The organism is Acinetobacter sp. 5862 (assembly GCF_024494585.1).
GTDB lineage: Bacteria > Pseudomonadota > Gammaproteobacteria > Pseudomonadales > Moraxellaceae > Acinetobacter.
Genome location: NZ_JANHGP010000058.1, coordinates 1 through 57,671 on the forward strand (window position 1 = coordinate 1; position 57,671 = coordinate 57,671).

59 protein-coding genes, 2 tRNA genes, 1 other RNA gene and 1 riboswitch are annotated in these 57,671 nt (G+C 39.8%); of the genes, 27 read left to right on the plus strand and 35 right to left on the minus strand.

From position 1 onward, the window contains the following. The 5 genes from NO346_RS11335 to NO346_RS11355 form a co-directional block, all read right to left on the minus strand. The coding region (locus NO346_RS11335) for a GTP-binding protein (RefSeq protein WP_256415217.1) at window positions 1–518 on the minus strand (518 nt) is incomplete at its 3' end. Window positions 519–611: 93 nt separating this feature from the next. Beyond that, window positions 612–2,750, minus strand: a complete 2,139-nt coding sequence (gene fusA / locus NO346_RS11340) for an elongation factor G (RefSeq protein ID WP_005158306.1) — start codon at window positions 2,748–2,750, stop codon at window positions 612–614. Window positions 2,751–2,928: 178 nt separating this feature from the next. Next, a complete protein-coding gene (rpsG, locus tag NO346_RS11345) occupies window positions 2,929–3,399 on the minus strand; it encodes a 30S ribosomal protein S7 (RefSeq protein WP_004638185.1) in 471 nt (156 codons plus the stop codon). A gap of 160 nt (window positions 3,400–3,559) precedes the next feature. Next, window positions 3,560–3,934 carry a 30S ribosomal protein S12 gene (gene rpsL / locus NO346_RS11350; RefSeq protein ID WP_004638184.1) on the minus strand — a complete coding sequence of 125 codons (375 nt, stop codon included), beginning with the start codon at window positions 3,932–3,934 and terminating at the stop codon, window positions 3,560–3,562. Between the two features lie 170 nt (window positions 3,935–4,104). Continuing rightward, complete coding sequence (locus NO346_RS11355) at window positions 4,105–5,454, minus strand: EcsC family protein (protein ID WP_256415218.1); 1,350 nt, start codon at window positions 5,452–5,454, stop codon at window positions 4,105–4,107. A gap of 289 nt (window positions 5,455–5,743) precedes the next feature. On the opposite strand from NO346_RS11355, the gene NO346_RS11360 reads away from it, so the two are divergent. From NO346_RS11360 to NO346_RS11370, 3 genes are read left to right on the plus strand one after another with little or no spacing between them, the layout of a single operon-like run. Continuing rightward, on the plus strand, window positions 5,744–6,973 hold the full coding sequence (locus tag NO346_RS11360) for a beta-ketoacyl synthase N-terminal-like domain-containing protein (protein ID WP_087548382.1): 1,230 nt from the start codon (window positions 5,744–5,746) through the stop codon (window positions 6,971–6,973). 18 nt (window positions 6,974–6,991) lie between these two features. Next, a complete protein-coding gene (gene hemJ / locus NO346_RS11365; RefSeq protein WP_256415219.1) occupies window positions 6,992–7,444 on the plus strand; it encodes a protoporphyrinogen oxidase HemJ in 453 nt (150 codons plus the stop codon). A gap of 60 nt (window positions 7,445–7,504) precedes the next feature. Beyond that, complete coding sequence (locus NO346_RS11370) at window positions 7,505–8,029, plus strand: hypothetical protein (protein WP_087544684.1); 525 nt, start codon at window positions 7,505–7,507, stop codon at window positions 8,027–8,029. 54 nt (window positions 8,030–8,083) lie between these two features. Here NO346_RS11370 and NO346_RS11375 read toward each other — a convergent pair whose 3' ends face one another. Then, window positions 8,084–8,248: a hypothetical protein gene (locus tag NO346_RS11375; RefSeq protein WP_004913964.1), complete on the minus strand. Its 165-nt coding sequence runs from the start codon at window positions 8,246–8,248 to the stop codon at window positions 8,084–8,086. Between the two features lie 699 nt (window positions 8,249–8,947). Here NO346_RS11375 and NO346_RS11380 point away from each other — a divergent pair. Both NO346_RS11380 and NO346_RS11385 read left to right on the plus strand, forming a co-directional pair. Then, a complete protein-coding gene (locus NO346_RS11380) occupies window positions 8,948–10,573 on the plus strand; it encodes an NAD+ synthase (RefSeq protein WP_256415220.1) in 1,626 nt (541 codons plus the stop codon). Next, entirely contained in the window at window positions 10,566–11,597 is a 1,032-nt protein-coding gene (locus NO346_RS11385; protein ID WP_256415221.1) for a hypothetical protein, read from the plus strand. The genes NO346_RS11380 and NO346_RS11385 overlap by 8 nt, the downstream gene beginning before the upstream one ends. 219 nt (window positions 11,598–11,816) lie before the next feature. Here the strand turns inward: NO346_RS11385 and NO346_RS11390 are convergent. The 4 genes from NO346_RS11390 to coaD form a co-directional block, all read right to left on the minus strand. Further along, window positions 11,817–11,893 (minus strand) — tRNA-Met (locus tag NO346_RS11390). A gap of 61 nt (window positions 11,894–11,954) precedes the next feature. Then, an RNA gene (gene rnpB / locus NO346_RS11395) (RNase P RNA component class A) lies at window positions 11,955–12,310 on the minus strand. 26 nt (window positions 12,311–12,336) lie between these two features. Further along, window positions 12,337–12,600 carry a YfhL family 4Fe-4S dicluster ferredoxin gene (locus NO346_RS11400; protein WP_004663486.1) on the minus strand — a complete coding sequence of 88 codons (264 nt, stop codon included), beginning with the start codon at window positions 12,598–12,600 and terminating at the stop codon, window positions 12,337–12,339. Beyond that, window positions 12,601–13,092, minus strand: coding sequence for a pantetheine-phosphate adenylyltransferase (coaD, locus tag NO346_RS11405; protein ID WP_256415222.1), 492 nt, complete (start codon window positions 13,090–13,092; stop codon window positions 12,601–12,603). Window positions 13,093–13,221: 129 nt separating this feature from the next. Between coaD and smpB the strand changes: the two genes are divergently transcribed. The 5 genes from smpB (at window position 13,222) to NO346_RS11430 (ending at window position 17,542) form a co-directional block, all read left to right on the plus strand. Continuing rightward, window positions 13,222–13,698 carry an SsrA-binding protein SmpB gene (smpB, locus tag NO346_RS11410; protein ID WP_256415223.1) on the plus strand — a complete coding sequence of 159 codons (477 nt, stop codon included), beginning with the start codon at window positions 13,222–13,224 and terminating at the stop codon, window positions 13,696–13,698. Between the two features lie 307 nt (window positions 13,699–14,005). Beyond that, window positions 14,006–15,457, plus strand: coding sequence for an ATP-binding cassette domain-containing protein (locus NO346_RS11415; protein ID WP_256415224.1), 1,452 nt, complete (start codon window positions 14,006–14,008; stop codon window positions 15,455–15,457). 33 nt (window positions 15,458–15,490) lie between these two features. Then, window positions 15,491–15,898 (plus strand): hypothetical protein, encoded by a 408-nt coding sequence (locus tag NO346_RS11420; RefSeq protein ID WP_256415225.1) that lies wholly within the window; start codon window positions 15,491–15,493, stop codon window positions 15,896–15,898. Window positions 15,899–15,958: 60 nt separating this feature from the next. Next, window positions 15,959–17,062 carry a 2Fe-2S iron-sulfur cluster-binding protein gene (locus tag NO346_RS11425; RefSeq protein WP_256415226.1) on the plus strand — a complete coding sequence of 368 codons (1,104 nt, stop codon included), beginning with the start codon at window positions 15,959–15,961 and terminating at the stop codon, window positions 17,060–17,062. A gap of 96 nt (window positions 17,063–17,158) precedes the next feature. Next, window positions 17,159–17,542 carry a roadblock/LC7 domain-containing protein gene (locus NO346_RS11430; protein WP_256415227.1) on the plus strand — a complete coding sequence of 128 codons (384 nt, stop codon included), beginning with the start codon at window positions 17,159–17,161 and terminating at the stop codon, window positions 17,540–17,542. 28 nt (window positions 17,543–17,570) lie between these two features. Here the strand turns inward: NO346_RS11430 and NO346_RS11435 are convergent, their stop codons facing one another. From NO346_RS11435 to rluD, 3 genes are all read right to left on the minus strand, one after another. Continuing rightward, window positions 17,571–18,131: a flavodoxin family protein gene (locus NO346_RS11435; RefSeq protein WP_256415228.1), complete on the minus strand. Its 561-nt coding sequence runs from the start codon at window positions 18,129–18,131 to the stop codon at window positions 17,571–17,573. Between the two features lie 83 nt (window positions 18,132–18,214). After that, window positions 18,215–18,955: a peptidoglycan editing factor PgeF gene (gene pgeF, locus NO346_RS11440; RefSeq protein ID WP_256415229.1), complete on the minus strand. Its 741-nt coding sequence runs from the start codon at window positions 18,953–18,955 to the stop codon at window positions 18,215–18,217. A gap of 86 nt (window positions 18,956–19,041) precedes the next feature. Then, complete coding sequence (rluD, locus tag NO346_RS11445; RefSeq protein WP_256415230.1) at window positions 19,042–20,091, minus strand: 23S rRNA pseudouridine(1911/1915/1917) synthase RluD; 1,050 nt, start codon at window positions 20,089–20,091, stop codon at window positions 19,042–19,044. A 71-nt stretch (window positions 20,092–20,162) separates the two neighbouring features. Between rluD and NO346_RS11450 the strand changes: the two genes are divergently transcribed. After that, a complete protein-coding gene (locus NO346_RS11450; protein ID WP_256415231.1) occupies window positions 20,163–21,242 on the plus strand; it encodes an outer membrane protein assembly factor BamD in 1,080 nt (359 codons plus the stop codon). Between the two features lie 130 nt (window positions 21,243–21,372). Beyond that, on the plus strand, window positions 21,373–23,259 hold the full coding sequence (locus NO346_RS11455; protein WP_208727724.1) for a DNA primase: 1,887 nt from the start codon (window positions 21,373–21,375) through the stop codon (window positions 23,257–23,259). A gap of 6 nt (window positions 23,260–23,265) precedes the next feature. Here NO346_RS11455 and hemA read toward each other — a convergent pair whose 3' ends face one another. Next, complete coding sequence (gene hemA / locus NO346_RS11460) at window positions 23,266–24,549, minus strand: glutamyl-tRNA reductase (protein ID WP_256415232.1); 1,284 nt, start codon at window positions 24,547–24,549, stop codon at window positions 23,266–23,268. 79 nt (window positions 24,550–24,628) lie between these two features. Between hemA and NO346_RS11465 the strand changes: the two genes are divergently transcribed. The 9 genes from NO346_RS11465 (at window position 24,629) to ribB (ending at window position 31,499) form a co-directional block, all read left to right on the plus strand. Next, the gene (locus NO346_RS11465; RefSeq protein WP_256415233.1) at window positions 24,629–26,347 is read left to right on the plus strand and encodes a tetratricopeptide repeat protein; all 1,719 of its coding nucleotides are present in this window, start codon (window positions 24,629–24,631) and stop codon (window positions 26,345–26,347) included. 4 nt (window positions 26,348–26,351) lie between these two features. Next, complete coding sequence (gene lolB / locus NO346_RS11470) at window positions 26,352–26,933, plus strand: lipoprotein insertase outer membrane protein LolB (RefSeq protein ID WP_256415234.1); 582 nt, start codon at window positions 26,352–26,354, stop codon at window positions 26,931–26,933. 13 nt (window positions 26,934–26,946) lie between these two features. Further along, entirely contained in the window at window positions 26,947–27,780 is an 834-nt protein-coding gene (ispE, locus tag NO346_RS11475; RefSeq protein ID WP_256415235.1) for a 4-(cytidine 5'-diphospho)-2-C-methyl-D-erythritol kinase, read from the plus strand. Beyond that, window positions 27,779–27,853, plus strand: a tRNA-Gln gene (locus NO346_RS11480). Before ispE ends, NO346_RS11480 begins: the two co-directional genes overlap by 2 nt. A gap of 37 nt (window positions 27,854–27,890) precedes the next feature. Beyond that, window positions 27,891–28,844 (plus strand): ribose-phosphate pyrophosphokinase, encoded by a 954-nt coding sequence (locus tag NO346_RS11485; RefSeq protein ID WP_004663520.1) that lies wholly within the window; start codon window positions 27,891–27,893, stop codon window positions 28,842–28,844. Window positions 28,845–28,941: 97 nt separating this feature from the next. Continuing rightward, window positions 28,942–29,238: a 50S ribosomal protein L25 gene (gene rplY, locus NO346_RS11490; RefSeq protein WP_004663523.1), complete on the plus strand. Its 297-nt coding sequence runs from the start codon at window positions 28,942–28,944 to the stop codon at window positions 29,236–29,238. Window positions 29,239–29,257: 19 nt separating this feature from the next. Further along, window positions 29,258–29,839 (plus strand): aminoacyl-tRNA hydrolase, encoded by a 582-nt coding sequence (gene pth / locus NO346_RS11495; protein WP_005158359.1) that lies wholly within the window; start codon window positions 29,258–29,260, stop codon window positions 29,837–29,839. A 146-nt stretch (window positions 29,840–29,985) separates the two neighbouring features. Further along, entirely contained in the window at window positions 29,986–30,366 is a 381-nt protein-coding gene (gene panD / locus NO346_RS11500) for an aspartate 1-decarboxylase (RefSeq protein ID WP_004655255.1), read from the plus strand. Window positions 30,367–30,585: 219 nt separating this feature from the next. Further along, window positions 30,586–30,741: riboswitch (FMN riboswitch) on the plus strand. A gap of 98 nt (window positions 30,742–30,839) precedes the next feature. Further along, a complete protein-coding gene (gene ribB, locus NO346_RS11505; protein WP_087536789.1) occupies window positions 30,840–31,499 on the plus strand; it encodes a 3,4-dihydroxy-2-butanone-4-phosphate synthase in 660 nt (219 codons plus the stop codon). A gap of 48 nt (window positions 31,500–31,547) precedes the next feature. Here the strand turns inward: ribB and NO346_RS11510 are convergent, their stop codons facing one another. Further along, entirely contained in the window at window positions 31,548–32,222 is a 675-nt protein-coding gene (locus NO346_RS11510) for an HAD-IA family hydrolase (RefSeq protein ID WP_256415236.1), read from the minus strand. A gap of 93 nt (window positions 32,223–32,315) precedes the next feature. Here NO346_RS11510 and NO346_RS11515 point away from each other — a divergent pair, with 93 nt between their 5' ends. Continuing rightward, on the plus strand, window positions 32,316–33,083 hold the full coding sequence (locus NO346_RS11515) for a hydroxymethylpyrimidine/phosphomethylpyrimidine kinase (protein ID WP_256415237.1): 768 nt from the start codon (window positions 32,316–32,318) through the stop codon (window positions 33,081–33,083). Between the two features lie 79 nt (window positions 33,084–33,162). Here NO346_RS11515 and lysM read toward each other — a convergent pair whose 3' ends face one another. From lysM to NO346_RS11550, 7 genes are all read right to left on the minus strand, one after another. Next, complete coding sequence (gene lysM, locus NO346_RS11520; protein ID WP_256415238.1) at window positions 33,163–33,636, minus strand: peptidoglycan-binding protein LysM; 474 nt, start codon at window positions 33,634–33,636, stop codon at window positions 33,163–33,165. Between the two features lie 215 nt (window positions 33,637–33,851). Further along, window positions 33,852–34,094, minus strand: coding sequence for an acyl carrier protein (gene acpP, locus NO346_RS11525; protein WP_004682864.1), 243 nt, complete (start codon window positions 34,092–34,094; stop codon window positions 33,852–33,854). Window positions 34,095–34,280: 186 nt separating this feature from the next. Then, complete coding sequence (acpP, locus tag NO346_RS11530) at window positions 34,281–34,517, minus strand: acyl carrier protein (protein ID WP_004655272.1); 237 nt, start codon at window positions 34,515–34,517, stop codon at window positions 34,281–34,283. Window positions 34,518–34,603: 86 nt separating this feature from the next. After that, on the minus strand, window positions 34,604–35,338 hold the full coding sequence (gene fabG / locus NO346_RS11535; RefSeq protein ID WP_004663557.1) for a 3-oxoacyl-ACP reductase FabG: 735 nt from the start codon (window positions 35,336–35,338) through the stop codon (window positions 34,604–34,606). Further along, window positions 35,335–36,327, minus strand: coding sequence for an ACP S-malonyltransferase (gene fabD / locus NO346_RS11540; RefSeq protein WP_256415239.1), 993 nt, complete (start codon window positions 36,325–36,327; stop codon window positions 35,335–35,337). The genes fabG and fabD overlap by 4 nt, the downstream gene beginning before the upstream one ends. 195 nt (window positions 36,328–36,522) lie before the next feature. Further along, window positions 36,523–36,708, minus strand: a complete 186-nt coding sequence (rpmF, locus tag NO346_RS11545) for a 50S ribosomal protein L32 (RefSeq protein ID WP_004638135.1) — start codon at window positions 36,706–36,708, stop codon at window positions 36,523–36,525. Between the two features lie 78 nt (window positions 36,709–36,786). Beyond that, the gene (locus tag NO346_RS11550) at window positions 36,787–37,347 is read right to left on the minus strand and encodes a DUF177 domain-containing protein (protein WP_004663562.1); all 561 of its coding nucleotides are present in this window, start codon (window positions 37,345–37,347) and stop codon (window positions 36,787–36,789) included. Window positions 37,348–37,442: 95 nt separating this feature from the next. Here NO346_RS11550 and NO346_RS11555 point away from each other — a divergent pair, with 95 nt between their 5' ends. After that, a complete protein-coding gene (locus NO346_RS11555; protein WP_087546980.1) occupies window positions 37,443–38,105 on the plus strand; it encodes an elongation factor P hydroxylase in 663 nt (220 codons plus the stop codon). Window positions 38,106–38,196: 91 nt separating this feature from the next. Further along, complete coding sequence (locus tag NO346_RS11560; RefSeq protein ID WP_005217965.1) at window positions 38,197–38,814, plus strand: L-threonylcarbamoyladenylate synthase; 618 nt, start codon at window positions 38,197–38,199, stop codon at window positions 38,812–38,814. 14 nt (window positions 38,815–38,828) lie between these two features. Here NO346_RS11560 and NO346_RS11565 read toward each other — a convergent pair whose 3' ends face one another. Beyond that, a complete protein-coding gene (locus NO346_RS11565; protein WP_256415240.1) occupies window positions 38,829–39,545 on the minus strand; it encodes a GNAT family N-acetyltransferase in 717 nt (238 codons plus the stop codon). 245 nt (window positions 39,546–39,790) lie between these two features. Between NO346_RS11565 and NO346_RS11570 the strand changes: the two genes are divergently transcribed. From NO346_RS11570 to rluB, 3 genes are read left to right on the plus strand one after another with little or no spacing between them, the layout of a single operon-like run. Next, entirely contained in the window at window positions 39,791–40,585 is a 795-nt protein-coding gene (locus NO346_RS11570) for a ScpA family protein (RefSeq protein WP_087544730.1), read from the plus strand. Further along, on the plus strand, window positions 40,582–41,181 hold the full coding sequence (scpB, locus tag NO346_RS11575; RefSeq protein WP_256415241.1) for an SMC-Scp complex subunit ScpB: 600 nt from the start codon (window positions 40,582–40,584) through the stop codon (window positions 41,179–41,181). The genes NO346_RS11570 and scpB overlap by 4 nt, the downstream gene beginning before the upstream one ends. A gap of 40 nt (window positions 41,182–41,221) precedes the next feature. Continuing rightward, complete coding sequence (gene rluB, locus NO346_RS11580) at window positions 41,222–42,157, plus strand: 23S rRNA pseudouridine(2605) synthase RluB (protein ID WP_087536766.1); 936 nt, start codon at window positions 41,222–41,224, stop codon at window positions 42,155–42,157. 58 nt (window positions 42,158–42,215) lie between these two features. Here the strand turns inward: rluB and NO346_RS11585 are convergent, their stop codons facing one another. From NO346_RS11585 to NO346_RS11640, 12 genes are all read right to left on the minus strand, one after another. Beyond that, window positions 42,216–43,949, minus strand: a complete 1,734-nt coding sequence (locus tag NO346_RS11585) for an ABC transporter ATP-binding protein (RefSeq protein WP_256415242.1) — start codon at window positions 43,947–43,949, stop codon at window positions 42,216–42,218. Between the two features lie 12 nt (window positions 43,950–43,961). Continuing rightward, window positions 43,962–45,110 carry an ABC transporter permease gene (locus NO346_RS11590; RefSeq protein ID WP_256415243.1) on the minus strand — a complete coding sequence of 383 codons (1,149 nt, stop codon included), beginning with the start codon at window positions 45,108–45,110 and terminating at the stop codon, window positions 43,962–43,964. 10 nt (window positions 45,111–45,120) lie between these two features. Further along, window positions 45,121–46,059 carry an ABC transporter permease gene (locus NO346_RS11595; protein ID WP_256415244.1) on the minus strand — a complete coding sequence of 313 codons (939 nt, stop codon included), beginning with the start codon at window positions 46,057–46,059 and terminating at the stop codon, window positions 45,121–45,123. 12 nt (window positions 46,060–46,071) lie between these two features. Further along, a complete protein-coding gene (locus NO346_RS11600) occupies window positions 46,072–48,090 on the minus strand; it encodes a M3 family metallopeptidase (RefSeq protein WP_256415245.1) in 2,019 nt (672 codons plus the stop codon). Window positions 48,091–48,157: 67 nt separating this feature from the next. Next, window positions 48,158–49,972, minus strand: coding sequence for an ABC transporter substrate-binding protein (locus NO346_RS11605; protein WP_256415273.1), 1,815 nt, complete (start codon window positions 49,970–49,972; stop codon window positions 48,158–48,160). A 14-nt stretch (window positions 49,973–49,986) separates the two neighbouring features. After that, window positions 49,987–51,771: an ABC transporter substrate-binding protein gene (locus NO346_RS11610; RefSeq protein WP_256415246.1), complete on the minus strand. Its 1,785-nt coding sequence runs from the start codon at window positions 51,769–51,771 to the stop codon at window positions 49,987–49,989. Window positions 51,772–51,932: 161 nt separating this feature from the next. Further along, a complete protein-coding gene (locus NO346_RS11615) occupies window positions 51,933–52,598 on the minus strand; it encodes a hypothetical protein (protein ID WP_256415247.1) in 666 nt (221 codons plus the stop codon). Between the two features lie 189 nt (window positions 52,599–52,787). Next, window positions 52,788–53,432 carry a dethiobiotin synthase gene (gene bioD, locus NO346_RS11620; RefSeq protein ID WP_256415248.1) on the minus strand — a complete coding sequence of 215 codons (645 nt, stop codon included), beginning with the start codon at window positions 53,430–53,432 and terminating at the stop codon, window positions 52,788–52,790. Next, the gene (gene bioC / locus NO346_RS11625) at window positions 53,429–54,181 is read right to left on the minus strand and encodes a malonyl-ACP O-methyltransferase BioC (RefSeq protein ID WP_256415249.1); all 753 of its coding nucleotides are present in this window, start codon (window positions 54,179–54,181) and stop codon (window positions 53,429–53,431) included. Before bioC ends, bioD begins: the two co-directional genes overlap by 4 nt. After that, window positions 54,178–55,332, minus strand: a complete 1,155-nt coding sequence (locus NO346_RS11630; RefSeq protein WP_256415250.1) for an 8-amino-7-oxononanoate synthase — start codon at window positions 55,330–55,332, stop codon at window positions 54,178–54,180. The genes bioC and NO346_RS11630 overlap by 4 nt, the downstream gene beginning before the upstream one ends. After that, the gene (gene bioA / locus NO346_RS11635) at window positions 55,319–56,614 is read right to left on the minus strand and encodes an adenosylmethionine--8-amino-7-oxononanoate transaminase (RefSeq protein WP_256415251.1); all 1,296 of its coding nucleotides are present in this window, start codon (window positions 56,612–56,614) and stop codon (window positions 55,319–55,321) included. The genes NO346_RS11630 and bioA overlap by 14 nt, the downstream gene beginning before the upstream one ends. A gap of 320 nt (window positions 56,615–56,934) precedes the next feature. Continuing rightward, complete coding sequence (locus NO346_RS11640; RefSeq protein WP_256415252.1) at window positions 56,935–57,648, minus strand: hydrolase; 714 nt, start codon at window positions 57,646–57,648, stop codon at window positions 56,935–56,937. Window positions 57,649–57,671: the final 23 nt, after the last annotated feature.

Consider the following 57,671-nt stretch of genomic DNA (forward strand, 5'->3'; position numbering starts at 1 on the left):
CCACGGATGATTGGAGTGTCATCACCTGGGAAGTCATAAGTAGAAAGAAGTTCACGAACTTCCATTTCTACTAATTCCAGTAATTCTTCATCATCAACAAGGTCACACTTGTTTAAGAATACGATAATGTAAGGTACACCAACCTGACGTGAAAGAAGGATGTGTTCACGAGTTTGTGGCATTGGACCATCAGTCGCAGCACACACAAGGATCGCGCCGTCCATCTGAGCAGCACCCGTAATCATGTTTTTAACATAATCGGCGTGGCCCGGGCAGTCTACGTGAGCGTAGTGACGGATTGGAGAATCGTATTCTACGTGTGAAGTATTAATTGTAATACCACGTGCTTTTTCTTCAGGAGCTGAGTCGATTTGTGAGTAATCTTTCGCTTCACCGCCGTAAGTTTTTGCACAAATCGTTGCAATCGCAGCAGTTAAAGTTGTTTTACCATGGTCAACGTGACCAATTGTACCCACGTTTACGTGTGGTTTATTACGTTCAAACTTGGCTTTAGCCATGATGATCTTCCTTTATAAACTGCTCATGAGGGTCGCCCATGAGCACTTGGTTTTTTAACTAAATTTTAGTTGGGTAATATAGTAATCGAAAGATTACTCGTCGTCACCTTTTTTACCGCCAGCTTGGAACTTAGCGATGATGCCTTCAGCCACGTTACGTGGAGTTTCAGCATATTTAGCAAATTCCATAGAGTATGTCGCACGACCTTGAGACATAGAACGCATTTGAGTCGCGTAACCAAACATCTCAGCCAATGGAACTTCTGCTTTAATTGCTTTAGTTCCACCAGGAAGATCGTCCATACCTTGAACCATACCACGACGACGGTTTAAGTCACCCATGATATCGCCCATGTAGTCTTCTGGAGTTTCTACTTCAACTTTCATGATAGGTTCAAGAAGAATTGGGTCTGCTTTCATGAAACCATCACGGAACGCATAAGAACCAGCCATTTTGAACGACAATTCATCAGAGTCGACATCGTGGTAAGAACCGTCAAAAAGAACAGCTTTAACGCCTACAACTGGGTAACCAGCCAAGACACCATTCTTCATACGTTCTTGAATACCTTTATCAACTGCACCGAAGAATTCTTTTGGCACTACACCACCAACAACTTCTTCAGCGAATTCGTATTCTTTACCAGCAGTTTCAACATCAAGTGGCTCTAAACGAACATATACATGACCGAATTTACCTTTACCACCTGTTTGACGTACGAATTTACCTTCTTGCTCAATAGTTTTCTTAATCGTTTCACGATAAGCAACCATTGGTTTACCGATATTCGCTTCAACACCGAACTCACGTTTCATACGGTCAACGATGATATCAAGGTGAAGCTCACCCATACCAGCAATAATTGTTTGACCAGATTCTTCGTCAGTACGTACACGGAACGATGGATCTTCTTTCGCCAAACGACCTAAAGCAATTGACATTTTTTCTTGGTCAGCTTTAGTTTTTGGTTCAACAGCCAATGAAATTACTGGCTCAGGGAATTCCATACGCTCAAGTGTAATGATGTTTTTCTCATCACATAATGTATCACCCGTAGTAACGTCTTTAAGACCTACACACGCTGCGATATCACCTGCACGGATTTCATCAAGATCTTGACGCTCATTCGCATGCATTTGCACGATACGACCGATACGTTCACGCTTAGACTTAACTGGGTTATATACTGGGTCACCTTGTTTAAGAACACCAGAATAAACACGTACGAAAGTTAAGTTACCAACGAATTTGTCGTTCATGATTTTGAACGCAAGCGCAGAGAACGGAGCTTCGTCAGATGCTTCACGAGATGCTTTAGTTTCAGCTTTATCGTCAAGGATACCTTCGATCGCTTTAACTTCTGTTGGCGATGGTAAGAATTCAATCACAGCATCCAACATACGTTGAACACCTTTGTTTTTGAACGCTGAACCACAAAGCATCACTTGGATTTCAGATGCTAATGTACGAGCACGTAAACCTGCAACGATGTCTTCTTTAGAAAGATCACCCTCTTCAAGGTACTTGTCCATTAACTCTTCAGAAGCTTCAGCAGCCGCTTCAACCATGTTAGTACGCCATTCGTTAGCAGTATCAACTAGGTCAGCAGGAATCTCACCATATTCAAACTTCATACCTTGAGATGGTTCATCCCAGATAATCGCTTTCATTTCAATAAGGTCTACAACACCTGCAAATGTATCTTCTGCACCGATTGGTACAACGATAGGCACAGGGTTACCGCCTAAACGAGTTTTAACTTGCTCTACAGCACGGAAGAAGTTTGCACCAGTACGGTCCATCTTGTTCACGAATGCTAAACGAGGCACTTTATATTTGTTTGCTTGACGCCATACAGTTTCAGACTGAGGTTGTACACCACCAACAGCACAGTAAACCATGCACGCACCGTCAAGAACACGCATAGAACGCTCAACTTCAATTGTGAAGTCAACGTGTCCCGGTGTATCAATTACGTTGATACGGTGTTGTTCGAATTGGTTGCCCATACCAGACCAGAAACAAGTCGTAGCAGCAGAAGTAATGGTAATACCACGCTCTTGCTCTTGTTCCATCCAGTCCATTGTTGCTGCACCGTCGTGTACTTCACCAATTTTGTGAGATACACCTGTGTAGAACAAGATACGTTCAGTTGTAGTTGTTTTACCTGCGTCAATGTGCGCAGAAATACCAATGTTACGGTAACGAGTAATCGGGGTTTGGCGAGCCATGATGTCTTACATTCCTAAATGTTATCTTTAAAACAGGACGCATCAATTAAATTGATGCGCACGAATATCCAAGCAGGCAACTTAAATACCCGCAAAGCTCCCACTTTGATAAAGAGCGATGTTGAATCGAGCTGCTGTACGCATGAATATTCTCCTGATGAGGGACTGTTTTATCCGTTTAGAAACGGTAGTGAGAGAAGGCTTTGTTGGCTTCAGCCATACGATGCACGTCTTCACGTTTTTTGATCGCTGCACCTTTACCTTCAGCTGCATCAAGCAACTCACCAGCAAGACGTAAAGCCATCGTTTTTTCAGAACGCTTAGCAGCAGCATCTACTAACCAACGCATAGCCAAGGCAGTACGACGGGATGGGCGTACTTCCATAGGTACTTGATAAGTAGCACCACCAACACGGCGTGCTTTTACTTCAACCATAGGACGAACTTTTTCAAGAGTAGTCTCGAAAAATTCAACTGGGTCTACTTTGTTTTTTTCTTGAACACGCTCTAAAGCACCGTAAACGATACCTTCAGCTACAGATTTTTTACCATCTTGCATTACGTGGTTCATGAATTTAGCGATTGTTTGGCTGCTAAATTTTGGATCTGGAAGGATCTCACGAGCAGCGACTACGCGACGTCTTGGCATTTTAATACACCTAATATTATGACACTTCAGGATGATCCAGCAGTTTGTACAAGTGCCATGTACGCTACGCTGGCCTTACTATACGTCGCTTGAATTACAAATCTATGAAGAATTCAAACAAGCGAAACGCTAAAGGGTTGTTTGGGCTGGTTGCCTAGAATTACTTCTTAGGACGTTTAGCACCGTATTTAGAACGTGACTGGTTACGATCTTTCACGCCAGCACAGTCTAAAGAACCACGAACGGTATGGTAACGTACACCTGGTAAGTCTTTAACACGACCACCACGGATTAGAACAACACTGTGCTCTTGTAAGTTATGACCTTCACCACCGATATAGCTTGATACTTCAAAACCAGAAGTTAAGCGAACACGGCAAACCTTACGCATTGCTGAGTTAGGTTTTTTAGGAGTAGTCGTATATACACGTGTACATACACCACGACGTTGTGGACAAGCCTTCAACGCAGGAACTTTTGATTTTTCAATCAAAGTTGTACGACCCTTACGGATCAACTGATTTGTTGTTGCCATTTGGCAATTCTCCCGTGATTAAACAACCTTAAAAAGAAAAACACCTCTTTTTAAGGGCACACAATTGTAAGCCAAGAAGTAAAAATGGTCAACAATGCAAGATAAAGCAACTGCTGACCATTTCTATAATTTTGTTGTTTTATTGATGTCTAAATCATACCAACAAATAATTAACTATGTTTCGTTGATGTAGGTTCAATATCAATTGTTTTCGGTTCAGTAGATAGTTCAGCTTCATCAGAACTGAGTAATTCATTTGATTGCTCTTTCGAAGCAGGTTGCTGTTCAGTATGTTCGTGCTTGACCACATGCTCCGATGCAAGCTGTTGAATACCCTGCTCAACGTTTTCATTCGTCTGAATTTCTTTAGCAACATGATCTTTAGATTGCACTGAAACATTGGTAATCACATCATTTTTGCTTTCATCAACACTACTTATTGCATTTGTCGTAGTCTCTGTTGCATTTAACAATCGTGAATTTGGCTTTCTCAATAATACTTCCGCTTTGTAATAGGCTTCTAAGGGTGAAATATCTTCATTCGGATATTCATTCAAATAAAAACGTGCTGCCCCGAAAACAGATTGTGCCTTGTGTCCAACATCTTCGAGTAAACGCCAACTATAAAAGCCACCTAAAGCAGCACCAGCAACTGGTGTTAACTTACCAATCACAGATGCTTGAGGGATATGATTTAACCACCCCCATTTAAACTGTCCGTCATCATCAACTAACCATTTCTTTACAAGCTCAACATCGTTGCTCGATCCAAGCAACTGCTGAAATTGTTGTAAATCATGGGTTTCTAACATCGACTTCAACGCTTTTAATGCAATCAATAATGTTTGTTTTTCAGCAATAATACCCAAATCAATTTCTTTAAAAATAAAGGCAACCACTTCTTGATCTGCCTCATCGGCCAAATCAAAGCCATGAGAGCGACCCGTTTGATAAATTGTTCTTAGTGCTAGAACAATCGAGGCAGGAATATCAACAGCTGCACCCCAAACTCCTGTAGCACCCGTGATAACGCCTTGCGCAGCGGCTAATAATTTATTTTGTTCGATTAATGCCTGACTTAAACGTTGAGAACGCCCCGTATCTTGAGTGAGTTCGGTAATATCCTTTACACCTGCTTCTTCCAGAATCTTTTCTGTAAGTGAAGTATTCGAGCTAAAGTCATTCAACCACTGAAATAAATAATCAGAAACTTTTTCGCCCATGTCAGGTGAAATGAAAGAGGCAACATTATTTACTTTTGTGTAATGACGACCCAAAAGTTGATGGGACAATTTAGGTAACTGTTGACGTAACATATGTTGTGGGCTTTCGTATTGCTCAATCTCAAATGGGCTTTTAAAATGCGCCTTCCCTTCGATCACATTCGATGAATCTGTAGATCCAGTTGCTAATGTTTTAGGCGCAGTTTGAAGTTTTTGTATTTCTGAACTGAGCTTTTTAGCCACTCCAAAGGCTTGGGTAAATAAACCTGAAGATTGCTTGTTTTTAGATTTTGTCATCAAGTACCTCTGTTCTATAATCTTTGCATGTCTAGGTAAATACTAGGTTGAATGCAAATTTATCTCAACTTTTATCTGTGTTCTTTCATTACCTTTTGTCTCAACTACATTTATATTTACGAATATTCACACAACTAGAAATAGGCATAAAATTTGCCATAAGAAATAAAAAACCTTTCTGCTATGATGGTGTCATTCACTCATAAGCCATTTAAATCGTTATTTTCTCCTGATTTGTACTTATAGCGATATGCACAAGGCTTCGTATTACCATAAAAGGGATCTGTAAATGAAACGTGTTGTAATCACTGGTATGGGCATTAACTCATGTATCGGTAACTCTTTAGAAGATGTCACTCATTCTTTAAAAAATGGAATCTCAGGAACACGTTTTAATCCAACTTATGCCGAATTAAATTTTAAAAGTCATGTCAGCGCTGCTGCTGAACAGGATTTTGATGGTATTGATCGTAAAATCAAGCGTTTTATGGGTGTGTGTGCAATGTATGCTTATAACGCAGCGATTGCAGCGGTAGAACATGCGGGTCTAAAACAAGAGGATCTAGCAAATAACCCTCGTTATGGTATTGCAGGTGGTAGCGGCGGTAACTCAACTGCATCAGTTGCAGAGATGGTTAAACTATTAGAAGAAAAAGGCGCACGTAAAATTGGTCCTTTCTTTGTTCCTCGTAATATGAGTAATACCATTACCGCCAATGTCGGCGTTGCATTAAAACTACAAGGTATTGCTCATTCAATTACCAGTGCCTGTGCAACTTCTGCTGATGCAATTGGTTATGCTTACAACCTGATTCAATTAGGTAAACAAGATTTAATGCTTGCTGGTGGTGGTGAAGAAGATCACTGGTCTCAAAGCTTACTTTTTGATGCTATGGGTGCATTGTGTTCTAAATATAACGATACACCAGAAACAGCATCTCGTCCTTATTCAGCGGATCGTGACGGTTTCGTGATCGCTGGTGGTGGTGGTTTCGTTATTCTTGAATCACTTGAACATGCACAAGCACGTGGTGCGAACATCTTAGCTGAAGTTGTTGCTTATGCAGCGAACAGCGATGGTGCAGATATGGTTGCTCCATCTGGGGAAGGTGCTACGCGTTGTATCCTCATGGCACTAGAAGAAGCCAAACAACACGGTGTTGAGCATATTGATTATGTCAATACTCACGGGACTTCAACACCAGCAGGTGACGTGACTGAACTTAAGGCAATGGAACGTGCTTTTGGTGAGGGTCAGGTTCCTCCACTTAGTTCAACTAAATCAATGACGGGTCACAGCTTAGGTGCTGCGGGTGTTCAAGAAGCAATCTATTCTGTATTGATGATGCAAAATGACTTTATTGCTCCAAACATCAACGTGACTGAGCTTGATGAAGGCGCACAAGGTTTCGATATTGTACTTGAAAAACGTGATGCAAAACTGAATACTGTGATGAGTAACAGTTTTGGTTTTGGCGGCGTAAACGCTTGCCTTATTTTCAAGAAGTGGGATGCATAATCCTGCGTAGGATTATCGATGGATGCACCTTCTGATGCTTTTTTGTGGGTAAAAGCATTACATATTATTGCTGTGGTTTGCTGGTTCGCTGCATTGTTCTACTTACCACGTCTTTATGTTTATCATGCCATGAGCGAAGATACCGTTAGTCATCAACGCTTTGAAGTGATGGAACGCAAGTTGTATCGTGGAATTATGTGGCCATCGATGATTGCCACACTCATTACCGCCCACTTTCTGGTTGACTGGGGGGATGCGACCCGACATTATCATGAAGCCTTATGGTTCTATTTCAAAGTCGGTCTGGTTGGATTATTGGTGATTTACCACTTTGTCTGTGGTTATTACCGCAAAAAGCTAATTGGTAATGCGCACTATAAATCGCACAAGTTCTGGCGTTTTTTTAATGAAATGCCAACCTTGATCTTATTTACCGTGGTCATCTTAGTGGTCGTAAAACCTCAGTTCTAACTGGGGTTTTTTTATTCTAAAATATTCTGATCACCCTCACTTTTCCTATCTATAGTTCAAATGATCAAATCATTTCAAACATATATACAAAGATTAAAGGCAGGCTTCATTGCAAACCTAATCCTTTATCTTAAAATGAATGAGTTCCAATATCGTGGATTGACGTCGGGCGAAATCGCCATGGCACGCCCCGTATTTGGCGACTTGATTAACTATGCAGAAGTTAAGATTTTCAATATCCCCTATCTCCCTTGGCAGCCTGTTAATATTTTTATGGCACCAAACGGCAATCTATTTGTACATAAACAACATTTTTATCAGGATTATTCAAATTGCTCATTAGACCTTCAGGCAATTTTTATTCATGAACTCGCCCACATCTTGCAATTTCAACAAAAAACCAATGTCATCTTAAAAGGAATGTTGTTACAGACAGGCTACTATCTTAGTTTTAAAAAGTATAATCCCTATCATTATCAATTTATTCAAACCAAGACTTTCACCAGTTACAACATTGAACAACAAGGTGATATTGCACGAGATATTTTTTTAAAGAAGATTCCAAATATTATTTTGAATCAATAAAAAGCCCTGTCGTTTATTTACAGGGCTTTTCAACTTGAAACATGATTAGCAATTCTATGCTGCTGTGTTTTTACTGCTCTCTGAGCTAAGTTCATGACTATCATCCATTTCAGTCGTAAAATCTACACGCATCGCATCTTTAACAATTGTACCGATACGTCCCACACCAATTGCCAATCCAAAAGCAATTACTGGATATAAGATTGTTGGAATCACCATAACTTATTACCTCTCATCAAAAGTTTAATTAATCAAACTTACTCTGACTCTTGTACTTGCTCTTGGAACATTAAAGTACCAATACGACCAACTACAACAGCTAAACCAAACGCAATTACTGGAAAAAATACAACTGACATTTCTATTACCTCTTTTTATATGCGAAATGCATATTTTTACTGTTACATCTAGTGTACAGATGTTCACATTAATTAGGATAATAGCAGTGGACATTTGTACACTCAAGTGTAGCAAAAGGATTCCCGACGAACGGTCAAAAAAGATTCAATTCAATAAAATTATGTTTTTGATAGATTTAAATTTTACGAAAACTCTAATTTTTTGTATTTTTTTATCCCATTACCGAAATAAGCTAAAAGAGTGTTTCTATTCATGTCATTGAACTGTCATTTCGGTATGCGAAAGTGACACGAAGAAAAAGAATAAATGACAATGCTAAGTTTATTCATAGTCATGCACCATCACTACGCAACCATTTAAAAATGTTGCTCTTTAAAACAGAAAAACTTGTTATTTTTACGCAGAAAAATGTGCAATTAGTATATATTAGACACCTTGTCATTTTTCTTTAAGATATAGAATACTTGGCGCTATGATATACAACGTTCTTTAAAATTATACTTACACAAATCAAGAACTTGTATATCAGCACTTGTTAAGACTTAGGATTAGGTTTGAATGAAAAATTTTAAAATTGCCCTTGCTCAATTTTCTCCGCATATTGGCAATATTGACGCAAATACTCAAAAGATGGTTGAGCAAGCAAATTTAGCGAAACAACAACAGGCTGATCTGATCATCTTCCCTGAACTTTCTACGCTAGGTTACCCAGCTGAAGACTTATTACTTCGCCCAAATTTACAAAAACGCACTCAAAAAGCGTTCGCTCAATTAAGTGAAGTAAAAGATATCGTCATGGTATTCGGTTTCGTACATCAAACTGAAGATGGTCACCGTTACAACTCAGCCGCAGTGATTAAAGATGGGCAAGTTTTAGGAATATACAACAAACAGAACTTACCAAATTATGGCGTCTTTGACGAAAAACGTTATTTCCAAGATGGCCATCAGCATCTCGTTTTTGAGTATTTAGGTCATAAGTTTGGTGTACTGATTTGTGAAGATGTTTGGTCACTGCATACCGTCAAACAACTTAGCCAACTGAATGTTGAAACTGTGCTTGTCTTAAATGCTTCTCCGTATGAAGTCGGTAAACCGCAGCATCGCATCCAAACATTAAATGAACTCGCAAAACAATTGAATCTGAATATTGTTTATGTCAATCAAGTGGGTGGACAAGACGATCTTATTTTTGATGGTTCAAGTTTTGTTAGTAATAAAAATGGCGAACTTGCATTACAAGCACCAAGTTTTCAAGAATCTGTTTATGTGACTGAATATGATGCAGAGCAAAAACAGTTTAAAACTGCTAATGCCATCCCAACTTTAGATACTTTTGCTGAAATCTATCAAGCATTGGTTATGGCAACACGTGACTACGTACAACGCTCGGGTTTCCCTGGTGTGATCTTGGGCTTATCGGGTGGAATCGATTCAGCCTTGACACTTGCTATTGCTGTTGATGCGATTGGTGCTGATAAAGTACAAGCCGTGATGATGCCTTATACTTATACCTCTCAAATGAGTGTAGAAGATGCAACAGAACAAGCACGTCGCATGGGCGTAACTTTCGGTATTGCAGAGATTCATCCAATCGTAAATAGCTTCATGCAGACCTTATTCCCGTTCTTTGGTAACACACCAGCGGATGCAACGGAAGAAAACTTACAAGCGCGTACCCGTGGTACGCTGCTCATGGGTTTATCAAATAAGTTTGGCAACCTTGTACTTTCAACAGGTAACAAGTCTGAAATTTCAGTCGGTTATTGCACACTGTATGGTGATATGGTCGGTGGCTTCTCTGTATTAAAAGATGTCTATAAAACCATCGTCTTCGAGTTAGCAAAATACCGTAATACTTTAAGTGAAACCCCTGTAATTCCAGAGCGCGTGATCAGCCGACCTCCTTCTGCCGAGTTACGCCCTGATCAAACTGACCAAGACTCTTTACCAGCTTACGATGTACTTGATGCGATACTTTATGCATACATCGAAGAAGATCAAAGCCAAGCAGACATTATTGCAAAAGGCTACGAAGCTGAAGTGGTTGAAAAAGTAATACGCTTAGTTGATCGTAATGAATACAAGCGTCGTCAGGGTGCAATTGGCCCACGGATTAGTTCACGTGCTTTCAGTCGCGAACGACGCTACCCTATCGTCAATGGATGGACCGCGAATGACTGAAAAAATTGTTTCTGAAAAGTCACAATTACTTGCTCAAGCACTTATGCTTGAGCAAGTGGCATTTTATAAAAATCAACTTACTACACAGCTTTCTGCTGAGTTCTTTCAGCAGTTTATTCAGTTGTTTCTACAACATGCACCAAATATCAAACTGAAAGAAGTAATAGAGCTTGAACAAATCCAAGCTGTTGTTAAGCGTTATGCATTTGAAATGCAGCTTGGTGCTGGACTGTTAGAGTTTATTGGTGAAATTGCTCAACGCTTGCATGTTTTTTCTTTACAGTATTCAGCACATTTAGAAGATGTTTTTTCAGATCACCAATTTGAAATGTGGTTATCTAAATTTCTCGAATTAGAAAATATTCGACATTATTTAAACCACTTCTTGAAAGAAAGCCCTTCAATTCAGCAATTATGCCAATATATTGCAACCACAACTTTACAAAATAAATTACCAAAATTATTTTCACAATCTGACGAAGAACAAATTTCTGAAAGCAAATATCAGTGGCAGCAGAAACTAAAGACTTTTTCACATCGTCAACAACAACGCATTGAACAGAAAATCGAAGAAAGTATTGCTCGCTTTATCCAAGAACAACTTGCCGATTTAAGCTTACTTTCAAACGATGACTTAGAAAGTTTGGCGCGTAATATTTGGGAAGATAATAAAGCTAAACCTTTATCTGAATACACCAAACAAGTCACACCTCTGGATGTTGAAGAATTCTTTGTCATGATTTATGAATACTGGAAAGAGCTACGCCAATCTTCCTATATTCAGGATCTCATCCTATACGGCGTAAAAGTTTTTTACGATTTTTATGAAGACGAAAACTTAGAGGATGTATTTGCTGCGATCGGAATTGAAGAGTCAGATCTTCAAAATGAAGCTGTACGTTTTTATCCTAAAGTCGTTGTAGCCTTAGATGAACATGGTGTATTAGAACCTATCATTACCATGATCATAAAACCTTTTTATGAAAGTCATCAAACTCTAGCGACAATTGAAAAGCATTTATAATTATTATTTTTCTGCCGAGATATATTGAGGCTAAATCAATATATCTCTTTAATTTTCTAATTCAATCACATTAAAGCTAATTAACTAAAGCCATCAGAAAACCTGATGGCTATTCTTTTTTTATCTTAAATCTATAAATAATATTCGGTTGATGCTTGGTAGGTTGAGTAGCCAATAAAAGTACATAAAAAAAACCACGCAGGAGCGTGGTCTATAAAATGGTGGCTATGACGAGACTTGAACTTGTGACCCCCGCATTATGAGTGCGGTGCTCTAACCAACTGAGCTACATAGCCGTAAACTGTGGGCGCATTATCTTAACTTTCAATACACACGTCAAGCACAATTTCAAAAAATTTGAGAAGTGGGCCTATAAGCCGGGTTCTGTCGAGGACGATCATTCCTCTAGGCGTACAATCACTCATACGCTCAAGCGACCTACCCGAATCCAGCACGGGCCGTGCCTCAGGATTCCTATTTGGTCTTGCTTCTGGTGGGGTTTACCTTGCCGTGAACTGTTACCAGACACGCGGTGCGCTCTTACCGCACCCTTTCACCCTTACCTCACGAATGAGGCGGTCTACTCTCTGCTGCACTTGCCGTCGACTTTCGCCGCCCAGGCGTTACCTGGCACCTTGCCCTATGAAGCCCGGACTTTCCTCCCCTGTTTCAGTCACGGAGACCTCCACAGCAGCGACCGTCCAGCCCACTTCGTGGCGCATATTATCAAAGTTAGAAATTAATTGCTCGCATTTTTTTGTGCAGTTAATTTTTTATATTTTGCCATCAACTCATCTTGTGACTCGACATGCTGAGGATCAAGCGGAATACAATCAACTGGACAAAATAACTGACACTGTGGCTGATCATGATGCCCAATACACTCTGTACAAAGTGCAGGGTTAATTTCATAAATCAATTCCCCCATATAAATGGCTTCATTGGGGCATACTGGTTCACAAACATCACAGTTAATGCATTCATCAGTAATATAAAGAGACATCTACCAACCTTGCTGATGTTTACGTTCAAATGCCTCAACAACAACAGCGGGCACAAACTTATTCACATCACCTTTCAATCGAGCAATTTCTCTTACTAATGTTGATGAAATAAATGAATATTGCTCTGATGGGGTTAAAAATACTGATTCGAAATGAGGATCAAGCTGGCGATTCATATTTGCCAACTGGAATTCATATTCAAAATCTGAAATTGCTCTTAAACCACGCAGTACCGCTGTTGCACGTTGTTCTCGAAAGAAATTGACCAACAAACCATCAAAACCCACAAACTCTACATTAGACAAATGGCTTAATGAAGCTTTTGCGAGTTCTACACGCTCTTCTAAACTAAACACTGGATTTTTATGATGACCAATTGCAATTGCAACTACAACTTCATCAAACATTTTTGATGCCCTTGTAACCAAATCAACGTGCCCATTGGTAATTGGATCGAAAGTCCCTGGATAAATCACACGTGTTTTAGACATGCGTTGTACTCTAGTGAATGAGATAAGGTACATATTTTAACAAATGTTTGCGTTAAACGCGAAATTCCTAAACGATGGAAAAAGATTGCGTTTTACGGCACAATAGATGCAATTGTGGAAGTTTGAATTATGGTTAAAGCAACAGTCGTAAAAAAACATAATGGTGGTACGATTGCTCAAAATAAAAGAGCACGCCACGATTACTTTATTGAAGAAAAATTTGAAGCAGGCATGGCATTACAGGGCTGGGAAGTCAAGTCCTTGCGTGCTGGACGTATGACGCTGTCTGAAAGTTATGTCATCTTTAAAAATGGTGAAGCCTTTTTATTTGGTTCACAAATTCAGCCGTTATTGTCTGCATCAACGCATGTGGTTCCTGAGTCAACGCGAACCCGAAAACTATTGCTGTCTCGCCGTGAGCTGGAAAAACTTTTGGGTGCCGTCAATCAAAAAGGTTATTCATGTGTACCTTTAGCTTGTTATTGGAAAGGTCATTTGGTTAAGCTAGAAATCGCACTTGTTAAAGGGAAGCAATTACACGACAAACGTGCTACCGAAAAAGACCGTGATTGGCAAAGAGATAAAGCGAGAATGTTACATAAATAAATTGAGGATTTACTCAAAATAATTTGGGTAAATCCTTCTGTAAACAACTCAAATAAGTGTTACAAACTATGTAACCCGATCATTATAATGTGAAAAATATCACATATTTAAAAGATTTCCGCTCTTAGTTCAAACCAATACAGTCAAGATTTTTATTGAAGGGTTAAAAGACTATGTTATTATTTGTAAGGTAAAGGTTATTAGTGGAATACCCTGATAGGCTCAAGATGACTAGGATGACTAGGATGACTAGGATGACTAGGATGACTAGGATGACTAGGATGACTAGGATGACTAGGATGAAGAGATGTCAGATTTTATATTAAAAGTCAAAAATTTTAGATTAGAAATTGCACATAAGAAAATACTAAGATCCATTAGTTTCAATATTCCCCGTCAAGGCATTACCGTGATTATGGGGCCATCAGGCACAGGCAAATCAACGATCTTGCGTACCTTGTCAGGTCTCCATAATGATCACCCCAATATTAAAATGTCAGGTGAAATCCATTACTGTGGTCAAAGTTTATTTACCCATCCAGCAAAACCAGTTTTAGTGCAACAAAAATTAGGTCATCTGACCAATAGTGTTAAAGAAAACTTATTGTTGTGTTTACCCAATCGTTCTGCCTTAATGCAAAATGAACAACTGACCGTCATCCGTAAGCTATGTCTGCATTATGATCAGGTTTGGATGCTTGAACAGCTCAATCAAGCTGCGACAAAGTTAGAACGTTATCAATCCAAAATCCTTGCCATTTTATGCGCACTATTGGCAGAACCTGCTTTAATCATGTTAGATGAACCCACTGTTGGTTTATCCGATACAGATGCAAAGTGTGTACATGATCTAATTAGACGCATTGCTCAAAATATTCCTGTATTGATTGTTTCACATCATATTGCACAAAGTAAATCCATTGCCAATCATGTGATACTTCTTGCAAATGGAACGATTCAGGAACAACAAAGTACAGAACAGTTTTTTCAGCATCCGCAATCAGATATTGCCAAACAATTTTTAAGAACAGGTTCATGTGCAGAATTGTCAGCCGATGAACTGGATTTATTAGAAACACAGCATTTTCAAAGCCTTGAAATTGAAAAAACGCTTGTTACACCAATGAAAACAGAGATTCAGAATATAGCGATTGTCGATATAGATACACAAAATATGACGGAGATGTCATCCATTGATCAGACATCTACAACGCTTGATCATCAACCAAATTTAGACTTTCTTGCTCATGTCATAGATGCCAAAAATCAGGCACAAGGTCCAAATGGTTTTACGTGGCTGATTCGTGGTCGACTGGCAGGAACACCCTGTCCTGGCATTGTCCAAGATACAGAAACAGATCTCAACTACCTGAAAAAAGTAGGAATCACTGACTTAATTTCACTCACCGAAATAGCATTTGATCGTACATTGGCTGAACAGTTTGATATTCAAGTCACCCATTTTCCAATTATTGATATGTCCGTACCTTCTTTGTCTGCTGCACAGAAATTTTGTGTCAGCCTTGATCAAAAAATAGAACAACAAAAGACCATTGCCATTCATTGTAAGGCTGGATTAGGACGAACAGGCACGATGCTTGCTGCCTATTACTTATGGCTTGCCAATGGGGAAAGAACTGCACAGGACGCTATTGAGCATATCCGTGGACTGAATCAATTAATGATTCAGTCTCAGGAACAAGTTGATTTTTTATATGATTTTTCAATGTTAATAAGAATACCCACATTAGTTTTTTAATGCAGGGAAATACCACCCCCAAGGAGTAACAAAATGTTAGATGATGCTTTACAACGTGCGATGACGGGAATTCCAGATTGTTTAGCGGCAGGCTTTGTCGATTTAAGCTCAGGCATGATTCTCAGTATTAAAACTGTAGACTCTCACCCATCAGAAGTTTTTGACTTTTTAGCTGCTGCAACATACGATTTGTTTCAAGGCTCTAATGTTGTTGCCATTGAGCAAATCTTCAAAAAATCTCGTGGCTTAATGGATGAAGATAATTATCACTATTTTCAGGAAATTATCGTCAATAGTGAAAACTTGATTCACGTGTTTATCCGTACCAAAGACCAAAATGAAGTGGTATGTTTTGTTTGTCGTAAAGGTGCTAACTTAGGGATGGTTCTGACCAAAGCCCGTTTAGCATTACCAAACATTGAAAAAGCATTTCACTCATAATTTTGGGTCAAAATATATCGCTATAGACAACATTGTGTATAGCGATATGGATGAATACAAATGCACCAGATTCAATATGCTGGACACACCGTCCAATGTAAAAACAATGAAACAATTTTAGAATGCTTGATCCGCTCTGGATTGAACATTGATTTTTCATGTAAAAGTGGTGTATGTCACCGTTGTATGTTGAAATGTACAACAGGTGAAATCCCAGAACACGCCACTAAAAAACTCCCTTATACCCATCAGAATCAAAACTATCTACTCGCCTGTCAATGCACACCAACCACCAATATGCAACTGGTCGCCAAAACCAGTGATGACAATATTACCCAGTGTATGGCGATGACTTTATCACAAACCAGCCATCAGACTTGGCAGCTCAGTTGTGAAGCGTATCGGGAACTCAGCTATCAAATGGGACAATCCGTGATGATGACTGATTTAGCCATGCAAAACGCCACGTTAGCGACATTGATCAGTGATCCTGAACAAGGTACAACGCTTGATTTAGAAATTCAGGGGCAAGATATTTCATGGCTCACACAACATGATGTCATAGAAGGAACTGAGTTTTATATTCGTGGGCCACTTGCCACAGCACCAACCCATCCAGTCACAAAGTTAGCACCGAATCCAAACTTATGGCATCAATTGGGCGGTGATGGAAAAATACGTGCTGTGCTGACGACCTTTTATCAAAAGGTCTATGCCGATGCTCAATTAGCACCTTTTTTTGAACGTGTTACCATAAATCGAATTATTGGCAAACAATTTGCCTTTCTCAAACAAAATATTGTGGGGGATCAAGTCTTTTTAGGTGAACAACCTAAAAATTCGCATCACTGGATGGTCATCTCCAACGCATTATTTCAGCATCGCATGGACTTAATGCGACAAGCACTGCAAGAACATGATATTTCCGATGAATTAATTGATGCATTGGAACAATATGAATTGCAATTTAAAACGGACATCGTAAAATCTGAACCTTGGTTAAAACAAGTCGGCGATTTACTGGTTGACACAGAACAATATGAAGAGTGTCAACTGGATGAAGCAACCGTCTGTGATTATTGTGGGGCTGAAATCGCACGCTATAGTATGGTGCGATTTCATAAACGACTAGGTAAACTCGCTTGTCAGGCGTGTACCGTGTAATACTTTTACCTTAGTTCACTTAAATCACTGTTTTTAGCGACCTCATTTAATTCAAACCAAAAATATTGATCGAAATTAGAAACTGGAGTTTTTATAATGCAGCAATTTACACGGACAGCAATGCTCTTTATTGAAAAAACATTGCGTGATTGTGAAAGCTGTCCTGGCTTTTCTGGTGCTGCTTTATCAAGCCCAGATGGACTTATTTTGGCAATGCAAGGTGAAATCTCTGGTGATGAAGCAGCAGCATGTGCATCTAGCTTATTTATCGATTCGAGCACTGCGCTTAGCTATATTGGTGAGTCTGATCCTAAAATGATGTTGCTATGGACAAAAACCAAAGTGTTGATTTTACATCAACTAACCGATGGCAGTATTTTACTGATCACATCAACAGAAATTAATAGTTACCATACCGTGCTTAAATTTAGTTTGGATATTGCAAAGAAACTCAATCATGCGGTAAGTGTGTTGAGTTAGTTGAATGGTGAGGCATTTTGCCTCACTTTTATTTTTGTTTTAACTCCGCCAAATATTTGCCAAACTTTCTCGCTGTTTCCAAGTCACCTTCAGGAGGTGTGATTTCCACACTGGCATTATCAGATTGCGTCATTAACCCCAAGAAGCTGGACATACGGTTAATATCCAATGGACTGCGTCCCGTTGGCATAAAAGGCAAGCCTGCCCATAGCATGCCATGCTGCATCGCAAATAAATTAATCTGCTGCAATACTGCAAGCTTATCACCACTGAGTCCACCACCATTGGTAAAACCAGCCGCCAATTTACCCTGCCAAGTACGCGCCAACCAACGCTTAGAAGAATCTTCCATAAACTGTTTCAAAGCAGAGGTTAAGCTCCCCATATACGTTGGGCAGCCCATCACGATCACATCAGCTTGATCCAATAGCTCCCATTGTGGCGCAGCCACAGAAAGCAGATGCACGTCAGCACCTGCCTGCTCCGCACCCTGAGCAATGTATTGCGCAACTTTGGCCGTATGCCCATAAGGACTATGATAAATCACACAAACTTTAACTTGGGGAGTAATTTGCTCAATAACAGACATGGATAATTTAAAAACCAATGAATTGAATCAAGTTTAACATTTTTAACGAATACAAGGCGAATCAATAGCGCAAAGGATATGATTTATTGCATAAATACAAATGTTGCCATTCGTCCAGTTTTTGCATCACGACGATAGGAGAAATAATCCTCTGCTTGCTGATAAGAGCATTGATCACCACCTAAAACGGTTTCTACACCTAAGTGATTTAAAATAAAACGGGCAATCGCATACAAATCAGCCTGATATTTACCTTCAACTTGACCTGCAATAAAAGCAGATGCCAATTCAGGATATTTATCACAGAAAACAGCTCTGACTTCAGCACCGACTTCAAAGCAAGCTTGGCTGATCGCAGCCCCTAGCCATGCCCAAGTGGGCTGCGACTTCATTTCAGCAACAGTATTTTCGATAATACCATTAGCGAGACCACGCCAACCCGCATGTAGGTTAGCGACTTCTGTACCTTCGGCATTACCCAAAACCACAGGCAAACAATCTGCGGTCATCATCATTAAAGCATGACCTAGACGTTGCGTTACTAGACCATCACCTTCTAATGCAATAAATGGAATTTGTTCATTCACAGTATGACAAATGGTGCTATGGGTTTGCGTCATCCATGTGATTTTATCCACACCAAATGCAGATAACTCATTCAACACTAACATCCGATGCTGCTGAACACGTTCCACATCATCATTGACATGTAAAGCCAAATTGAAGCCAGACAGGTTTTGATTCGATGTTGCAATGGTTTGAGGATGTTCAATACGTGTTTGCCCAACATAAATACCTTTGGGCAAACCTTGTACAAATTCCATAAAACTCCTCCCCTTGTGAATATATTCCTCACCTTTTTTAAAGGGAGGAACTGAACAAATCACCCTTGATGAAAAGGGAACTTTACTTAATACGCTTCATTTTCACGGCGAAGCACGTCCACCAACTGAGTAAAATCTTCTGGCCACGGTGCTTCAAACATCATCTCTTCACCTGTGCGTGGATGTACCAAACCCAATTTTGCTGCATGTAACGCTTGACGTTTAAAACTGCGTAGCATGTCAATTAAGACTTCTGATGCACCAGCAGGGAACCGTACACGATTGACATAAACAGGATCACCTACCAAACCATGTCCAAGATAACTAAAATGCACACGAATTTGATGGGTACGTCCTGTTTCAAGTTGAGCCTGAATACGAGTAAAGTCGCGGAAACGCTCTTTCACATTGTAATGCGTTACTGCATCACGTCCACCCGGTAAGATCGCCATTTTGACACGATCGACTGGGTGACGTTTAATTGGCTCATCAATCGTGCCACCCGCAATAATATTTCCATATGCAACTAAATCATAAACACGATAAACGGTTTTTTTCGCAAGTTGTTTACTGAGAGAAAATTGGGCTTCCAATGTTTTTGCAACAACCAATAAACCGCTGGTGTCCTTATCAATACGATGTACTAAACCTGCACGTGAAAGCTCAGCCAGTTTCGGTGCATGATAAAGCAAGGCATTGACCAAAGTACCTGTAGGATTGCCAGCACCTGGATGAACCACCATGCCAACTTCTTTATTAATCACAATAATATCATCGTCTTCATAGACAATATTGAGGGGAATGTTTTCAGGTTGACTCGAGGTTTGGGCTTCTAACTCAACATTCAGCGTAAGCAATTCATTGCCTTCGCAACGATATTTAGGTTTTACAATGTTACCATTTACCAACAGATGCCCATCTTTCATCCATTGCTTGAGCTTTTCACGAGAGAACTCGCTCCAAACCAATGCAGCAACCTGATCAATACGCTGACCTAGATACTCTTCATCGAGTTGTATTTGCAACGATAAACGTGTTGCAGTTGCATCAGAATTATGATTATCTGCATCGACAGAATCTTCAAGTAAGAAATCTGTCTCGGAAAGGTTTGAATTGGAAGATTGTGTTGAAGTCATTTTGATGATCGATACAAAAATGGTTTAATAGCACCATTGTAGCTTATTGTCCCAAAAGCAGAGGAATTTTTATGTCGCTACCCCATTATAAAATTACCATATTGGCTTTATCTTTAGGCGTAGCGTCTGTATTTGTTGGTTGTAGCAGTAATCCAAGCAAAAAAGAAGTGGTTGATAAAGGCCCACAGTCAAGTGAACAAGTCTATTTTGAAAAAGCACAAAAATCACTTGAACGTAATCAATATACGGATGCTGTTAAATCACTTGAAGCGATAGATACGTATTATCCAACTGGACAATACACTCAACAAGCACAACTTGAACTCCTCTACGCCAAATTTAAACAAAAAGATTATGAAGGTACGATTGCACTGGCAGATCGTTTCATTCGTTTAAATCCACAACATCCAAATGTTGATTACGCCTACTATGTTCGGGGTGTAGCCAACATGGAAATGAATTACGACAGTTTGATTCGTTATACCTCATTACAACAATCACATCGTGATGTGAGCTACGTTAAAGTTGCTTATCAAAACTTTGTAGATTTGATTCGTCGTTTCCCAAGTAGCCAATACTCAGTAGATGCTGCACAACGTATGAAATTTATCGGTCAAGAATTGGCTGAAAGTGAAATGAATGCGGCACGTTTCAATATTCAACGTAAAGCATGGTTGGCTGCTGCTGAACGCGCACAATGGGTCATTGAACACTACCCTCAAACACCACAAACACCTGAAGCACTTGCAATATTAGCTTATAGCTACCAAAAATTAGGCGATCAAGCCACGTCTAAGCAATATATTGATCTCTTAAAACTAAACTATCCAAATTTAGTTAAGGCAAATGGCGAAGTAAATCTTCGTGCTGCTCGTAAAGAAGGTAGTTGGGTCAATCGTGCCACATTAGGCTTGCTTGGTCGTGAATCTAAAACGGTACAAGTAAAAGAACAAACCAATGGTGAAACTGAGCAACGCAGCTTAACAAATCGTTTGAGCCTTGGTTTATTAGATAAACCGACAACCGAAGAAATCGATTCTGCTCCTATTGAAGAACCAACTGATAAACCAAGTTGGATGAACCGTTTAAGCTTCGGGCTATTAGATAAGCCTGAGACCAAAGAAACTTCGGGGGCTGATGCTGCAAATTAATTTGCACTCATCAAAACCATAAAACAGGCAAGTCTACCCTTGCCTGTTTTTCATTTTATGCAACAATAAATTCTGACACACTGACTTCAATGAAGATGTTATCTCTCAGTCCAAAAATGGTTAAATGTACATGGCAATTCCACAACATACGATTGATCAAATCTTAGATCGAACTGATATCGTCGATTTAATCGGTCAACGTGTGAAGTTAAAAAAGACTGGGCGTACTTACTCGGGCTGTTGTCCATTCCATCAGGAAAAATCTCCATCATTCCATGTATATAGAGATAAGCAGTATTATCATTGCTTTGGGTGTCAAGCGAATGGAAATGCGATTCGCTTCCTCATGGACATTGATAGTCGGAACTTTGTCGATGTGATGAAAGACTTGTCTAATCAGACAGGCATCGAATTACCGAAAGATAATCACGACAATAAAAAACTTTCTTATAAACGTAGTCCTCAACAAATTGCAGCGGCTCAACCAACAAATACGTCAGTCGCTGAAAATCCAGCACCTATTTCTGTAGCAGATGAATTTATCGATGGGCATTTTGTCGATATAGATCGCGTTATGGATGATCCTTTTGCTCAATTTGATCCATCCTTTTATATGGATGAACAAGTTCAAGAAGGTAATCTCTATGACTTATTGGAAAGCGTTGCTCAGTTTTATGAACGCCAACTCCCAATGAGTCAAAAAGCACAAAATTATTTCAAACAGCGTGGCTTATCGGCACAAACGATTCAATTTTGGCGTTTGGGTTATGCACCAGAAGATTGGCAGCATTTAGAAAAAACCTTCCCACAAGATATTGAAGGTTTGAAACAGTTGGGTTTGATTCGTTCTAGTGATAGCGGTCGAGATTTTGATTTATTACGTGAGCGGGTAATTTTTCCGATCCGCGATCATAAAGGCCGCGTGGTTGGTTTTGGTGGTCGTGCGCTCAATGATGAAATTAAACCTAAATATATTAACTCACCAGATTCAGAGGTCTTCCACAAGAATCAATTGCTTTATGGTTTATATGAGGGTCGTAAACTCAAAGCCAATGATTGGTTAATGGTCGAAGGCTATATGGACGTGATTGCCTTACAGCAATATGGGATCAATGGTGCTGTCGCAACACTAGGAACAGCCAGTAATGCAGATCATTTAACCACCCTATTTAAACAAAATTCTCGTATCACCATTGCCTTTGATGGGGATGCTGCTGGACAGAAAGCGGCACGACGCACCTTAGAAATTGCGCTCCCCTTACTCAATGATGGTCGTGAATTAAAATTCTTTGTGCTTCCGAATGAACATGATCCAGACTCATTGATTCGTCGTGAAGGCTTAGAAAACTTCCAAAAATTATTACAACAGGCACCGCTTTTATCAGACTTTGTGTTTGCTCATTTAACAGGACAGCATGACGTTAGCACGCCTGAAGGTAAAAGTTTAGTCATGGGAGAACTACGTGAATTAACAGAGTTATTACCTAAACATGGCTCATTCCGTTATCTGTTGAGTCAGTCTTTCCGTGAGAAACTCGGTCTAGGCAAACGTTTTACCCCTCAAATCAGCCACGATGCCTCTTTATCTTTTAATATTCAAACCAAAGATGAAGATTTTGCAATCGCAATTTTAATGCATCACCCATTTCTCTATATTCATTTTGAAGAATTACTTGCAGTGATTGACCAAACTGAGCTGCTGGCTAAAGTTTTAGCAGTGCTCAACATTATCTTTGATGATTTACCCGATGATCAGGAATTAGCAACCTATTACGTACTCGGTGCATGTAGTCGTTATAGTCATGAGATTGCCGATGTTATGCAGAGAACCAATATTGAGTCATTAACTCAAGCACCTGAGATTGCTGATAAATTGGCTAAGGACTTTTCATTAAATCTACAAGAAAAATATTTAAAATTAAAACTGAGATCACCTATCTCACTCATCGAATCACGCAATTTACGTCAACAATTAAATGAGTTAACAAAACAGATTAGCTTGAAGTTATTATCCTAAGCTAATTTACTGCCTCGGTTTACGCTCATGCTCAAACACATCCTTTAGATGTTGCTGTAACCATTCAAAATAATCTGGATTTTCAGCTTTAGCAGCTTCTCTTAATAAAATAGAAGTTGGGTGCATAAGTTTCTGTGATAGGCGATGAGCAAACTCCCGCATCACCTGTTCTGCGGCATGACCATGTTGCAATAACTCTAATGCATGTGCCAACTCTTTTTGGCTGACTTCTTCACTGTGCTGACGATAAGCTTGAATGGTGCTACTCGCTTCTTTCACTTTTTGTTGGGTCATCAATTGAGTAGCCAATTGATTCACCATAATTTCAGCCTCAACAGCCGCCTGACGACGTTGCGCTAAATTTTCATCAATCACACTTTGTAGATCATCCACACCATATAAATATACGTTATCTAATGATTCAACTTTCGGATCAATATCACGTGGAACAGCCAAATCGACCATCAACATTTGCTGATAGCGACGTTTTTTAAGTGCGGCTTTAACATCTGAATATTGAATAACTTGATGTAAACTTCCTGTACAGCTCGAGACAACATCTGCTCTATATAAATTCTGGGCAAGTTCAGCAAAAGGAATAATTTCAACCTCAACTTGATGAGCAATTTCTTGTGCCAGTAAATCAGCACGCTCACGGCTACGGTTACAAATTAGAATTTTTGCCACACCCATTTCCGCTAAATGCTTAGCAACCAAACTATTCATTTCACCTGCGGCAACTACCATAACCGTTAACTTTTCAGGGCGACTAAAGACTTGCAATGCTAACTGAGCAACTGCATAACCCATTGAAACAGCATGGCTACCTACAGAGGTTTCTGAACGAACACGTTTCGCTGCATAAAAAGCATATTCAAAAACACTATTCAGTTCTGGCGACACAGTTTGTGCATCTTTAGATAAAGCCAAAGCACTTTTAACTTGCCCCAAAATTTGCGGCTCACCCAACATCAAAGAGTCTAAACCACTTGCAACACGCATCAAATGTGTAACAGCTTGGGCATTTTCGTAACGATAAACATGATGAATTAACTGTTTTACATCAATATTATTCACTTGGGCTAACCAAGTCAGAACACTATCAGCATCTTCTGTCATGGCATAAACTTCAGTGCGATTACAAGTTGATACAACAACTAAATCATTCAAAGGTGAATGTTTATTTTGTTCAAGCAATAGCGCAGCTAATCGCTCTGCATTGAAAGCGATTTGTTCACGAAGTTCAACAGAAGCTGTTTGATGGTTGACACCCAATGCAAAGAAAGACATATCAGATCATCATTTCGCTAAATTTATGTTATTGTGCAACATCGGTGTCATAAAAAGCATTACTTTGGATCAATAAAAATTGCGTCAGCTATATCGCCGTACCCTTTTTAGCGGCAAGACGATTCGACGGTATTCTACCACAATCTTGTTGTTAGGTAGCATGAGCTCGTATGTCTCTGCACAAGCAATACACGACATGTATGCAGATAAAAGCTTTGACAACGCATTACAACAAAGTATGGTTGCTGAATTTTCTCTTGCTTATGATGATATTGCAACTGCATTACACAATTATACAGTGCTGGCAATTCGAAGTAATTCAACAACCATCAAACAGCGTGCTTTAGATGTCGCTCTAGAATATAACGATTTTCAATCTGCATTAGATATTGCAACACATTGGGTAGAACAAGAACCCAAAGATGTTCCTGCTTTATTTTACTTATCACATATTGCCCTGAAAACTCATGAATATGAATTGGCAGCTAAAACCTTAGATAAGATCTTAAATATTGACCCAACTGCTGATCTCGAACAAATTTTGGCAGGGATTGCACCCGAACAAGCACAAGATCGTGAAATTTTATTAAATGCCTTACGTACCAGTAAAGAACGTGAAAACCCATCTATCTTGGCTTTAATCGCTGGATTAGAAGCGCAAGATGGCTTATATGAGCAAGCATTAAATAATATCAATAAAGCCTTACGTAAACGTTCAAAATCGACCAGTTTCATTCTGATGAAAGCCAATCTATTAATGGCTTTACGCAACGATGCTGAAACACAAAAGTGGTTTGCACAAGCCAGTCGAAAAAATAAAACCAATATTGATATACGATTAGCTGAAGCTCGCTATTACATTCAAATCAATCAACAACAGCAAGCATTAGATAAGCTTGAAAGTATTATCAAAGATTATCCAAAAACTGAAGAAGCTTTATTTATTGCCGGCTTAACCAGTATTGATTTAAAACAATACGAAAAAGCTGAACAATATTTGGTTGAATTGCGTTCTTCAGCAAAATATCAGAATGAAGCTTATTACTATCTTGCAATCAATGCACAGCGCAAACAACATTATGAAACCGCAAAAGCATATTATCGGCTCGTGGATGGCAGCTTATATATTGTGTCTCGACGCAATATGATCGCGATTTTTGAGAAGCAGGGTCAACTGAATGATGCTTTACGCTTTCTTACACAAGAACGGGTGAATTATCCACAACATGCAAGTTTCCTCTATCAAGCTCAAGCTGATATTTTAAAAAAGATGGATAATAAAAAAGCAGCTTTAGTATTGCTAGATGAAGCGATTAAGAGCTTACCCGATGATCCTGAACTGATTTATGCAGAAGTATTATTGCTGGATCCTTATACCGATCGGGATAAATTAGATAAAACTTTGAAGCAACTTTTAATTATTGAACCCAATAGCCCGACCTATTTAAACGCTTATGCCTATACCTTAGCATTGCAAAATCGTCGCCTAAAAGAAGCGCGCAAATATGCAGAACTAGCGCTCAACTTTGCACCTGAACAAGCCTCTATTCTTGATACATTGGGCTATATCGCTTTCCTACAAAATGATTTTGATACCGCAACCAAAGTCTTGGGACAAGCCTATTCAATTAGCCAAAATATCAATATTGGAGTTCGCTATGCTAAAGCGCTATATATGCAAGGCGCACTCACACAATTTAGTGAGGTGTTACAGCAATTGAAACAAAAACATGCAAATGCCCCACAATTACAACAACTTGATAGCTTAATCTTACCTATCACTGTAAAAAAGAGTTAAATACATGCGCTTGTTTTCAAAATTATGTGTCGCAATATGTAGCAGTAGTGTCCTAGTAGTAACAGGCTGCCAACATCTAAGCCAACCAAATAAGATCATTGCTTCACCACAAGTGCAAGATGAAAATAACTTTAGCTTACAAGGTAAAATAGGTGTACGTACACCACAACAGTCTGGCAGTGCTTTTTTTACATGGGTTCAACAACAAGATCAATTTGATATTGAACTGACTGGAATTTTAGGTGTTGGGAAAACCCAGATTGAAGGCAAACCAGGTCAAGTCACCTTAAATAGCGCCAAAACAGGTCTGATTACGGCAGCTACACCTGAAGAATTATTAGAAAAAGCAACAGGTTGGCAGGCACCGATTATGCACCTTGCCTACTGGGTACAAGCGAAGCCTGCGACGCAAAATGCTCAAGCGAGCAAAGACGAACAAAATCGCTTGAAACAGCTCATTGAAGATGGCTGGACTGTTGATTTCAGCTATAACGATAAGCAAATCCTTCCAAATAAACTTTTGTTGAAGCAAGCACTTGCTGACGATAAAGAAAACCGTATTACAATGGTGATTCAAAACCGATAGATTAGATTCTTTTATGATTAGAGTACCTTCCCCTGCTAAATTGAATTTATTTCTGCACATCACTGGTCGTAGAGACAATGGTTATCATGAATTACAAACTATTTTTCAACTGATTGATTTATATGATTGGATGACTTTTGAGCGAATTTCGGATGGAATGATTCATATTGAAGGCTTAAACGAGGTTGCTCTTGAACAAAACTTAATCTATCGTGCAGCACAATTACTCAAACCCCATGCAAAAGAACCATGTGGGTTAAATATTCAAATCGAGAAAAATATTCCGATGGGTGCTGGTCTTGGCGGCGGTTCATCTAATGCAGCCACTACACTCATTGTACTCAATCAACTGTGGCAATGCGGTTTAAATGAGCAGCAATTAGCTGATTATGGTGTGCAACTGGGTGCCGATGTGCCTATCTTTATTTTTGGTCGAAATGCATGGGCAGAAGGCATAGGTGAACATTTATCATTCATAGACTTAGCTCAAAAACAATTCATAATTTTAAAACCTGATTGTTTTATCAGCACTCAAGCACTTTTTTCACAAAAAACATTGACAAGAGATTCTAAGATCACTACATTTTGCGCCTATCAGTTAGAACCTTCTAGCTTTGGAAATAACTTCGAACCTCTGGCTCGACAGTTATACCCTGAAGTTGAAGAAGCGATGCAATATTTAGATCAATTTGGTCTAGCAAAGCTTACAGGTACAGGTGCTTGTGTTTTTACTGAAGTAACCAGTGAAATGGATACGAAGAAGATTTTGCAAAACGCACCTTGTAAAGCTTACTTGGTCAACAGTTTAGCAGAATCACCTTTAAGACATTTCAAAGTTACACGTTAGGGGCGTCGCCAAGTGGTAAGGCAGCGGGTTTTGATCTCGCCATCCGTTGGTTCGAATCCAGCCGCCCCTGCCATCCAAATTCATTATAAGCCAACCGCCAAGGGTGCTTCATGCCCAATCTTGTCGTTTTTAGTGGAAGTGCTCATCCACATTTCGCCCAAAAAGTCGTAAGCCACTTACATATCCCTCTCGGTGCTGCTTCTGTAAGCAAGTTTTCTGATGGTGAAATTTCAGTTGAAATTACTGAAAATGTTCGTGGTAAAGACGTTTTTATCGTTCAATCTACTTGTGCGCCTACCAACGATAACCTGATGGAAATCTTGGTCATGGCTGATGCTTTGCGTCGTGCAAGTGCTGGTCGTATCACTGCAGTCATTCCGTATTTCGGTTATGCACGTCAAGATCGTCGTCCACGTTCTGCTCGTGTTCCAATTACTGCAAAAGTTGTTGCAGACATGCTGACAACTGTAGGTATTGACCGTGTGGTAATGATCGACTTACACGCAGACCAAATTCAAGGTTTCTTCGATATTCCTGTTGACAACATCTACGGAACGCCTGCGTTATTGGCAGACCTACGTCAACAACAACATGACAACCTTATGGTGGTTTCACCTGACGTTGGTGGTGTTGTTCGTGCACGTGCTGTTGCAAAACAGTTAGGTGATATCGATTTAGCTATCATTGATAAACGTCGCCAAAAAGCAAATGAGTCACAAGTGATGCATTTGATTGGTGATGTAAAAGATCGTGACTGTGTCATTGTTGATGACATGGTCGACACAGCAGGTACGCTTTGCAAAGCTGCGGATGCACTGAAACAATTTGGTGCTCGTCGAGTGATTGCTTATGCGACTCACCCTGTTTTATCAGGCAAAGCGATTGATAACCTTCGTAACTCTGTTATTGATGAACTCGTTGTTACTGACACGATTCCTCTTTCAGATGAAGCAGCAAACTTAGGTAAAATTCGCCAAGTTTCTGTTGCAAGCATGGTTGCTGAAACAATTCGTCGTATCAATAACGAAGAATCTATTAGCGCTATGTTCGATAGTTATCTATAATAGCCCAGCTTTTTTTCTTAAACCCTAGCTCGCTAGGGTTTTTCTATCACTAAACTGGTCGCAAGTTTAGTTACTCAAACTCAATGAGGATATGCCCATGGCAAACTTCGTATTAAACGCTCAAGCACGTGAAGTAGCACAACAAGGGAAAGGTTCGAGCCGCCGCCTTCGCCACGCTGCTCAAATCCCAGCAATCATCTATGGTGGTAGCGCTGAGCCTGTAGCTGTTACTTTAGAGCTTCGTGAAATCGTTAAAGCTTTAGAAAACAATGCTTTCTTCGAAGAAGTTATCGAAATCAAAATCGGTGATAAAGTTGAAAACGTTAAAATCCAAGCGTTACAACGTCACCCAGCTAAAAACACACCTATGCACGCTGACTTCAAACGCGCATAAGTGTTAAAGGCGTAAATTAGTGTCAAATATTTCGCTAATTGTTGGTTTGGGTAATCCTGGTAAGGAATATGCCCAAACCCGCCATAATGCAGGTTTCTGGTTCGTAGAACAGCTTGCAGATCGTTATGGTATTTCTTTAAAGGCTGATCCAAAATTTCATGGATACAGCGGTCGTGGTCAAATTGATGGTCATGACGTACGTTTACTCTTACCTACCACTTTCATGAACCGTTCTGGTCAAAGTGTCGTACCATTTGCCAAATTTTATCAAGTTGCACCTGAAGCAATTCTTGTTGCTCATGATGAACTCGATATGGATCCTGGTATTATTCGTTTAAAATCAGGTGGTGGACATGGCGGACATAATGGTCTTCGCGACATCGTTCCACATATTGGTGCTAATTTCCATCGCTTACGTATAGGAATTGGACATCCTGGTTCTAAAGAACGTGTTTCTGGTCATGTGCTTGGCAAAGCTCCTAGCAGTGAACAAGCTTTAATGGATGCTGCGATTGATCATGCTTTATCCAAAGTGAAAATGCTTGTCGATGGACAAGTTTCACAGGCAATGAATCAAATTAATGCATACAAACCCGCTTAAATTTAAACTGAATTGTTGATCAATCACGCTTGCCATATTGCATTTTTAAGCGCAAAATGCGCATCAAACCGCCTATCGCCAGCGGGAAACGTGACAAGTCAACCAATAAGATATTCATCTTAGGTCTTACTCAGGAGACGCTAGCCATGCTATCTCGTTTATTAAAATGTAAAATTCACCGTGCAGTTGTCACTCATGCAGAACTTCATTATGAAGGTTCTTGTGCAATTGATGGTGTATTAATGGACTTAGCAGGGATTCGTGAATACGAAGAAATCCACGTATGGAACGTAACCAACGGCAAACGCTTCACAACTTATGCAATTCGTGGTGAAGATGACTCAGGTATTATTTCAGTGAATGGTGGCGCAGCACACCAAGCTGATGTCGGTGATTTAGTCATTATTGCAACTTTTGGTGATTTCACTGAAGTAGAAGCCAACCTTCACAAACCACGTTTGGTTTATGCAAATCCGGACAATACAGTCAATCACACGGCAAACTGTATTCCTGTACAAATTGCATAAATATTTAAAAAATTTCTAAAAAGCCAGTCAATGTGAACTGGCTTTTTTTATGGCTAGGTCGATACTAAGTGCTGAATAGAACTCATCAAAACAATTCAAAAACAATGACTTCTCCACGACAAAACCGAAACTTCATTTGCTTAAATTCATATTTCAATAGAACGATCCATTTCATAAATAGTTCCCTTTCCTCTCAAAAAACTAGCTATAATCAAAGCACATCGCTTCAGGGCGGGGTGTAATTCCCCACCGGTGGTAAGTTGGGCCTTGCAATCAAGTGACCTAATCAGCCCACGAGCCTGTATATATTTATATACTCGCAGATTTGGTGAGAGACCAAAGCCGACGGTATAGTCCGGATGAAAGAAGACGAAACCACTGAAATACGCTTTTCGCGTTGTTTTGGTGTACGCTTATTTTTTACATCAGTCCTGAAATGTTCAGCCGTATCCTATTTACGAGAGCGTTTCATTATGTCGAGTTTAATTCAACCCGAACTTTTCTTTTCAGCCCTTTCCCCTGCTGAACAACGTATTCAACAAGCTTTAGAAGATATCCGCCAAGGCAAACCAGTATTGGTAATGGATGATTTCGATCGTGAAAATGAAGCCGATCTTATTATTGCTGCTGAAACACTCACTGTCGAAACCATGGCACGAATGATTCGTGATGGTTCTGGTATTGTGTGCTTATGTCTGACAGAAGAGTTGGCCGATCATCTAGCACTCCCACCAATGGTGGTCGACAATTCTAGCCAATTTAAAACAGCATTCACGGTAACGATCGAAGCTGCACAAGGTGTGACCACTGGTGTTTCTGCTAAAGATCGCGTAACAACAATTTTAGCTGCCACTAAAGATGGTGCTATTGCAAGTGACCTCAGTCGACCAGGTCATGTGTTCCCATTACGTGCACGTAATGGTGGCGTATTAACTCGTAGAGGACATACTGAAGGAACAATAGATTTAGCCCGTTTGGCTGGTTTAAAACCATCTGGCGTATTATGTGAACTGACTAATCCTGATGGCTCTATGGCATCAGGTATTCAAGTTCTAGCTTATGCTCAAACACATGGCCTTACCGTGATTAGTATCGAAGAATTGGTTCAATATCGCTTAAAACATAATATTTAATGAAACAAAAAAGCCTCGATCATTCGAGGCTTTTTATTGCGTTCATGATTATGATACTTTTCGTTCTAAATTCAGTTGATTCACCGTATTAAGCAATTGGCTAAATTGTGCGATTTGAGCAATCGGTTGTACTTGAGCGAGTTCTTCTGCTGTGCCGTAACCATAATTTACAGCAATGGTTTCAATACTATTGGCACGTGCACCAATCACATCATATTGTCGGTCTCCCACCATAATGCATTGCTGCGCATCCAATTGCTCTTTTTCAAGAATATAAGCTATTAGATCTACTTTATTGGTACGTTCACCTGTTAATTCACTGCCATACATTTCAGTAAAAAATTGATCCAAACCAAAATGGGCAAGGATACGTTTCGCATAAACTGTTGGCTTCGCCGTCGCTAAAAATAATCGATAACCTTGTAGTTGCAACTGTTGCAACGTTTCTACCACTGTTGCATAAACTTCATTTTCAAATAAACCAGTCACTGAAAAACGCTCACGATAAGCAAGTAACGCTTGTTCAGCAAAATCATCATCCTGAGTATTTAATAACTTTGCCAAAGAAGCTTTCAACGGAGGTCCAATCGTCCAATCTAAATCAACTCCATCCGCTAAAGGGTGGCCCAGTTTTTCTAAAGCATAACGAATTGAGCGATGAATACCCGCTTTAGGGTCAGTTAAAGTCCCATCTAAATCAATCAGAATATTTTTGATCGTCATTCGTTCAATCTCTTAAAGCCTTACATAACATAGTCGAGAGTTTCTCGAAACTCCCATATACTAGCTTAAATGAGAGAATAAAAGGAAATGGCTGTGCGTCCTACCGTACTATGTTTTTCAGGTTTAGATCCATCAGGTGGTGCTGGCTTACAAGCAGATATTGAGGCAATTGGGCAAAGTGGCGCACATACAGCCATTGCCTGCACAGCATTGACCATTCAAAACTCGCAACAAGTGTTTGGTTTTGAAGCCACTTCAAAAGAGTTACTACTTGCTCAAGCAAATGCAGTAGTGGGGGATTTACCGATTAAATGTGTAAAATCAGGCATGCTGGGTACAACCGATAATATTGCTGCATTGGCTGAGTTTTTACGTCAACACCCAGATTATCAATATGTACTCGATCCAGTATTAGTCGCGAATAGTGGGGGTTCACTCGGTGATCAAGCAACATTAGTTAAAGCATTTGTTGAGTTAATTCCCTTAGCCACAGTCATTACCCCAAATACAGTTGAATTAAGAGCATTAACAGGTATTGATGATATTGAGCAAGCCACTCAAAAATTATTTGAGATGGGCGCAAAAGCTGTACTAGTGAAAGGTGGACATGAAGATACACCTGATCATATTCGCAATGTACTTTATGCTGACGGCAAAATGATTGCCGAAAGTCATTGCACTCGTTTAGACGGACAATATCATGGTTCTGGCTGTTCTTTGGCAAGTTTCATTGCAGGGCGTTTAGCTTTGGGAGATTCCCTTAAAATTGCAGTGCAACATGCTGAAACATGGTTGTTTGGTGTACTCAAAAATGCTGAAACACCAGTACCCAATGGGCAGAAGATTCCAAAGCGGTTTTAAGTTGTTTTCAAATTGATAAATCTTCCAGAATTTATTAATAAAAAAGGCGCAATACGCGCCTCTTCTGTCACATTACAATTTATTCAGGGATACGTAACACTTGTCCAGGAAAAATATCATCCGCATTTTTGAGTAATGGTCTATTCGCTTCAAAAATTTTATTGTATTGGTTTGGATCGCCATAATACTCTTTAGAAATCTTAGATAAATTATCACCTGATTTTACTGTATAGAATTTACTTTCTGGTTCAGGCACTTCAACCGTCATCTGATCATCGACCTGAGCAACATGATCAATATTCCCCACGGCAAGAACTATCTTTTCTTTATCTGCTTGGATTTTGACTCGCCCTTTAATAATGGCTGTATCGGTATTTCCATTATAGGTTACTGATAAACCATCAACACCAAGACCTAAACTTTTAATCAAACCTAATAATTTATTGGCAATTTCTTGAGCTGAAGGCTCAACAGGTGTGGCTGGAGCAGGCTGAGGTTCTGCTGGTGCTGTATTTTTTTTACCAATGCCTTTAACAAAATCAAAAATACCCATTTTTTATTTCCTCTGTAATTATTGATTAAGCATAGTCAAAACAGACTTACAATTAGTTATACCGAAAAAATAAAGCATGCGAGTTTCAATTTAACGAGGTATTGTAAATATATGTATATGCAGTAAAACTGATTTTAAGCTTTCACATTTATATATTTTTAAATATAAAAAGCCACCTTACGGCGGCTTTCAATTCGTTCAAAACTTGAAGCAATTTAAGCATTTTCTCCCACAATATTGGTCATATAATCAATTGCAGATTGAACGGTAATAATTTTCTCAGCCTCTTCATAAGGAATTTGAGTACCAAATTCTCCCTCAAAAGCCATAATGAGCTCAACTACAGCCAATGAATCAGCGCCTAAATCATCTGTAAAGGATGCATTTGGTAAAACATCTTCTTCATTTACACGAAGTTGCTCAATAATGATCTCTTTAATACGGTTTGCTATATTCATAAAATTCCCTTTTGTTGTTATGGTTTAATAAATTATTTTAAATAGCATGAACTTTATACACTCAAATAAATTATTTTCATATTTATAGTTTATTTTTTTTGTAAGATATTTTTACATCTATTCATATGAAAAGTTGAACATATAAAAAAGCCACCGAAAAAGGTGGCTTTTAATCATGTGATATGATTAACCAAGTTTTTTGGTTACATAATCAATTGCAGATTGAACAGTCGTGATTTCATTAGAATCTTCGTCTGGAATCGTGATATCAAAATCATTTTCGAAAGACATTACAAGTTCAACCAGATCCAAAGAGTCAGCACCTAAATCATCCATGAAAGATGCTTCATTCTTGATCTCTTCAGCACGCATACCTAATTGTTCAGCTACAGCTTGTTTGATGCGTTGTTCGATATCGCTCACAGGAATTCTCCTCATTGCTTGTGGCGTTTTGATTTGCCACTAGTTTAATTGAATATAAAAACTTTTAAAAGTTTATACATCGCCAGTTAGGCCATGTATAGACCACCATTTACGTGTAAAACTGTACCAGTAATGTAACTAGCCTTATCGCTAGCCAGGAAACTCACTGCATCAGCAATATCTTGAGGTTCACCTAGACGACTTAAAGCTACTTGATCAGTCATTTTTTTACGAATATCTTCGCTTAACTGATCAGTCATTTCAGTGGCAATGAAACCAGGTGCAACACTGTTCACTGTAATCTGACGACTCCCCATCTCTTTGGCTAAGCTACGACTGAATGCTTCAATCCCTGCTTTTGCTGCTGAGTAGTTCGCCTGTCCAGGGTTCGCAAAATGTGCAACCACTGAACTAATGTTAATAATGCGGCCAAAACGTGCTTTGGTCATACCTTTCAATACGCGTTTAGACAAGCGATATACGGCTTTCAGATGAATATTGAGAATGTCGTCCCAATCATCTTCCGACATACGAAGCAACAAGTTATCTTTGGTAATGCCTGCGTTGTTCACCAAGATCAGTACTGAACCATATTTTTGTTCAATATCTGATACAAGTGCATCAATCGCTGCACCATCACGAACATCGAGTACAGCACCTGCCCCATGTTCAGCAAAGCTTTCTGTCAGTTTTTGTGCGCCTGATTCAGAAGTTGCTGTGCCTACCACAAAATAACCGTCTTGAATGAGTTGCTGTGCAATTGCTGCGCCAATACCACGGCTTGCTCCTGTCACTAACGCAACTTTTCGTTGTTGTGTCATGCAATTTTTCCTTCTGCCACTAACACTGCGTTTAGGGCATCTTCCATACGTGCTTTGCTATCAATCGCAAATGCTTTTTCTATGTTGGGTAATCGCTTGGCAAGATTGCTGAGTACTGTACCTGGTCCACATTCAACCACATACTGCACACCTTCATCTTGAAGATATTGCATGGTACGTGTCCATTGAACTGACTGATATAACTGAGCCGTTAATGCCTGACGTAATTGAGCAACATCTGTCGCGATTTCCGCGTTGACATTTTGTATTACAGGAAGGTGGGGTAGCTCAATGGCAGTTTGTTCCAAAGCTTCAGCAAACTTTTCTGCTGCTGGTTTCATCAAGGTACAATGTGACGGAACAGAAACAGGCAATGCAATCGCTTTACCAGATTGCTCTTTTGCTTCAGCCATGACTTGCTGAACCAAAGCTGTACTGCCTGCAATCACCACCTGACCTTGCGCATTATAATTCGCCGCTTCAACCGAACCTTGGCCTGCCGCATATGCATTCACTTTTTGGCAAAGCTCGATCACTTTCTCATCGGCTAAACCAAGAATTGCAGCCATTGCGCCTGCACCTTGAGGAACAGCACTCTGCATCAATTTTCCGCGTAAATGGACTAATTTAACAGCGTCAGCTAGACTCATTGCCTCTGCTGCAACAAGCGCACTGTATTCTCCCAAAGAATGTCCAGCCAAGTATTTCGGTGCTATACCCCCTAACTCTAACCATACACGCCATAAGGCAATACTTGCTGTTAGCAAAACTGGTTGAGTATTTTCAGTTTGATCTAAACCCTCACCACTTTGGGCAATCTGCCAAAGATCAAAACCAAGTGCTGCTGATGCTTCTGCAAAGGTATCTCGAACGACACTAAACTGCTCTGCAAGCTCAGCCAGCATCCCTACTTTTTGTGAACCCTGACCAGGAAAAACAAATGCTGTTTTTGTTGCTTGAGCAGCCTGCTCAAGTCGCTTAGTCGACATATAAAAATCCTTAAAATGGTCTATCGCCAGTTTTATCAACACTCATAATTCTACATGAGAATGACAACAGACTCTTTTCCGATGCGGCAATTTACCATTGATTAAATCGTTTTTTAATTGCGAAAAACAACAAAAAAGGGAGCTTTCGCTCCCATTTTTTATACTTTAAGCTAACGCTTAATGCATATAACTCAATTATTCAGCATCAGCTGCTTTAGCGAATAATTGACGACCACGGTAAATACCGTCTTTAGTCACGTGGTGACGACGATGAGTTTCACCAGTAGTTTGGTCTACAGATAATGCATTCTCGGTTAAAGCGTCATGTGAACGGCGCATGTCACGGCGAGAGCGACTTTTACGGTTTTGCTGAACGGCCATGATGGCTCCTTACAAAGATCGAAAAATGGATCAGAACAAATTCAGTTGTCTTAACTCAACATGATAACACAAATTGTGTTATGAGTTAAGTTTGCCTTTCAAACTTGCCAAAACATCAAACGGGTTATCCCGCTTTTCTTCGACAACGTCCTGAACGACAGGTTGATGTTTATGCTCACAAACATCATGTTTGGGAGACAAAGGCATCAACAATAACAATTCATCTTCTAGTAATGCGAGTAAATCAATCGAAGCAGGTGTATCAATACTCCCTTTTTTCGACGATTCACTTTCACCTAAAACGATGAAATCAGCATCCTCATCCAATCGCTCTATCAGTGACTCATCATCAATTAAAGCTAAATGAAATTCTGAGACTAATTCAATTTCAACAGATCCCAAGCAACGTTGGCATTCCATTGGAACTTTAGTATCAATATGTCCATCTAACCATACAATGCGATGATAGGCATCCATTGATAGCTTACAGTCTATGTTGATCAATTGATCATCAATTGAACCAACAGCTTCTCGAGCAATACGAGCAAAGCGAGACAATGGCAGTGTTCCTGACCATGTATAGCCCTGTTCAGCCCATTTAAATGGCTCGATTTGGCTTGGAAAAGTATTTGCTGACATAATTAAGGCGGCAATTCTACAAATTCATCGGTACTCTGTCAAAGATTAAGATACAATTTTGCACTTCTTTAGACAGAACTCGTGGTAACACAGCAATGCATCTGTTGCAGCCGCAACTTGAAGTAACAACTTCATCACTTGTTAGCCCCCATTCAATCACTGCTCCTATGTTAACACCAGATCAAGTGCAACGCTCATCTTGGAAAACGTTAACAACAGAACCAGAACAGGTTGATTGGCTTATTTTACACTTTAATCACTGGTTTTCCCACCATAATGTCACGCTTGTTAAAGGTGATTTTGAACCAGAATATTTCCCAGCCATAAATCAACAGCCTGCAAAAATCCAATTTGCACATGGTTTCTTTAACAGTGCCTTGCATGAAATTAGTCATTGGAGTATTTCAGGTGAAAAACGTCGCCTTTTACCTGATTTAGGTTATTGGTATGCACCCGATGGTCGTACTGCAGAACAGCAAGCTTTATTTGAACAAGTTGAAATTAAGCCTCAAGCCATTGAATGGTTATTTGCAACAGCCTTTGGTCGAAAGTTTCGTGTCTCTTTAGATAATCTAACGGGTGATAGCGGCAATGGAACACAATTTAAAGATAATGTTTTTGCTCAAGTACAACGTTATTTTTCAGGTGAAGCCACTTTGCCACGAGATGCTGCACTTTTTATTCACTATATCTGTGTTTGTACCCGTAATGGCTTACCATTACAACTAAATGAATTTAAACGTGAATTACTTGATTGAATGACAAAATTAACACATCTAGGACTTGCATCTTTACTAGAACAAGTTTCATACTTAATTCAGCCATAAAGATCAGGGAGTTACAATAATAATGTTACATTTACATATTCATCCTGAAAATCCACAGGCTCGCTTAATCACTCAGGCGGTTGAACGTATTCGTGCGGGTGATGTGGTGGTTTATCCAACTGATGCAGCCTATGCGATTGGTTGTCAGATTGGGAATAAAAGTGCAATGGAGCGAATAGCTCAGATTCGTGGCTTAGGTCCCAAACATCAATATGCAATTATGTGTTGTGATTTATCTGATATTGCAACTTATGCAAAAGTCGATAATGCGATGTACAGACTGTTAAAAGCCAATACCCCTGCTATTACCACATTTATTTTACCTGCTACCAGTGAAGTGCCAAAACGCTTAATGCACCCAAAGAAAAAAACAATTGGTCTGCGTATTCCAAGTAATCCTGTTGCACAAGCTTTATTACAAGAACTTGGCGAACCGTTACTCACCAGTACATTGATCTTGCCTGATCAAAAAGATCCGCTTGATGATCCTTATGATATTGAAAATCAGCTCGGTAAACGCATTGATGTGTTTATTGACAGCGGCTTCGGTACCTTGTCCACTACCAGTATCGTGGATTTATCTGGAGAAAATCCTGAAATTATCCGTCGTGGTGTTGGTGATGTCAGTGCTTTTGAATAAGCACTGATCATTATTCAATCAAAAAAATCAGACAACTTCTGTTTCTGAATACCCTGCCAATCAAAATTGTCTGGGTTTAACCATTGCTGATAAGCATTTTTTAATTCCGACCACTCATCATCAACAATCGAAAACCATGCAGTATTTCGATTTCGTCCTTTTATGATCCGATCTTGGCGAAATACGCCTTCATACTGAAAACCGAAGCGTAAAGCAGCAGCTTTAGACGGCGCATTACAATCATCACATTTCCATTCAATACGTCTAAAACCATATGCAAAACATTGTTCTAGCAGTAAGAAAATTGTTTCAGTTGACGCCTTTGATTTTTTCATTTTATGTGAAAAATAAACATTACCAATCTCAATCACGCCATGCCCAAGCCTCGGATTTAACAATGCAACCCAACCTTGTATCTCTTCAGCAACTTGAATTAGAAAATGAGTGGAATCTTTAAAGCCGAATAAGTTGTCTAATGAATCTTTTAAACTATGTTGGCTCTGTGGAGCTGAATAAGGCAGATAAGTCCAGCATCGTTCATCGGGTTCTGTCGATACCGCTTCCCATAACTGCCCTGCCGCCTGATCTGTTATGCCATCAGCTACATCAACCAACTGAACGTATTGTCCAAATATATTTCCCTGCACGGGTGAAGCTGTCACATTTTCTTCAAGCGAAAAACCTGTCGTTTGTCCGAACTGATTCCGTTGTGTTTTTAAATAATTTTTCATGGTGACTTATAGTTTAGAAATGCGAAGTTTAATGACCGATTTAAGCATAAGATTTTTATATCATCCATATTCGCTTGTATAAGTATAGAAAATACCCTGAGAACTTTAAGGTTTTTGTAAGTGAGTAATTTATTAAATGAAGGATTTCGATTAGAATAGGCTTGCTTGTAGCATGTGTCACTTTCTTGAACACAAAAAAATCATCCTTTCATGCTTTTGAAAATTCGCGTGGCTTATAAACGGTAATGAATCAAATTCTTCCTTCGACCTTGGAATTAATTCCTTCCATTCGTGTGCTTGACGAGTGGCAAGAAGTCATACCTGAAGATTTGTACATTCCACCTGCGGCATTTGAAATTTTACTGGAGCAGTTTGAAGGGCCATTAGACTTTCTGATTTATTTGATTCAGAAAAATGGCTTTGATCTTTTACAGTTAGATATTTCACCAATTGCAACCCAGTATTTATCCTATATGGATAGTATGAAGTCTTTGAATATCGAATTAACTGCTGATTATATGGTGATGGCAGCATTACTCGCTGATTTGAAATCACGATTATTGCTTCCAAAACCAACTCTAGTTGATCAATTTGAAAAAGATCCTAAACAAGAATTGATTGATCGTTTAGAAACATACCTCCGTATTAAGCAAGCAGCTGAACGATTGGGGCAAATGCCAATCTTTGAAAGAGATACTTTTAGTGCCAATGTAAGTCTTGGACATATTGCTCCAATTTATGAAGGTTATGATGTCGATGCCTTACGTGATGCACTATTTTGTGTGTTTAATCGTCCAGAACCGATCACACATATTGTTGCGCAGGAACCAGTGTTGCTCGAAGAACGTATAGCATTTATTGAAGGTCAACTTGCATCAGGTCAAGCATTAAGTTTTATGGAATTATTAAATCCTATGCAAGGTCGTATGGGCATGGTGGTGACTTTTATGGCAGTGCTTGAACTTACGCGCCAGCAAAAAATTCAAATCATCCATACAGGTATTGAAGCTCCTTTAACAGTTCAAGGCATTGCAGCATGAGTTTAGATCCATTTGACACCAATGAAGGAATGTCACTTGAAGATATTCATCACGATGTCTTATTACAGATTGAAGCAATTTTGTTCGCTAGTGACTCACCAGTTTCACTTGCACGATTAAAAGAAGCATTTCAAAACCAATATAATAAACAACAATTACGTCATTTTTTACAGCAAATTGCGATGTTGCAACATGGCCGTTCAATTGAGTTAATTGAGACGGCTCAAGGGTTCCGCTTTCAGGTACGAGCAAAGTATCGCAATATTATTGCGCAGGTTTGGCCTGAACGCCCGACCAAGTTGTCACCCTCGCTACTCGAAACAGTCGCCGTGATTGCATACCATCAGCCTGTTACACGTGCTGATATTGAACAGATTCGTGGTGTATCGAATAATAGTCAGATCTTGAGAAACTTATTTGACTGGAACTGGATCAAAGAATCTGGTTTTAGAGATTTACCTGGAAGACCTGCGTTGTTAGTCACAACGCCCCAATTTTTAAATGCATTTGGTTTAGCCTCGCTAGGTCAATTGCCTCCCCTGCAGAACGCCAAGGAAGCATTCATGACACTCGATGCACATGCACCGAAGTCTTGAGAGGTGAACTGTTGATTATTATGTCTAAGGTTGTGCTGTCATGAGTGAAAAATTACAAAAGGTTTTAGCGAGAGTCGGGTTAGGCTCACGTCGCTATATGGAGGAAGTCATTGCTGCTGGTCGCGTCAGTATCAATGGAAAAATTGCTCAAGTGGGTGAACGTATTGAACCTACAGATGAACTCCGTATCGATGGTCGTAAGGTTCAGTTTCAGGTAGAAGATGAAATTCGCCGCCGTGTTCTCATTTACTATAAACCAGAGGGTGAAATTTGCTCACGCAATGATCCTGAGAAACGTCCAACTGTATTTGATCATTTGCCACAAATCGCAAATGACCGTTGGGTAATGGTAGGGCGTCTGGATATTAACAGTACTGGTTTATTGTTATTCACGAATGATGGTGAACTTGCGAATCGTTTGATGCATCCTTCAAATGAAGTTGAGCGTGAATATGCGGTACGTGTGATGGGTGAAGTCACGCCACAAATTCGTAATAACATGCTGAAAGGTGTTGAGCTTGAAGATGGTCCAGCCAAATTCGAATCATTCTCTGAAATTGGCGGTGAAGGTATCAACCGTTGGTATCAAGTTGTGGTGAAAGAAGGTCGTAATCGCGAAGTACGTCGTATCTTTGAATCACAAAGCTTAAAAGTAAGTCGCTTGTTACGTACCCGTTATGGCACTGTCATTTTGCCACGTGAATTACGTACAGGTCGTTGGATGGAATTAGATAAAACTGATATCGACAACTTAGCGAAATCAGTTGAATTAAAACCACGTCAAGGTACTGGCTTGTTTGGTATGGCAAAACGTCGTACTGAAAAAATGGCAGAAAAACCATTGGCAGCACGTCGTGGTGGCTATCTACGTCAACAGCGCCGTGATGATGAGCAACAAGAGCAGCGTTCAGGCAATGGCAATAATAACAATGGCCGCAAAACCATTGGTTTTAACAAAGGCTTTAAGAAATTCTAATTCTTGGCTTTAAAATAAAAAACGCTCTGATTAGAGCGTTTCTTTTTATGCTTGAATTTTAATGATGATGGTTTACCCCCTGCGGAATGGCATTGAGCAGTTTCTTGGTATATTCATGTTGTGGATGTAAATACAACTCATCCGAATTGGCAATTTCAACCAACTCACCATGATTCATCACCATTACCTGATCAGAAATATATTTCACTACAGATAAATCATGCGAAATAAAGATATAACTCAAACCAAATTCATCCTGTAGGTCCTGCAATAAATTCAATACTTGCGCCTGCACTGAAACATCTAAGGCAGAAACGGATTCATCACAGATCAAAATCTCAGGTTTTAAAGTCAGACAGCGTGCGATGGCAATCCGTTGCCGCTGCCCACCAGAAAACTCATGCGGATAACGGTCATAGGCATCTACAGGTAAACTGACTTTTTCCAGTAACTCCAAAGCCATCTTTTTGCGCTCAGCATCATTCTGACCTATGCCATGAATCCGCATTGGCTCCAATAAAATCTGCCCGATGGTAAAGCGTGGATTGAGTGAAGCATAAGGGTTCTGGAAAATAATTTGAATCTTACGCTGGTACTGGGAAAATTCTTTCTCGGTCATGGACAGAATATCTTTACCATTTATCAAGGCTTGCCCACCTGTGGCTTCGTGCAAGCGCATCAGCAATAGACCAATGGTGGTTTTGCCTGAACCCGATTCACCGACCAAGCCCAAAGTCTTACCTTTAGCCAATTGAAAAGATACACCTTTGACCGCCTGAAATTCCTCTCGCCCCCATAAACCTTTACGGCTATAAAACGACTTTTTCAGATCTTTAACATCAAGCACAATCGGCTCATCACCAGACAAACCACGGACACGCTGTTTCAGATTTAATTCGGACAAATTGGTTGCTTCAATCAATTGTCCATTTTCGTCCTGCTTCATAAAATCACTGGTCACAGGTAAACGGTATGGACGTGAGGACAACTGTGGACGGCAATGTAACAAGGCTCGGGTATACACATCTTTGGGTTGCTGCAATACCTGCTCAACCTTGCCTGCCTCCCGAATCTCACCATGCCGCATCACAATCACTTCATCGGCTATTTCACCCACTAAAGCCAAATCATGGGTAATGAACAGCATCGACATTTGGTGACGTTGTCGTAATGATTCCAACAAATCAATGATTTGCTTTTGAATAGTGACATCCAAAGCTGTGGTCGGTTCATCCGCAATCAATAGCTTTGGTTCACAGGCGATTGCCATCGCAATCATAACCCGTTGCTGCTGACCACCAGAAAGCTGACTTGGATAAGCATCTATTTTTGTTTCAGGTGCAGGGATACCGACTTCTCGAAGTAACTCAAGCACTCGTACTCTGGCCTGCTTGCGTCCCATGCCTAAATGAATGCATAGCACTTCGGCAATCTGATCTCCGACCGTGAATACAGGATTCAATGAAGACATCGGCTCTTGGAAAATCATGGCAATTTCCTTACCACAGATTTTCCGAATTTCTTTTGCAGATAAATTCAGTAAATCCTTACCCTCAAAAGTAATACGACTTTGCGCTGCAATTTGACTTTGTCCTTTCGGTAATAAACCCATCACCGCTAGGGAAGTAACCGATTTACCACTGCCCGACTCACCGACCAAAGCCACGGTTTTATTTTTAGGAATTGAAAATGAAATTCCTTTAACCGTTTCGATCCATTGTTTATTTTCACCTTTAAAGCTGATCTGAAGATCGTCTACCTGTAATAGCGGTGTTTCATTTTGAGGTTGCATATTTTTTCTCCGCTATTTCAACTTAGGATCTAAAGCATCACGCAATGCATCGGTAAACATGGAGAATGCAGTAACCAACACCGCCATTGCGATAGATGCCGCTGCCAATTGCCACCATTTACCCAAGATCAATTCACTTTGTGCTTCATTCAACATACTGCCCCATGACACCACCCCCACAGGCACACCAAAACCAAGGAAGCTCAGAATCACTTCAGATTTAATGAATGACACCACCAGAATCGAAATTTGAACCAACGCGATATGACTGACATTCGGGAAAATATGCACAAACATACGGCGTAAATGACTCACTCCAATGGCTTTGGCAGCAAGTACATATTCACGCGATTTGTGCTTCATATATTCAGCACGAACCAAACGAAATACCCCAGTCCAACCCGTTAGACCTAAAATCAAAACAATTGACAAAATTCCTTTTTGTTGGAGTACCGCAGCGATCGCGAGCACTAATAGCAGATAAGGAATCGAAGTGAAAATGTTATAGAACCAGTTCAGTACATCATCAATCCAACCGCCAAAATAACCTGCAATCGCGCCAAGAAAAGTACCAATCACCACAGCCAATAAAGCAGATAACAAACCGACCAGAATTGAGGTTTCAGCACCTTTAATAGTTTTGAGCAGCACATCTTGCCCCCACTTATCTGCCCCAAAAGGCAACGTGGTTTTTAACTCTTGTTTTTGATCAAGTAGATGCCCACCAAGCTGTTGATCAATTTGCTGCATATCCTCTGCTAAAGGATCAACCACACCATAATTATCAATGACTGAGCTACCTTGTTGTTCAGCCTGAATTTCGGCATTGAGCTGTTGAATCACATCTTTCAATGGATCAACTGGATTTTCAGGTAATGCCTCTATCTTCTGGCTACTGCTACTGTCTTTCATTTGATCTGACTCAGTATCCGCCCCTAAAAATGTCGGTGGCGCGTAGCTGACAGCAACTTCTTTATTCCAATTGGAAGCAATCACGCCTGTCATTGATAACGCGAGCAAGATGAAATAAAACAGCACCACCAAGAAAGAAACCACGGCGATTCGATCTGATTTCAATCGATTCAATGCCAACTGCCAGAGTCCTGTTGATGCAGGAGATTCACTTGAGGAGGATTTGCCTTTAAAAATTGTACTGAGCATTGTCATCCTCCTATTTCAACTGTACGCGAGGATCGAGGAGCTTATAAATCAGATCGGCGATCAAGTTAAAAATCATAGTCACAACAGCGATATATACGGTAATCGCTTTAATTACAGGAAAATCACTACGCTCAACCGCAATAATAATTTCACGCCCGATACCCGGAATACCAAAGAATCGCTCAATCAGGAAAGCACCAATCAGTAAGGCAGGCAGACTAGCCATCACTTCAGTGACAATTGGAATCGATGCATTACGCAACACATGCACACTCAGTACCCTAGACCCCCCCACACCTTTGGCACGCGCAGTCCGCACATAATCTTGGTTAATTTCATCTAGGACGAAGCTTCGATATAAACGTAGCGTTGGGGCAATGCTCACCACCAACATGATTAAGATAGGTAGCAAAGAATATTGGAATAAGTTTTGACTAAACTGATCACTCCAGCCTTGTACGGGGAACCAACTGAGTTGGTATGCCAACACATACTGGAACACGATGATATACACCAAAATACTGATCGACATGCCAATAGTACACAGCATCATCACCATACGATCTGTCAGTGATCCACGAACTGAAGCAACCGCTAAAGCAAGGATAATTGAAATCACGGTTTGTAAAATCGTCAGTGGAATCAATAAAGTCAGTGAAGGCCCTAAACGGGTCAGGATAATCTGTGATACAGGCTCTCCCGTACTCCAACTCGCACCATAATCGAAAGTCAGAATCTGTTTAATAAAAATCCACAGCTGCACATAATAGGGCTGATCAACGCCCAATTGTTTACGGATGTTTTCGATTTGCTCTGGGCTAGACATTTTCCCTGCCAAAATATATGCAGGATCTCCCCCCACCCAGTTAAACAAGAAGAAAATCAGCAGAATGACGCCCAACATGGTCGGGATCATTTGCCATAGTCTACGCACGACATAAGCAAGCATAATGGCACATCCTTATTTGACCCGTTGACCTGTAATTTCACTAAAGAAAGCTTTGTTATCTGGTTCTCTGCCTAAGAAATCTTTGACCAGTTGAGCTGCATTCTTTTGGCTGCCTTGAGATAAAATCGTTTGGCGGTAACGCTGACCCACTTCTGGATTATTCAAGTTATCACCGAAAGCAGACAACATATCTAGAGCCAATACTTCAGACCACATATAACCATAGTAGCCCGCTTGATAGCCCATCAGATGTCCAAACTGCCCAGGAAATTCAGTATTCGGCACATAGCCTAGAGCGGTTGCGGATTCCATTTTTTTCCACACATCCATCGGCTGTACTTTGAGTGCATCAGCGCCATGCAATGCCATATCATATTGTGCATAAAGCGTTTGGCGTGCATACCCTAATCCACGTCCATAATTATGCACAGCTTTTAATCGTGCAATCAGTGCATCATCCACTCTCGGACAAGCAGGATCACAATAGTCAGCGACTTTAGATAAAGTTTCTTTACGGCGCGCCCACTCTTCATACATTTGCGATGGTGCTTCAACAAAATCACGCTCTACTGATGTTCCTGACTGACCTGAATAGCGGGTTTTTGACAAAATTCCATGTAAAGCATGCCCAAACTCATGCACAAAAGTTTCAAGCTCATTGCTGTTTAAACCTTTACGATTAAAATTAGTCACTAATACTGAAATTGGTTTACGTTTACTCAGCGTACTGCCCCCATATACGCCCCATACTGCTGCATGACCATATTTACCTTCACGTGGGAACTTATCCATATATAAGCTACCCAATATCTCACCTGTTTTTTGGTCTACAACATCGTAATATTCGACTTCTTGTTGCCACGTATCCACTTTAGCGGCTTTAAACTGAATACCATACAAATTTTCGGAAATTGCAAATAACCATTTCTGTGCGGCGAGTGTTGGGAAATAATCACGCAGTTTTTCTTGGTCAATCTGGTATTTGTCCTTGCGTAGTTTTTCGCTCCAATACCCCACATTCCAACGGTTAATTTCAGCTTTTTCCAAAGAAATATTTAGGGTTTTAGCTTTAAATGCACGTAACTCCTGCACCTCTTTTTGCTCTAAAGGTGCCACGACTTTATGAACATCTGCTAAGAAGTTATTCACTATTTTTGGTGTTTTCGCCATGCGTTTCTTTAATGCCCAGTCTGCATAACTTGGCTGACCAAATAGCTGTGCTAATTCATAACGTAAGTCGACAATCTGTTTAAGCAGGACTAAATTCTTTTCTGTACCACGACGTGTAAATGCCGTTTGATAACGTTTTCTTGCATCATCACTGTCTGAAAGTTCCATAAATGGTTGATATTCAGGATATTCAAAACCCAATAAATAATTGCCTTTATCATTTTTCTTTAAGCCTGAAATATAACTTTCAGGTAGTCCCTTTAATTCGGCTGGTGTGAATTCTAATTTTTCAGGATTGTCGCGGACATTACGAGAGAACTCTTGCGAAAGTTTGGTGAGTTCATCCAATATATGTTTTAAACGTGCTCGTTTTTCAGGTGCAAGCTGCACCCCTGTATCTTCAAATTGATCAAGAATATCTTGACGATATTTACGATCAATTGGATCTGTTGTTTTGGTATTTTTAATTCGTTGATACAATTTTGGGTTCTGATAAATTTCAGTCTGCAAGTGATTGATTTTTACTTCACAATCATCAGCAGCCTTACGAAATTTCGCATCGGGATGCACATTGCTATATAAGCTAATTGGTCCAGAAAAGTCCTCAAAACTTGCCATCAATTGATCCCATTCAGCTAGAACAGGTGCAGCTGTCGATTGCGGTTGAATGGATTGTTGTTCTAATTGGGAAATACGCTGTTGTAACTTGTGTAAATTCGCATCGCACCATTCTGCACTGTCATTCAGTTTAAAAATAGGTAAAACAGCAGATGTGCTTTCTGCCCACACGCCTTGACTCATCCCTGTGATCGCCATAGATAACAGACATAGTGTCGATCGTTTCAAGATGTTCTTCGCCATTATTATTTCTCTCCAATTTAATTTCATTCATATGTTGTTTAGGTTTCTCACGAACCTTCTTTCGACACTATGGTTTGTTTTGTTGAATATCGATATACATCCACTCTGCGGGCAGAATCGGATGCTTTTTATAGCCAATCACTCGAGGTTGAGCCACGACAGTACGGTAACGGGTCGACATGAATTGTACAGGGGCATAAAACTCTAAAAGACGTGACATTTTTCGATATAACAAATTCCGTTCAGGACCATCAGCAAGTTTCAATGACTGTTCATATAAACGATCATATTCTGGCAATTTAAAACAAGTATGGTTGGTGGCATGAATATTATTGCCATAAAACAACTGCACAAAGTTGTCTGCATCAGGATAGTCTGCAATCCAAGCGGAAGCTTTAAACATGGTTTTACATTGTTTTTCAGCCTTTAAACCTTCTGCAAAAGGCACAGGTTTAGAGACCATATTGACTTTGATATTGGCTAATTCTTTCTTTAACAGTTCTGCCATCTGCATACTGCGTGCACTGCTACTGGATGGCATAAACTCAATCACCAGTGGCTTGCCATTCGGCAACATCCGCCAACCATCTTTGCCCACTTTGTAGTTATAACGATCTAGTAATAAATTTGCTGCTTTGACGGAATACGGAATGCTGCTTCTATAACTGGGATCATGCCCCGCGATACCATAAGGAATCGGCGATTCTAAATTTTTGGCGTTCCCTTTGGCTAAAATATTGATAAATTTCTCTTTAGAGGTTGCCATCGCCATTGCACGGCGTAAAGCAATTTTCTCTTTACTCACGCCACCGACCACAGGGTTTTGTATATTCCAATACAAATAATCAATCGAAGGGTCAGCAATACGTGAAAGTTGAATCCCTTTTTTTGCCAACTCTGGCTTTAACTGACCATCTTTTAAAGCTTGTGCAGGTAATTCACCATCTAAAGTAAATATATCTAGCCCATCTTTTTGGAAAGATAACCATCCTGACTGTGATTCTTCAATCACTTGAATATCAACCACACCAATCTGCGGCATTTTTTTGCCTTGCATTTGCTTTACGATTTTCTGATCTTCAGGATGGGTCGCTTTAAAATTCCATGTATAACCGCGATAATCAGGATTTGCTTTCAAAATAATACGCGAGCCTGGTGTCCATTGTGCGAGAACATAAGGCCCTGTCCCTACAGGATGTCCCATCGCATAGCCTGCTTTATCACGATAATGTTCAATCACTTCACGCGCGACTGCACCCGTTGGTTGATGTGCAAGTAGCATTGGAAAATTATAATTTGGCTCTTTTAATCGAATCACTAAAGTATAACGATCTGGTGTTTGTAGCCCTGCAATCGGCTGATCGTAATTAAATTTTCCATTTTTCGCTGCTTGCTGGATAGCACTATCTATTCCTGAGATACGTCCATCAAACAACCAACTGTTGGGTGAATGTAGATTTGGATCAAGCAAACGTTTAAAAGAATAGGCATAGTCTGCTGCAGTTAATTCTCTCGCTTTGCCTTTAAATACAGGATCAGGGGTGAAATAAATTCCTTTTTTTATTCGAATGGTATAGGTCAAACCATCGGTACTCACTTCTGGCAAAGCCACCGCCGTATTTGGAACGAGTTTTGCGGGTGAAGCTAAATAATCATAGGTATATAATGTTTCAAACACTGAATACAAAATATGTGCTGAATATAAATCTTGTACAGCAACAGGATCAAATCCAGTCTCAGCCACGGGAAAAGCATAACGTAACACTTTTTTTGGATCGGCAGGGCTTTTCGCTTCTGTAATCGTTACCCCTAGACTTAATGTTGTCCCCAATAACAGCACCAGACTAGTCCGTTGCATCGAAAGTTTAAAATTTTGCATCATCATAAACACATCACTTATTTTTGATTGGGTGAAACAATATCTAAGTATTGCCAGTTGGTATTCATAATTGGATGAGCTTTAAATCCCTGCACATCAGGTTGAATCAACCAGTTCCGAATCCGTGTATCTTGTAAAATCCACGTTCCATCTGCTTCAATTTGGCGACTCATTTTTTCATAGAATGGCATACGTTTTTCAGGGGCTTGCTGCATCGCCTGTTTATATAAATTGTCATAAGCAGCTGACTGATAACAGGATTGATTACCACGACCAACATTCGGACCATAAAGCAATTGCGTGAAATTTTCACCCTCTGGATAATCCGCATGCCATGCTCCACTCCACATCATGTATTGACACTGGGTTGCGGCTTTTAAGTTATCGGCAAAATTACTGACTTTAAAGTCTGCCCGAATCCCGATTGCATCTAGATTTTTCTTCCACAATTCAGAATACATCACGGAAGCTGTACCACTCTCGGTATTTATTTTTAAGGTTAAAGGCTTGCCATTGGGTAAATTACGATAGCCATCTTGGCCTTTTTTATAGCCAAAATGATCAAGTAATTTATTGGCTAAAACAGGGTTATAACCAATACTACTGCGATAATTCGGGTTATGACCATTAATGCCTGCAGGTACCAGCATTTCAGCCTTAACCGCCTGACCTTTTCTTAAGATACGAATATATTCATTGACATTAAAAGACATGGCGATGGCACGTCTTAACGCAATTTTATCTAGGCTATTCCCTCCAACAACAGGATCACGCATATTCAACATTGAATAGGTGATCTCTGCCTCTTTATTGGCATACAAACGTATACCCTGCTTTTGCATTTCTGCTTTTAACTGATTATTTTGATCAAGCACTTTAGGAATTGCACTTGAAGTGACCTTATCAAAATCCAGTTGTTTGGACTGAAAAGCCAGCCAACGTGATTGTTCTTCTTCGATAATGCTGATATTGACTTTGCCAATTTGTGGCATACGCTTGCCACTCATTTGCTTGACGAGTTGATTATCCCACGCTGTTCCAGTGGACTTAAAATTCCAAATAAAGCCGCGATAATCTGGATTTGCAATCAGTTCAATCTTGCTACGTGGGACATATCGACTCAACATATAAGGCCCTGTTCCCACAGGATGCATGCCTAATTGATCTTTATAATATTCAACCACTTCTCTAGCCGTCGCTCCAAATGTGCTATAGGCAAGAATATAAGGAAAATTATAATCAGGTTGGGCCAGCTTAAATTGAATTGTATATTTATCCAGTGCTTTAACGCCGTCGATCTTGGCATCATAGTTAAATGTGCCCGTTTTTTTGGCTTGGTCCACCAGTGCATTTGCCCCAACTAATTTGTTATCAATAAAAGAAAAAGAAGGCGCATGATTTTTAGGGTCTAATATCCGCTTAATGGAATAGACATAATCTTCAGCAACTAGCTCTCTACGATTGCCTTTAAATGCAGGATCATCGGTAAAATAAATCCCTGGCTTTATTTTAAATATATAAACCTGATCATTTTTTTCAATCACAGGTAGGCTTTCTGCTGTAGATGGAACCAATTTTACTGGGTTAGCGAGATAATCGTATTGAAGCAATCTTTCAAAAATTACATCGGCGACATTTCCGCTGTAAAAATTAAAAGTTTTAACCATATCAAAACCATCATCTGGGGCTTCAAAAGCAACACGGAGTACTTTATCTGCCTGAGCAGGTGTTTTTGCATACCCCATCGGCATAAATGCAATAACGGTTGATAATACAGTGACCGTAAAAAAAGTTGACTTCAAATCAGTGCTCACATCATCGTTTTTTAATAAATACTAGACTTTTAGATTGTATTCAACTTTATAACTAAACTCACTTTAACTATTTAATAATTCAGTATTTTTATCAAATCATTATCTCTTCTAAAAAATTTAACAAGCAATCAAAACATACTCTTGTTTATCTATTTTATTTCATTAATCACAATTGGAATCAGTTTACTGCTCACCTTATAGCCTTGTGGTTTGTTATTACATGCATCTCCAGTTACTGTCGTTCGAATCACATAAGGTGAATAAGGCATGACATTTAAATAACCCGAATTGTCTCGGCCAGTACGGCAATCTTCTACGCCCAGTTTTTCATCGTAGCGACCGTCATAAGAAGATTCCTCCACTTCTGTAATCAGTTTGCTTGTCCACTGCGTGAAATAAACTAAGCTTTTACTCGACTCGACCATCCCCTGTCCTGAACCAGCACTTTCAAATTCGATCAGTTGAATCGGTTTGCTTTTATAAACGGTCGAATACACTTTAAAGCTATTCGATTGACCACCAAACTCCTTTAAAATTCGAGATTGTTTTAATTTTGGACGAGTGAGTACATAACCAGCCCAAAAATTACGTCCTGCATTGTCAAAACTCACGCCCGATAAATAGGCTTCTTCACCTGAGATCAGTTTTACGGCTTCGGTTGAATCAATATGAATGGCTTGAGGTGGATTAGCATTTGAATCTTGTAAATTAGTGATCCAACTAATGATGGTTTTATCTGTGGGTACAGTAGCGTGAGTTGTCGAGATTAGACCTGACAGGCAGAGGGTTATATAAATAAAATTCTTTTTATTCATTATGATTTCTCTTTAGTGATTAAATCTGAAAGCGGTCTTGACGGAGTCTCCCCAAGCTCTCATCCGATCATAGGGAAACCTTCTTACTTTTCAAAGATGAAAAGTAACAAAAATCTTTTGTTAGACTGACGGTACGTCCTTGCCGCCCTACACGATCGTAGATATTTACTAGACAATAAATACCTAAAGTTAGTTAAACTTTTCCAGTTCAATCCATTGAGCATCAGAAAAATGCCTTGCCAAATAATTCTTTAAATAATCTGCGGTATCTTTAGAAATCAGAGGGTCTTTGGATTCATCTTTTAGATTATATACCAAAGCATGCAAACTCAAACCACGCTGCTTTAAAGCCTCTAAACTCAACAAAGTATGATTAATACTTCCTAAACGCCCAGAAGTAACCAGAATCACAGGGAATTGATGCTGAACGATATAATCAATGGTTAACAACTCAGTGGTTAAAGGCACCATCAAACCACCAGCACCTTCTAATAACACCACTTCAAAACGCTGAGCAAGCTCTTTAGTTGCAGCTTCGATCTTGGCAAAATCTAACTCACGCCCATCCAAACGCGTCGCTAAATGCGGTGATGCAGGATAAGTAAAAATTTCAGGCATGGTCAACTTTTCATGATCTTCCTGAAACCAACCACTTCCCATAATTTCACGATGTTTTTCAATATCTTCCGAAACATCCACATTACCCGTTTGTACTAATTTCTGGGTGATAACACGCTGCCCTTGTTCGGTCCAAAGTTTGGCAAGATAACCTGTGGCATAAGTTTTACCAATTTCAGTATCAATACCGCTGACAAAATAAATTGCTGCACTCATGCTATTCTCCGCGCAATCACATAGATCGGGTGATAAGTCAGGCTAAAACCCTGCTCACCATAAAACTGTTGAAAATCTAAATAAAACTGCTGCAACGATTGCTTAGTCCAACGATGCGATTTTGCTGTTGCGGTCACGCCTGTCGCTTTTAAATGCTGCAATACCGATTTTGGATGATCAAAATAAATCTGCTTCACTTCTTGCTCAATGAACAGCACTTCAAAGTTTTGCTGTTCAAGCTGTCGTTTTAAAAACTCTAGGCTAATATAATTTAAGCCTTGCCCTGTCAACTGCTTAATTTCAGTGAGATTATCTGACCCAAAAGTGGAAAAACCGAAATATGCATTGGGTTTTAAAGCATCATGAATTCGGTGCAATAACGTAGGTAGATCAGTCATCCACTGTAATGCTGAACTAGAAATCACTGCATCTAAGGACTGCGGTAAATGCAGTTGCTCAATATCTCCGATCAACCAAGCTATATTTTCAATCGTTGAAAAATGCTGATAGACATCCTCATAAAGATCATTTAAAAATAGTTGATCAACTTGAAAATAAGAATGAAATAAGTGAGTTAAATTACCCGAACCGCAGCCAATCTCAAGCACAGAGGCTAAGTTCTGCGGACAATACACTTTAAGGTATTTAAATAATTGTGCACTAATCTGTTTCTGTACCACAGCATGCTCGACATAGCTTTGCCGTGCTTTGGCAAAACGTTGGGCAACCAGTGCTTTATTAATACTCACAAATACTCCACCAATTGTTGCAATTCATTTTTTTGCACCAAAGAGGTTAATGAAATTCGCAGGCGTGAACTATTTTGTGGCACTGTTGGTGGGCGTACTGGCATAGCATAAAAACCTTGTTGTTGTACATAGCGTGCTTTTTCAATGGCCGCTTGGCTTTCACCTACGATAACTGGAATGATATGACTGCTCGATGGGCTTGAAAAACCTTTTGCAATCACCGCTTGCTGTAAATACTGACTGATCTCGGCCAAGTGCTGACGCTGTTGCTGCATACTCAATACTTTATTAAAAATAAAATCTGACCATGCCATTAAGATCGGTGGCAATGCGGTACTAAAAATCAATGGACGCATTTTATTGATCAGATAATCACGGATAATCGAATCACAAATGATATAACCGCCCACTGAGGCAATTGATTTGCCAAAGGTTCCCACCAAGAAATCAATCTGATCCAATACGCCATATTGTTCAGCACAACCCAGACCTTGCTCTCCCCTAACCCCAATCGCATGTGCTTCATCGACATACAACATGGTTTTGGCAAAGCGCTGCTTTAACAGTGCCAATGCTGCTAAATCCGTCTCATCGCCATCCATACTAAAAATACTTTCAGTCACCACAATAATGCGTTCAACTTGTTCATCTTGATGATACTTTTGCAATAACTGTTCCAGATGCTGCAAATCATTATGACGATAACGCACATATTGAGCATTCGATAGACGAATACCATCAATCATACTGGCATGTACCAGTTTATCGGCTAGAATCACGGTTTTGCTATCACACAAGGCCGGCAAAATACCGATATTCATGTGGTAGCCGCTATTGAAAAGTAAAGCTGCACGACCAAAGGCTATGCTTAGGCTATTTTCAAATTGTTCATATTCTGCAAAATTACCCGTCAGTAAGCGTGAAGAAGATGAACTAAAGAGCGCTCGTTCAATTTTCAGCGTATCAAGAAATTCTTCTCTTAAATTTAAGTGAGCAGCCAAGCCTAAATAATCATTGGATGCCAGATTCAACATGGTTCGATCTTGAATCGTGATCCATTTTCCCTGCTGTTGATTTGCAGTAAATTGGCGGAAATTACCTTGCTGTTTGAACTGGTCAAGCTGCTCAGCATAATGATCAAGCAAGGACATTGGCATTTGCTCCTTGCATATTTTTTACCACTTCACTCATCTGTGCTAATAAATAATGGAGTTCGTCATCTGTGATCACATACGGCGGCATTACATAGACCAATTTTCCAAATGGTCGTACCCAAATACCCCGTTCAACAAAATGTTGCTGCAAGGTTTTCATATCGACATTGCTGGTTAATTCAACCACACCAATCGCCCCTAAAACCCGTACATTCGCAACATGATCGAGCTGAGCTAAATCCGTTAATTGTTCAGCCAGAATCTTTTCAATCCGTTGAATATTCGCTTGCCAATCTTGTTCCACCAATAATTGTGTACTTCGCAAGGCAACCGCACAAGCCAATGGATTCGCCATAAAGGTTGGGCCATGCATAAATACGCCTGCTTCACCACGGCTAATGGTTTCAGCTACCTGTTTGCTGGTTAATGTTGCGGATAATGTCATATAGCCACCAGTCAAACCTTTACCAATACACATAATATCGGGTTCAACTTGGGCATGTTCCCAAGCAAACATTTTGCCTGTACGCCCAAACCCCGTGGCAATCTCATCGAAAATTAACAATAAATTGTATTGTTCACACAGAGCCTTGGCTTGGCGTAAATACTCAGGATGATAAAAACGCATGCCACCTGCACCTTGTACAATCGGCTCGATAATCAGTGCTGCAATAGTGTGATGATGCTGTTCAATCTGCTGTTTGAGTTGCTGAATATCGTGTGGATTCCACTCACCATCAAAACGACTTTGTGGCGCGGATACAAAAATTCGATTCGGTAAACTTGTACCAAAAATTTGATGCATCCCCGTGACTGGGTCACAGACAGACATCGCATTCCATGTATCGCCATGATAGCCAGAACGGGTGGTAATAAAATTGGTTTTCGCGGGTTGATTCAACGCAGCCCAATATTGCACGGCCATTTTTAAGGCCACTTCTACAGCAACTGAACCTGAATCTGCATAGAAAATTTTATCTAAACTCGGCGGCGTAATTTTTAATAGTAATTTACCTAATTCAATTGCAGGGTCATGGGTCAGACCGCCAAACATGATATGCGCCATGTTTTGCAATTGGTCAGCAACTGCCTTGTTTAGTTCTGGATGGTTATAGCCATGAATCGCACACCACCATGATGACATGCCATCAACTAAAGTTCGCCCATCTTCTAGTTCGATGGTTGCGCCATAGGCACGTTTCACTTTAAAAGTTGGCAGTGGATTTAACATCGAAGTATAGGGATGCCATATATGTTCTAAATCAAATGGATCTGTCATCCTTTACCTCTGTAAATTCAATATTTAACGATGTGCTGTACAGTGTCATTCCGAGTACTCACCCAATTTCAGGATAAGCCTTCAGCTGTACTTACTTTTCAAAGATGAAAAGTAAGCAAAAATCTTTTGTTAGGCTGATGGCACATCCTTGATGCCACAGCCTAACGGCGACATCCATGTCGCCTCCACGATAGCGAATATTAAAAGTAAATTTCAATAATGATTAGAACGTTCAATAAATCTCAACAGCTTTTTATCTTAAACTTGTCAAAATCTAAAATAAATTGCGAGAACTTTCAATTCAAGCAAGATTAAACCGTCTATTGAATAAAATCTTCAATTATTTGCACAGTCTGCTCCACCATAAAGCATGGAAAACCATGTGAAGCTCCTTCAACAGAAACGATAGATGAATTATTTGCAGCTAAATCTTTAGTTTTTTGTATAATTTGGTAAGGAACTAAAGCATCATACTCGGCAAAGACATGCAACTGCCTAGCTTGATAATTTTCATACAACTCAACCAAGTTTAATTGCTCTAGCAACTGTAACCCGTCCCTAAGTAATGTAATCGGTTGCGGACGAATCAATTTCTGCATAGCTACGAAATCTTTCTTTGCAGAACTTGCACCCTGACACACCAATAAACCAAACCGTCTTAGCGTGGTAATGACATCCTGTTCAAATGATTGTTTAAATTGCATAAAGCTTTCAACAGGCATGGCAGTCATCCAATCTGCTTGAGCAACAAAACATGGATTCGACGCTAAAGTGATTAAAACTTTCTGTTCAGCATATTGTTGTTGTATTTGATTGACCAAGATTGTTGCCAGTTGTCCGCCAAGCGACCATCCAATAATTACATCATATTTAACCGCAAGTTCGACATGCTGTTGTAAAACGTCATCATTCAAGACATTAAAAATATTAATCCGCTCAACGCTATGTCCCTTTTGTTCTAAAGCGTCATGTAACGGTTTTAATAATTCGGCACCACCGCCCCATCCCGTGATGAGTAGAATCCTATAAGTCACGCGCTTGCTCAATTCCAAAAAGT

Excerpts from the sequence above, each read along its gene's own strand:
- fusA (WP_005158306.1), bottom strand. The coding sequence starts at position 2,750 with ATGGCTCGCCAAACCCCGATTACTCGTTACCGTAACATTGGTATTTCT.
- rpsG (WP_004638185.1), bottom strand. The coding sequence starts at position 3,399 with ATGCCAAGACGTCGCGTAGTCGCTGCTCGTGAGATCCTTCCAGATCCA.
- rpsL (WP_004638184.1), bottom strand. The coding sequence starts at position 3,934 with ATGGCAACAACAAATCAGTTGATCCGTAAGGGTCGTACAACTTTGATT.
- NO346_RS11355 (WP_256415218.1), bottom strand. The coding sequence starts at position 5,454 with ATGACAAAATCTAAAAACAAGCAATCTTCAGGTTTATTTACCCAAGCC.
- NO346_RS11360 (WP_087548382.1), top strand. The coding sequence starts at position 5,744 with ATGAAACGTGTTGTAATCACTGGTATGGGCATTAACTCATGTATCGGT.
- hemJ (WP_256415219.1), top strand. The coding sequence starts at position 6,992 with ATGGATGCACCTTCTGATGCTTTTTTGTGGGTAAAAGCATTACATATT.
- NO346_RS11370 (WP_087544684.1), top strand. The coding sequence starts at position 7,505 with ATGATCAAATCATTTCAAACATATATACAAAGATTAAAGGCAGGCTTC.
- NO346_RS11375 (WP_004913964.1), bottom strand. The coding sequence starts at position 8,248 with ATGGTGATTCCAACAATCTTATATCCAGTAATTGCTTTTGGATTGGCA.
- NO346_RS11380 (WP_256415220.1), top strand. The coding sequence starts at position 8,948 with ATGAAAAATTTTAAAATTGCCCTTGCTCAATTTTCTCCGCATATTGGC.
- NO346_RS11385 (WP_256415221.1), top strand. The coding sequence starts at position 10,566 with ATGACTGAAAAAATTGTTTCTGAAAAGTCACAATTACTTGCTCAAGCA.
- NO346_RS11400 (WP_004663486.1), bottom strand. The coding sequence starts at position 12,600 with ATGTCTCTTTATATTACTGATGAATGCATTAACTGTGATGTTTGTGAA.
- coaD (WP_256415222.1), bottom strand. The coding sequence starts at position 13,092 with ATGTCTAAAACACGTGTGATTTATCCAGGGACTTTCGATCCAATTACC.
- smpB (WP_256415223.1), top strand. The coding sequence starts at position 13,222 with ATGGTTAAAGCAACAGTCGTAAAAAAACATAATGGTGGTACGATTGCT.
- NO346_RS11415 (WP_256415224.1), top strand. The coding sequence starts at position 14,006 with ATGTCAGATTTTATATTAAAAGTCAAAAATTTTAGATTAGAAATTGCA.
- NO346_RS11420 (WP_256415225.1), top strand. The coding sequence starts at position 15,491 with ATGTTAGATGATGCTTTACAACGTGCGATGACGGGAATTCCAGATTGT.
- NO346_RS11425 (WP_256415226.1), top strand. The coding sequence starts at position 15,959 with ATGCACCAGATTCAATATGCTGGACACACCGTCCAATGTAAAAACAAT.
- NO346_RS11430 (WP_256415227.1), top strand. The coding sequence starts at position 17,159 with ATGCAGCAATTTACACGGACAGCAATGCTCTTTATTGAAAAAACATTG.
- NO346_RS11435 (WP_256415228.1), bottom strand. The coding sequence starts at position 18,131 with ATGTCTGTTATTGAGCAAATTACTCCCCAAGTTAAAGTTTGTGTGATT.
- pgeF (WP_256415229.1), bottom strand. The coding sequence starts at position 18,955 with ATGGAATTTGTACAAGGTTTGCCCAAAGGTATTTATGTTGGGCAAACA.
- rluD (WP_256415230.1), bottom strand. The coding sequence starts at position 20,091 with ATGACTTCAACACAATCTTCCAATTCAAACCTTTCCGAGACAGATTTC.
- NO346_RS11450 (WP_256415231.1), top strand. The coding sequence starts at position 20,163 with ATGTCGCTACCCCATTATAAAATTACCATATTGGCTTTATCTTTAGGC.
- NO346_RS11455 (WP_208727724.1), top strand. The coding sequence starts at position 21,373 with ATGGCAATTCCACAACATACGATTGATCAAATCTTAGATCGAACTGAT.
- hemA (WP_256415232.1), bottom strand. The coding sequence starts at position 24,549 with ATGTCTTTCTTTGCATTGGGTGTCAACCATCAAACAGCTTCTGTTGAA.
- lolB (WP_256415234.1), top strand. The coding sequence starts at position 26,352 with ATGCGCTTGTTTTCAAAATTATGTGTCGCAATATGTAGCAGTAGTGTC.
- ispE (WP_256415235.1), top strand. The coding sequence starts at position 26,947 with ATGATTAGAGTACCTTCCCCTGCTAAATTGAATTTATTTCTGCACATC.
- NO346_RS11485 (WP_004663520.1), top strand. The coding sequence starts at position 27,891 with ATGCCCAATCTTGTCGTTTTTAGTGGAAGTGCTCATCCACATTTCGCC.
- rplY (WP_004663523.1), top strand. The coding sequence starts at position 28,942 with ATGGCAAACTTCGTATTAAACGCTCAAGCACGTGAAGTAGCACAACAA.
- panD (WP_004655255.1), top strand. The coding sequence starts at position 29,986 with ATGCTATCTCGTTTATTAAAATGTAAAATTCACCGTGCAGTTGTCACT.
- ribB (WP_087536789.1), top strand. The coding sequence starts at position 30,840 with ATGTCGAGTTTAATTCAACCCGAACTTTTCTTTTCAGCCCTTTCCCCT.
- NO346_RS11510 (WP_256415236.1), bottom strand. The coding sequence starts at position 32,222 with ATGACGATCAAAAATATTCTGATTGATTTAGATGGGACTTTAACTGAC.
- lysM (WP_256415238.1), bottom strand. The coding sequence starts at position 33,636 with ATGGGTATTTTTGATTTTGTTAAAGGCATTGGTAAAAAAAATACAGCA.
- acpP (WP_004682864.1), bottom strand. The coding sequence starts at position 34,094 with ATGAATATAGCAAACCGTATTAAAGAGATCATTATTGAGCAACTTCGT.
- fabG (WP_004663557.1), bottom strand. The coding sequence starts at position 35,338 with ATGACACAACAACGAAAAGTTGCGTTAGTGACAGGAGCAAGCCGTGGT.
- fabD (WP_256415239.1), bottom strand. The coding sequence starts at position 36,327 with ATGTCGACTAAGCGACTTGAGCAGGCTGCTCAAGCAACAAAAACAGCA.
- rpmF (WP_004638135.1), bottom strand. The coding sequence starts at position 36,708 with ATGGCCGTTCAGCAAAACCGTAAAAGTCGCTCTCGCCGTGACATGCGC.
- NO346_RS11550 (WP_004663562.1), bottom strand. The coding sequence starts at position 37,347 with ATGTCAGCAAATACTTTTCCAAGCCAAATCGAGCCATTTAAATGGGCT.
- NO346_RS11555 (WP_087546980.1), top strand. The coding sequence starts at position 37,443 with ATGCATCTGTTGCAGCCGCAACTTGAAGTAACAACTTCATCACTTGTT.
- NO346_RS11560 (WP_005217965.1), top strand. The coding sequence starts at position 38,197 with ATGTTACATTTACATATTCATCCTGAAAATCCACAGGCTCGCTTAATC.
- NO346_RS11565 (WP_256415240.1), bottom strand. The coding sequence starts at position 39,545 with ATGAAAAATTATTTAAAAACACAACGGAATCAGTTCGGACAAACGACA.
- NO346_RS11570 (WP_087544730.1), top strand. The coding sequence starts at position 39,791 with ATGAATCAAATTCTTCCTTCGACCTTGGAATTAATTCCTTCCATTCGT.
- scpB (WP_256415241.1), top strand. The coding sequence starts at position 40,582 with ATGAGTTTAGATCCATTTGACACCAATGAAGGAATGTCACTTGAAGAT.
- rluB (WP_087536766.1), top strand. The coding sequence starts at position 41,222 with ATGAGTGAAAAATTACAAAAGGTTTTAGCGAGAGTCGGGTTAGGCTCA.
- NO346_RS11585 (WP_256415242.1), bottom strand. The coding sequence starts at position 43,949 with ATGCAACCTCAAAATGAAACACCGCTATTACAGGTAGACGATCTTCAG.
- NO346_RS11590 (WP_256415243.1), bottom strand. The coding sequence starts at position 45,110 with ATGCTCAGTACAATTTTTAAAGGCAAATCCTCCTCAAGTGAATCTCCT.
- NO346_RS11595 (WP_256415244.1), bottom strand. The coding sequence starts at position 46,059 with ATGCTTGCTTATGTCGTGCGTAGACTATGGCAAATGATCCCGACCATG.
- NO346_RS11600 (WP_256415245.1), bottom strand. The coding sequence starts at position 48,090 with ATGGCGAAGAACATCTTGAAACGATCGACACTATGTCTGTTATCTATG.
- NO346_RS11605 (WP_256415273.1), bottom strand. The coding sequence starts at position 49,972 with ATGATGCAAAATTTTAAACTTTCGATGCAACGGACTAGTCTGGTGCTG.
- NO346_RS11615 (WP_256415247.1), bottom strand. The coding sequence starts at position 52,598 with ATGAATAAAAAGAATTTTATTTATATAACCCTCTGCCTGTCAGGTCTA.
- bioD (WP_256415248.1), bottom strand. The coding sequence starts at position 53,432 with ATGAGTGCAGCAATTTATTTTGTCAGCGGTATTGATACTGAAATTGGT.
- NO346_RS11630 (WP_256415250.1), bottom strand. The coding sequence starts at position 55,332 with ATGTCCTTGCTTGATCATTATGCTGAGCAGCTTGACCAGTTCAAACAG.
- bioA (WP_256415251.1), bottom strand. The coding sequence starts at position 56,614 with ATGACAGATCCATTTGATTTAGAACATATATGGCATCCCTATACTTCG.